The sequence below is a fragment of the Anaerocolumna sp. genome (assembly GCF_032079385.1).
Taxonomy (GTDB): Bacteria; Bacillota; Clostridia; order Lachnospirales; family Lachnospiraceae; genus Anaerocolumna.
The window spans coordinates 57,672-115,342 of record NZ_DAMAUC010000007.1 but is presented as its reverse complement, the minus strand read 5'-3'; the positions used below and the strand labels follow the sequence as shown (position 1 = coordinate 115,342).

Annotated in this window: 48 protein-coding genes and 1 pseudogene (2 of these 49 cut by a window edge); 4 read left to right on the top strand and 45 right to left on the bottom strand. The window is 34.2% G+C overall.

Features of this window, described 5'->3' with window-relative positions; all coding sequences use genetic code 11:
- From RT261_RS07825 to ftsH, 10 genes are all read right to left on the bottom strand, one after another.
- On the bottom strand, positions 1–2,597 hold the 5' portion of the coding sequence (locus RT261_RS07825) for a DNA polymerase III subunit alpha (protein WP_313131452.1). 892 nt of this gene lie to the left of the window's left edge; the window shows 2,597 of its 3,489 coding nt (coding positions 1–2,597); it begins with the start codon at positions 2,595–2,597; its stop codon lies beyond the left edge, outside the window.
- 90 nt (positions 2,598–2,687) lie between these two features.
- The gene (locus tag RT261_RS07820; protein WP_313131449.1) at positions 2,688–4,151 is read right to left on the bottom strand and encodes a polysaccharide deacetylase family protein; all 1,464 of its coding nucleotides are present in this window, start codon (positions 4,149–4,151) and stop codon (positions 2,688–2,690) included.
- Between the two features lie 385 nt (positions 4,152–4,536).
- Positions 4,537–4,791: an HPr family phosphocarrier protein gene (locus RT261_RS07815; protein ID WP_313131447.1), complete on the bottom strand. Its 255-nt coding sequence runs from the start codon at positions 4,789–4,791 to the stop codon at positions 4,537–4,539.
- Complete coding sequence (gene whiA, locus RT261_RS07810) at positions 4,766–5,752, bottom strand: DNA-binding protein WhiA (protein WP_313131444.1); 987 nt, start codon at positions 5,750–5,752, stop codon at positions 4,766–4,768. Before whiA ends, RT261_RS07815 begins: the two co-directional genes overlap by 26 nt.
- A 50-nt stretch (positions 5,753–5,802) precedes the next feature.
- Positions 5,803–6,672, bottom strand: a complete 870-nt coding sequence (gene rapZ / locus RT261_RS07805; RefSeq protein ID WP_313131441.1) for an RNase adapter RapZ — start codon at positions 6,670–6,672, stop codon at positions 5,803–5,805.
- A gap of 93 nt (positions 6,673–6,765) precedes the next feature.
- On the bottom strand, positions 6,766–7,692 hold the full coding sequence (gene murB / locus RT261_RS07800; RefSeq protein WP_313131439.1) for a UDP-N-acetylmuramate dehydrogenase: 927 nt from the start codon (positions 7,690–7,692) through the stop codon (positions 6,766–6,768).
- A 151-nt stretch (positions 7,693–7,843) separates the two neighbouring features.
- The gene (locus tag RT261_RS07795) at positions 7,844–8,785 is read right to left on the bottom strand and encodes an ROK family glucokinase (protein WP_313131436.1); all 942 of its coding nucleotides are present in this window, start codon (positions 8,783–8,785) and stop codon (positions 7,844–7,846) included.
- Positions 8,786–8,937: 152 nt separating this feature from the next.
- Positions 8,938–9,879 (bottom strand): HPr(Ser) kinase/phosphatase, encoded by a 942-nt coding sequence (gene hprK / locus RT261_RS07790; protein WP_313131434.1) that lies wholly within the window; start codon positions 9,877–9,879, stop codon positions 8,938–8,940.
- A gap of 113 nt (positions 9,880–9,992) precedes the next feature.
- Entirely contained in the window at positions 9,993–12,071 is a 2,079-nt protein-coding gene (uvrC, locus tag RT261_RS07785) for an excinuclease ABC subunit UvrC (RefSeq protein WP_313131432.1), read from the bottom strand.
- A 596-nt stretch (positions 12,072–12,667) separates the two neighbouring features.
- Complete coding sequence (gene ftsH / locus RT261_RS07780; protein ID WP_313131431.1) at positions 12,668–14,563, bottom strand: ATP-dependent zinc metalloprotease FtsH; 1,896 nt, start codon at positions 14,561–14,563, stop codon at positions 12,668–12,670.
- 678 nt (positions 14,564–15,241) lie between these two features.
- Here ftsH and RT261_RS07775 point away from each other — a divergent pair.
- Positions 15,242–16,852 (top strand): CTP synthase, encoded by a 1,611-nt coding sequence (locus RT261_RS07775; protein ID WP_313131430.1) that lies wholly within the window; start codon positions 15,242–15,244, stop codon positions 16,850–16,852.
- A 127-nt stretch (positions 16,853–16,979) separates the two neighbouring features.
- Here RT261_RS07775 and lspA read toward each other — a convergent pair whose 3' ends face one another.
- The 3 genes from lspA to RT261_RS07760 form a co-directional block, all read right to left on the bottom strand.
- Entirely contained in the window at positions 16,980–17,426 is a 447-nt protein-coding gene (gene lspA / locus RT261_RS07770; protein ID WP_313131427.1) for a signal peptidase II, read from the bottom strand.
- A 389-nt stretch (positions 17,427–17,815) separates the two neighbouring features.
- On the bottom strand, positions 17,816–18,466 hold the full coding sequence (locus tag RT261_RS07765) for a flavin reductase family protein (protein ID WP_313131425.1): 651 nt from the start codon (positions 18,464–18,466) through the stop codon (positions 17,816–17,818).
- A 75-nt stretch (positions 18,467–18,541) separates the two neighbouring features.
- Complete coding sequence (locus tag RT261_RS07760) at positions 18,542–19,567, bottom strand: glycosyltransferase family 2 protein (RefSeq protein ID WP_313131423.1); 1,026 nt, start codon at positions 19,565–19,567, stop codon at positions 18,542–18,544.
- 540 nt (positions 19,568–20,107) lie between these two features.
- Here RT261_RS07760 and RT261_RS07755 point away from each other — a divergent pair.
- Positions 20,108–20,443 (top strand): annotated as a pseudogene (locus RT261_RS07755) (transposase); the annotation flags it as partial.
- Between the two features lie 231 nt (positions 20,444–20,674).
- On the opposite strand, the gene RT261_RS07750 reads toward RT261_RS07755, so the two are convergent.
- From RT261_RS07750 to RT261_RS07615, 28 genes are all read right to left on the bottom strand, one after another.
- On the bottom strand, positions 20,675–21,751 hold the full coding sequence (locus RT261_RS07750; RefSeq protein WP_313131418.1) for a DUF2920 family protein: 1,077 nt from the start codon (positions 21,749–21,751) through the stop codon (positions 20,675–20,677).
- A 35-nt stretch (positions 21,752–21,786) separates the two neighbouring features.
- Positions 21,787–23,469, bottom strand: coding sequence for a motility associated factor glycosyltransferase family protein (locus RT261_RS07745; RefSeq protein WP_313131415.1), 1,683 nt, complete (start codon positions 23,467–23,469; stop codon positions 21,787–21,789).
- Between the two features lie 25 nt (positions 23,470–23,494).
- Positions 23,495–24,493: a UDP-N-acetylglucosamine 4,6-dehydratase (inverting) gene (gene pseB / locus RT261_RS07740; protein WP_313131412.1), complete on the bottom strand. Its 999-nt coding sequence runs from the start codon at positions 24,491–24,493 to the stop codon at positions 23,495–23,497.
- 75 nt (positions 24,494–24,568) lie between these two features.
- Positions 24,569–25,597: a UDP-2,4-diacetamido-2,4,6-trideoxy-beta-L-altropyranose hydrolase gene (gene pseG, locus RT261_RS07735; RefSeq protein ID WP_313131410.1), complete on the bottom strand. Its 1,029-nt coding sequence runs from the start codon at positions 25,595–25,597 to the stop codon at positions 24,569–24,571.
- Between the two features lie 79 nt (positions 25,598–25,676).
- On the bottom strand, positions 25,677–26,801 hold the full coding sequence (gene pseC, locus RT261_RS07730; RefSeq protein WP_313131407.1) for a UDP-4-amino-4,6-dideoxy-N-acetyl-beta-L-altrosamine transaminase: 1,125 nt from the start codon (positions 26,799–26,801) through the stop codon (positions 25,677–25,679).
- A 46-nt stretch (positions 26,802–26,847) separates the two neighbouring features.
- Complete coding sequence (locus tag RT261_RS07725) at positions 26,848–27,273, bottom strand: TylF/MycF/NovP-related O-methyltransferase (RefSeq protein ID WP_313131548.1); 426 nt, start codon at positions 27,271–27,273, stop codon at positions 26,848–26,850.
- 4 nt (positions 27,274–27,277) lie between these two features.
- Positions 27,278–27,682 carry a nucleoside-diphosphate sugar epimerase/dehydratase gene (locus RT261_RS07720; protein ID WP_313131405.1) on the bottom strand — a complete coding sequence of 135 codons (405 nt, stop codon included), beginning with the start codon at positions 27,680–27,682 and terminating at the stop codon, positions 27,278–27,280.
- Between the two features lie 28 nt (positions 27,683–27,710).
- Entirely contained in the window at positions 27,711–28,766 is a 1,056-nt protein-coding gene (pseI, locus tag RT261_RS07715; RefSeq protein WP_313131402.1) for a pseudaminic acid synthase, read from the bottom strand.
- Between the two features lie 15 nt (positions 28,767–28,781).
- Positions 28,782–29,516, bottom strand: a complete 735-nt coding sequence (locus tag RT261_RS07710) for a glycosyltransferase family protein (protein WP_313131401.1) — start codon at positions 29,514–29,516, stop codon at positions 28,782–28,784.
- A 105-nt stretch (positions 29,517–29,621) separates the two neighbouring features.
- Positions 29,622–30,032, bottom strand: coding sequence for a VOC family protein (locus RT261_RS07705; RefSeq protein ID WP_313131399.1), 411 nt, complete (start codon positions 30,030–30,032; stop codon positions 29,622–29,624).
- A gap of 1 nt (position 30,033) precedes the next feature.
- Positions 30,034–30,588, bottom strand: coding sequence for a UDP-4-amino-4,6-dideoxy-N-acetyl-beta-L-altrosamine N-acetyltransferase (gene pseH, locus RT261_RS07700; RefSeq protein ID WP_313131396.1), 555 nt, complete (start codon positions 30,586–30,588; stop codon positions 30,034–30,036).
- Positions 30,589–30,597: 9 nt separating this feature from the next.
- The gene (locus RT261_RS07695) at positions 30,598–30,816 is read right to left on the bottom strand and encodes an acyl carrier protein (protein WP_313131395.1); all 219 of its coding nucleotides are present in this window, start codon (positions 30,814–30,816) and stop codon (positions 30,598–30,600) included.
- 2 nt (positions 30,817–30,818) lie between these two features.
- Positions 30,819–32,453 carry an HAD-IIIC family phosphatase gene (locus tag RT261_RS07690; RefSeq protein ID WP_313131393.1) on the bottom strand — a complete coding sequence of 545 codons (1,635 nt, stop codon included), beginning with the start codon at positions 32,451–32,453 and terminating at the stop codon, positions 30,819–30,821.
- A gap of 169 nt (positions 32,454–32,622) precedes the next feature.
- On the bottom strand, positions 32,623–34,452 hold the full coding sequence (locus RT261_RS07685; RefSeq protein WP_313131390.1) for a motility associated factor glycosyltransferase family protein: 1,830 nt from the start codon (positions 34,450–34,452) through the stop codon (positions 32,623–32,625).
- Between the two features lie 33 nt (positions 34,453–34,485).
- Positions 34,486–34,797: a hypothetical protein gene (locus RT261_RS07680; RefSeq protein ID WP_313131388.1), complete on the bottom strand. Its 312-nt coding sequence runs from the start codon at positions 34,795–34,797 to the stop codon at positions 34,486–34,488.
- An 84-nt stretch (positions 34,798–34,881) separates the two neighbouring features.
- Complete coding sequence (locus tag RT261_RS07675; protein ID WP_313131386.1) at positions 34,882–35,700, bottom strand: flagellin N-terminal helical domain-containing protein; 819 nt, start codon at positions 35,698–35,700, stop codon at positions 34,882–34,884.
- A 185-nt stretch (positions 35,701–35,885) separates the two neighbouring features.
- Entirely contained in the window at positions 35,886–36,365 is a 480-nt protein-coding gene (gene flgN / locus RT261_RS07670; protein WP_313131385.1) for a flagellar export chaperone FlgN, read from the bottom strand.
- A gap of 62 nt (positions 36,366–36,427) precedes the next feature.
- Positions 36,428–36,802 (bottom strand): flagellar export chaperone FliS, encoded by a 375-nt coding sequence (fliS, locus tag RT261_RS07665; RefSeq protein ID WP_313131383.1) that lies wholly within the window; start codon positions 36,800–36,802, stop codon positions 36,428–36,430.
- 75 nt (positions 36,803–36,877) lie between these two features.
- A complete protein-coding gene (gene fliD, locus RT261_RS07660; protein ID WP_313131380.1) occupies positions 36,878–39,202 on the bottom strand; it encodes a flagellar filament capping protein FliD in 2,325 nt (774 codons plus the stop codon).
- Between the two features lie 14 nt (positions 39,203–39,216).
- Positions 39,217–39,600, bottom strand: coding sequence for a flagellar protein FlaG (locus RT261_RS07655; protein ID WP_313131378.1), 384 nt, complete (start codon positions 39,598–39,600; stop codon positions 39,217–39,219).
- Positions 39,601–39,800: 200 nt separating this feature from the next.
- The gene (gene csrA, locus RT261_RS07650) at positions 39,801–40,022 is read right to left on the bottom strand and encodes a carbon storage regulator CsrA (RefSeq protein ID WP_313131375.1); all 222 of its coding nucleotides are present in this window, start codon (positions 40,020–40,022) and stop codon (positions 39,801–39,803) included.
- A 1-nt stretch (position 40,023) separates the two neighbouring features.
- A complete protein-coding gene (fliW, locus tag RT261_RS07645) occupies positions 40,024–40,491 on the bottom strand; it encodes a flagellar assembly protein FliW (protein WP_313131373.1) in 468 nt (155 codons plus the stop codon).
- A 69-nt stretch (positions 40,492–40,560) separates the two neighbouring features.
- The gene (gene flgL, locus RT261_RS07640) at positions 40,561–42,069 is read right to left on the bottom strand and encodes a flagellar hook-associated protein FlgL (RefSeq protein ID WP_313131370.1); all 1,509 of its coding nucleotides are present in this window, start codon (positions 42,067–42,069) and stop codon (positions 40,561–40,563) included.
- Between the two features lie 54 nt (positions 42,070–42,123).
- A complete protein-coding gene (flgK, locus tag RT261_RS07635) occupies positions 42,124–43,899 on the bottom strand; it encodes a flagellar hook-associated protein FlgK (RefSeq protein ID WP_313131367.1) in 1,776 nt (591 codons plus the stop codon).
- 82 nt (positions 43,900–43,981) lie between these two features.
- Positions 43,982–45,760 (bottom strand): flagellar hook-associated protein FlgK, encoded by a 1,779-nt coding sequence (gene flgK / locus RT261_RS07630; protein ID WP_313131365.1) that lies wholly within the window; start codon positions 45,758–45,760, stop codon positions 43,982–43,984.
- Positions 45,761–45,884: 124 nt separating this feature from the next.
- Positions 45,885–46,400: a flagellar protein FlgN gene (locus tag RT261_RS07625; RefSeq protein ID WP_313131364.1), complete on the bottom strand. Its 516-nt coding sequence runs from the start codon at positions 46,398–46,400 to the stop codon at positions 45,885–45,887.
- A gap of 114 nt (positions 46,401–46,514) precedes the next feature.
- Complete coding sequence (gene flgM, locus RT261_RS07620; RefSeq protein ID WP_313131361.1) at positions 46,515–46,793, bottom strand: flagellar biosynthesis anti-sigma factor FlgM; 279 nt, start codon at positions 46,791–46,793, stop codon at positions 46,515–46,517.
- 265 nt (positions 46,794–47,058) lie between these two features.
- Positions 47,059–48,324: a diaminopimelate decarboxylase gene (locus RT261_RS07615; RefSeq protein WP_313131356.1), complete on the bottom strand. Its 1,266-nt coding sequence runs from the start codon at positions 48,322–48,324 to the stop codon at positions 47,059–47,061.
- Between the two features lie 505 nt (positions 48,325–48,829).
- Here RT261_RS07615 and RT261_RS07610 point away from each other — a divergent pair.
- Positions 48,830–50,761, top strand: a complete 1,932-nt coding sequence (locus RT261_RS07610; RefSeq protein WP_313131354.1) for a DNA gyrase/topoisomerase IV subunit B — start codon at positions 48,830–48,832, stop codon at positions 50,759–50,761.
- A 66-nt stretch (positions 50,762–50,827) separates the two neighbouring features.
- Positions 50,828–53,074, top strand: coding sequence for a DNA gyrase/topoisomerase IV subunit A (locus RT261_RS07605; RefSeq protein WP_313131351.1), 2,247 nt, complete (start codon positions 50,828–50,830; stop codon positions 53,072–53,074).
- Between the two features lie 471 nt (positions 53,075–53,545).
- On the opposite strand, the gene RT261_RS07600 is transcribed toward RT261_RS07605, so the two are convergent.
- From RT261_RS07600 to RT261_RS07585, 4 genes are all read right to left on the bottom strand, one after another.
- Positions 53,546–54,874 (bottom strand): pyrimidine-nucleoside phosphorylase, encoded by a 1,329-nt coding sequence (locus tag RT261_RS07600; RefSeq protein WP_313131349.1) that lies wholly within the window; start codon positions 54,872–54,874, stop codon positions 53,546–53,548.
- Between the two features lie 305 nt (positions 54,875–55,179).
- Positions 55,180–56,133: an ABC transporter permease gene (locus tag RT261_RS07595; protein WP_313131346.1), complete on the bottom strand. Its 954-nt coding sequence runs from the start codon at positions 56,131–56,133 to the stop codon at positions 55,180–55,182.
- Positions 56,133–57,233, bottom strand: a complete 1,101-nt coding sequence (locus tag RT261_RS07590) for an ABC transporter permease (protein ID WP_313131344.1) — start codon at positions 57,231–57,233, stop codon at positions 56,133–56,135. The genes RT261_RS07595 and RT261_RS07590 overlap by 1 nt, the downstream gene beginning before the upstream one ends.
- Positions 57,217–57,671, bottom strand: the 3' portion of a protein-coding gene (locus RT261_RS07585) for an ABC transporter ATP-binding protein (RefSeq protein ID WP_313131342.1). 1,084 nt of this gene lie beyond the right edge of the window; only the last 455 of its 1,539 coding nucleotides appear in the window; its start codon lies off the right edge, out of view; the stop codon is at positions 57,217–57,219. The genes RT261_RS07590 and RT261_RS07585 overlap by 17 nt, the downstream gene beginning before the upstream one ends.

The window sequence follows — 57,671 nt, the reverse complement described above, 5'->3', positions numbered from 1 at the left end:
TCTTTACCGGACAATCTGACGGCAAAGTCTTTCAGGCTGGTAAATTTGCCGTTGGATCCACGTTCTTCTACAATTGCTTCAATCACCGGTTTCCCCAAACCTTTAATGGCAGAAAGTCCGTAGCGTATGGCTCCCTTTGATACAGAGAAGGTACTATATCCCTCATTAATATCCGGAGGCAAAATTTCAATTCCCATCTGCCTGCAGGCATAAATATATTCTGCAACCTTTCCCGGGTTATCAATCACCGAAGTCATTAGTGCCGCCATAAATTCCACAGGATAGTAATACTTTAAAAACGCTGTTTGGTAGGAAATTACCGCATAAGCCGCAGCATGGGACTTGTTAAACGCATACTTTGCAAAGTCCGTCATTTCATCAAAAATATGATCGGCTACTTCAGCAGATATACCATTATTAACACATCCCGGTATATTCTCCTCCTCATTGCCATAAACAAAGTTCTTACGTTCCTGTTCCATAACAGAAGCTTTCTTCTTAGACATGGCACGACGTACCAAATCACTTCGTCCGTAGCTGTAACCTGCAAGATCACGAACGATCTGCATAACCTGCTCCTGATATACAATACACCCATAAGTAGGCGATAAAATAGGCTCTAACTGTGGGCATTCATATATAATGGACTTTGCTTCATTCTTACCCTTAATATATTTGGGTATAAAGTCCATTGGTCCCGGACGGTATAAAGAGATACCTGCAATAATATCCTCTAAACTTTTGGGTTTCAGCTCTTTCATAAAGTTTTTCATTCCGGCACTTTCCAATTGGAAGATACCATCTGTTTTACCAGAAGAAATCAAGTTAAAAATATTTTTATCATCATAATCTATCCGATCCATATGTATTTTATTCGTGCTGTCCAGTTTTTCATTTACTAATCTAACTGCGTTCTGAATAACGGTTAAAGTTCGAAGACCTAAAAAATCCATTTTTAATAAGCCTAATTCCTCTAAAGTTGTCATAGTAAACTGTGTTGTTATAGACTCATCGGAAGCACGGGACAAAGGAACATATTCTACTACCGGAGCTTTACTAATAACTACACCAGCTGCGTGCATAGATGTATGTCTTGGCAATCCCTCTAAGCGTAAGGACATATCAATTAAATATTTAATTTCTTCGTCGCTGTTGTATAGATTTTTTAATTCTGAATTGGAATTCAGAGCTTTTTCAATATTAATTCCTATTTCTGTGGGTATCATTTTAGCAACCGTATCTACCTGGGCATATGGAAGGTCCAAAGCTCTGCCCACATCCCTTATAACAGCTCTGGCCGCCATGGTTCCAAAAGTAACAATTTGAACCACCCGGTCTTTTCCGTATTTTTGTACAACATAGTCAATAACTTCTTGTCTTCTTTCAAAGCAGAAGTCAATATCAATATCCGGCATGGTTAATCGTTCCGGATTCAGGAACCGCTCAAACAACAGGTTATACTTTATTGGATCAATATCGGTAATCTCTAAACAATAGGATACAATACTTCCCGCTGCACTACCCCGTCCGGGTCCTACCATAATTTGATTATCTTTTGCATATTTGATAAAATCCCATACAATTAAGAAGTAATCTACAAATCCCATACCCCTTATGGTTTCAATTTCATATTCTAATCTTTCTTTTAATTCTACAGGAGGATTCCCATATCTCTTAATTAATCCTTCTTCACAGAGTTTTTTCAGATACTCTAAGGCTGTAAAGCCAGCAGGAACATCATACTTAGGGAGTTTGTATTCACCAAATTCAATTTCTACATGACAACGTTCTGCAATCATCTGCGTATTTTCCAGTGCCTCTTTGGCATAAGGAAATATGGCTTCCATTTCTTCCGGTGATTTCAGGAAATATTGGCCGCCTTCATAACGCATTCTATTTTCATCGGAAACTTTTTTCTGAGTCTGAATACATAGTAAGATATCATGTGCCTGAGCATCACTTTCCAAGGTGTAATGAACATCATTAGTAGCCACTAACGGAATACCCGTTTCACTATGCATTCGCAGCAAAGCCTGGTTTACTTGCTTTTGTTCCGGCAATCCGTGATCTTGCAGTTCTAAGAAGAAATTATTTTCACCAAATATATCTCTTAGGCGCAGTGCCGCTTTTTTACCTTCTTCGTAGAAACCTCTGCGCAAATTACTTGCGACTTCTCCACCTAAGCAGGCACTTAAAGCTATGATACCTTCCCTGTACCTTGACAATATTTCGTAATCCACTCTGGGTTTATAGTAGAAACCTTCTATGAAACCAGTGGAAACTATTTTCATTAAATTGGAATAACCGGTATTATTCTCTGCTAATAACACCAGATGATTATACCGGTCTTCCGAAGAGGAACCTTCTCTATCATATCTTGAATTGGGTGCTACATAAACTTCACACCCAATAATGGGTCTTATTCCTTCTGAAAGGCAGGCGCGATAAAAATCAATGACGCCATACATTACACCATGATCAGTAATGGCAATACTGTCCATGCCTAATTCTTTTGCTCTGGCTACCATTTCTTTAATTTTACCTGATCCATCCAGAAGACTATATTCTGTATGCAGATGTAAGTGTGCAAATTTCATTTTTACCTCCATATCATATAGGTTGAAAGTTTCCTTTCAGCCTAATTCCTATACCTTTCTATTTGTAACATAAACGAGGTCAGAAGACCCCTATTTTAGTGCCGGCCGATCCGGATCAATGACTTTGCTTAAATCAAACAAGTCTGCTAATCTTTCCGGAAACTGTAGCATTGCCTGGCCGTCCAAAGGTCTTCTGGTCATTCTAACATATTCATCCTTTACCTGAATCCAAGGAGATTTAAAAACACCGCAATAATAGTTAAATCCTAAACTCTTTAGATATTGGTATTTATCACTGGTATAAGCACCAATATTCTCTTCTATATCTATACCGTAAGGGAAGACATAAACATCTGTAGGACCAATTAAAGAGCCAACTTCCTCCATCCATCTGTCACTATCTTGTATCGTAAAGTTATAACTTACTTTTCCCATATTTCTATGTCCATAACTATGAGAACCAAATTCCCATCCCCACTCTTTCATAACCTTTATAACTTCCTTAACGGCTTCTTTGTCTTGTTCATAGGTAGGAGAAGATTTATCGTTAGTACGATAACCCAAGGTACCTTCATAACCGGTAAGTGCTAATAATCCTCTGGCTCCTTTGTAAGAGAAATCCGGATGTTCCGCAATAAATGTTTCCAAAATCGGAACCATATCATAATCTCCAACGGAAACCGTTCCGTCATCCATAATCATAGCAGTGGATGGTCTTCCATTTTCGTCAATAACAGCTTTGGAAGCAAAGCCGTCTCCAGTCATATATTCATAATAATTAACATCGTCCTGTGACATTACAAATGGCTTTTTATCAGGTGGAAGCATAATATCTCCCGGAACAAATTTTGTTGTACCGTCCTCTGCTGTCACCTGGTGCGCTACATCATGGATACTTACCAAAACATATCCATCTTCATACATCTGCTTCATCATTTCCTTGAATTCAGAAATGGTGGTCATATAATAATTATAGCCATTGGATGCGTAATCTCCATCAAAGGCCTTGGAATTATCCGCCACCAGGGAATGGAAAAATATATGGCTTATTTCGTTAACTGATTCATAGGCACCCAAAGGAACCAATTTTGCTTTGTCCGCTTCATATTTTGCTATGGCATCCGTGAGTACTGTATGGTTTACATAGCCTTGTCCATATGACTTAATGGTTTCAATAGCTTTATCATAATCATAGCCCATTGCCAATAGATCTGCTTCTTCTACTAATTTTGAGATCTTTTCTTGTTGTTCTTTTTCCTCTTCCTCTAAGCGTTTTTTCTCTTCTTCTTCCGGAGTTAACTCATTATCTTTACCTCCTGGAACATTGTTACCGCCGCCTTGAGTCTGATTGTTATTGCCAGCATTATTATTATTCTTTTTGAAATAGCCGCCTTTTAAAACAGCAAAGGTTATAATGCCGACTATCGCTAATAAAAGCAATAGCAATTCGGCAATAAGTATTGTTTTATACTTTCCTTTTTTTCTACCATTACCTTCTGATCTATAATCATAGGAATTTGCTTTATTCATATTTCCTTTTGTTTTGTTATCCACTTAACTACCTCCTTCATTCACAAATTCCCAAAAGACAAATGAAACCAGTTCCAAAATACATTATGGCACTGGTTTTAAGGTTCTTTCAGGCTAATTAATGTAATTTATCTTTTCGTTTAATGTTGTCTGTTATAATCTATTATTCACGATTCTTACTTAACATATGTATACAACATAACGTCTATCTTTTGTATTATATACCTTTATTAAAGGATATACTTAATTTCTGTGTACACTTCCTTCATTATAGCACGAACCTTTTAATATTTCTTTACAAAATTATTAATTTTAAAAAAAGAGGTTATGCAAAACTTTCCTTTTTGCACCAACCTCTTTACATAGGGTATTATTCTTATTATGTCCTAATTTAAACTTTATATGGAATCTATTTTGAACTTAAATATTTCTCAATATTATCAATAGCCGTCTGTTCATCAGTACCCTCAGCAGAAACAGTAACCTCTTCACCTGCAGCTAAACCTAAGCTCATCATTCCCATGATACTCTTTGCATTGACTTTCTTATCATCACATTCTACATAGATAGCACTTTCATATTGGCTTGCAACCTGAACCAATAGAGCAACTGGTCTTGCCTCTAATCCCGTGGGAATTTTAATTGTTATTTTTTTCGATACCATAGTTTACTTCCTCCTTCTGTTTCCTAACGTTATCTGCTAAAATGCTTAATTTCCGTAATCGGTGGTTAACACCGGATTTGCCAATAGGCGGATTAAGCAGAGCCCCCAATTCTTTCAGTGATGCTTCTGGATATTCTATGCGTAAAGACGCAACTTCCTCCAACCCCTCTGATAATTCACTGAAGCCAATCTGTTCCTTAATATATATTATATCATCAATCTGCTTGGTTGCTGCCTGCACGGTTTTATTAATATTTGCAGCCTCGCAGTTCACTTGCCTATTAATGGAGTTTCTCATCTCTTTTAATATTCGGACATTTTCCAAATTCATAAGAGAAACATGAGCTTCCATAACATTCAATAGGTCGACTATTTGTGAACCCTCTTTTACATAGACAACAAAATGATTCTTACGTATTACAATCTTTGCATCTATATTAAAGGTATTGATAATTTCTTGAATTTGCCTTGCTTTTGGCTCATTTGGTGCAACTATCTCAAAATGATAGGTCTTCTTTGGTTCACTCATGGAACCGGAAGCTAAAAATGCACCTCTGATAAATGCCCTTTTACAGCAAGAATTTTGTATGACCAGATTATCTACTACAGATAAGTTTTCCATGATTTCTTTATTTTCATCCATCAGCTTGGTGGCTTGTAGAATTTTTATAACTATGTCATGATCTACAATAACCATAGTATAGGTTTTATTCTTTTTCAAATAATTATTTTGTTTTACTGAGATTTCTGTATTTATTTTAAAGGTTTTTTTAATTAATGTAAAGTATTTTCTGGCTACCAGTAGATTTTCCGTATGGAGCTTCAGAACATATCTATCATATTCCGATATAATAATGTCTCCACATAAACTGATAATTGCCGCCAGTTCTGCTATCTGACAGTGCCTTGCAGGACTAATCTGTTTTGATAATTCATCCTTTACCTCTCTGGAAAATGACATTTTTATATCTTGCTCCTTTCAGAATCTAGAGATTTTGTACGTACACTTCGCTAACTACGCAATGTGTCCTTCATAATATCTCTATGCTCCACCTTTAATCCATATTCAAGATGTTGCAGTCTTAAAGCCAGCTCATTAGCCAAGGTAACAGAACGATGTTTGCCGCCAGTACAGCCAATACTAATAACTAACTGATTTTTTCCTTCTTCGATATAGTTTGGAATTAAGAATGCAATCATATCCTCCAGCTTCTTTAAAAATTCAGGAGCCATCTCAGATTTCATTACATAATCTTTTACATCCTTATCATTTCCTGTCTTCGGTCTTAATTTTGGAATATAGTAGGGATTAGGCAAAAACCTTACATCAAATACCAAATCGGAATCCATTGGAATTCCATACTTAAATCCAAAAGATAATATAGTTATAAAAAAATTATTGTATTTTTCATTCTTCAAATATATTTTATCAATTTGATTTTTTAATTCCCGAATTAACAATTGGCTTGTATCAATTATGACATTAGCCTTTTTCTTAAGAAATTCCAACTTGTTTCTTTCAGTATCAATTCCCTGCTCTACTCGTCCTGCTCCGGATAAAGGATGGGTTCTTCTTGTTTCTTTATAACGTTTTACCAACACTTCCGTACTGGCATCTAAAAATAGTATCTCATAGGGATATCCATCCATACCCATTCGCTCTAACACTTCATCCAGTTCTTCTAAAGCTTGTCCGCTGCGAATATCGACACCTAATGCTACTTTATCGATATTCTGGGTTCCATTGAAGGTTAACTGGACTAATTTATAGATGAGTTGTATAGGAAGATTATCGACGCAAAAATACCCTGCATCCTCCAGCATTTTCAGCACTGAACTTTTACCTGCTCCTGACATTCCCGTAACTATTACCAGTCTCATAAAAATTCTCTCCTTATGCCACGTTTCCGTGAATTTGTGCCATAGCATAAATATGCACAATAAATTGTTTCACAAATTCGCTACTCCGTTTTTCTAAAACTCACCCAAAAGCCTTACTTCCGGTTCCAGCATAACTCCATATTTATCAAAAACAATCTGCCTTACCTCTGTAATCAATGTTATAATATCAGTGGCAGTTGCTCCTCCTTTATTAATAACAAAGCCGCAATGCTTTTCCGATATTTGTGCATTGCCCACCTGATATCCTCTAAGACCTGCATCCATAATTAATTTACCTGCAAAGTATCCTTCCGGTCTTTTAAAAGTACTGCCGGCACTTGGATATTCCAAAGGCTGTTTGTCACGTCTTCTTTCATTAAGATCATTCATTTTATTTCTGATATCTTCCTTATTTCCTAATTCAAATAAAAAGGAGGCATCCAATACAATATAATTCTTCTCCTGAATGATACTTTTTCGGTATCCTAATTGTAAATCTTCTTTATTTAAATGCATTATATTGCCCGACTGATCAACTACCGTAGTACCGATAATAGAGTCTTTCATCTCTCCGCCATAAGCACCTGCATTCATAGTTACCGCCCCGCCTAAAGAACCCGGAATTCCGGAAGCAAATTCAAAGCCTGTTAATTCATGGTCAGCTATTTTATTGGCTAATTTAGAAAGCAATACGCCTGCTCCAGCTTTAACAAGCCAGTGTGACCCATCATATTTCTCAATCTGGATGTCACTCATACATTGTCCGATTTTAATGATGGTTCCTTTATATCCTTTATCACTAACCAGTAAGTTACTTCCGTTTCCAATTACATAAAAAGGCATATTTTTCTCACACAACATTTTAACCAGTTCAGCTGCCTGATGGCTGTTTTCAGGTAGAAGAAGAAATTCTGCCGGGCCGCCTATTTGAAAAGTGGTGTGCTTTGCAAGAGGTTCTTCTATCAATATTTGCTCATCTTTTAATATATCCTTTAGTGTCTGATAAAAATCCTCATTCAAATTTATTTCCTCTTTCTTTATAAACTACTATCAGCCTGTTAACGCTAATATTTATATATTCTCCATATTATATGCCAAAACTTACTGGCAGTATACCATCCAAAACTACACATATCATACAATATTTAATAGAATTTGGCAACTCTAAAAGTTAATGGCCCAGTATAAGTCTGGCGCAGCCATATATGCCTGCATCATTGCCAAGTTCTGCAAGACGAAATTCTTTATTTTTTAATGCCAGCATGACATATTGATTATAATATTTTTTCACTGCATCGGTTAATATACTACCCGCTTTCGAAACTCCTCCGCCGATAACAAAGGCTTGTGGATCTACGACTGCTGCCACATGTGATAATGCAATACCAAGGTATCTTCCTAATTGTTCTACTAATTCCAATGCCAGTTTATCATTTTCTTTTGCACAGTCAAATATGGTTTTTGCAGACAGATGGTCGAATTCACGAAGCTTAGAGGGTTCTGTGGATTTACTTAGTAATCTCTTGGCTTCCTTCACGATGCCTGTTGCAGATGCGAATTGCTCTAAACAGCCAGTCTTTCCACAGCCGCATTTTTCTTTTTCTTCATAATTTACTAAAATATGGCCCAGTTCACCTGCAGCTCCATTACTTCCAGTAATAATCTCATTATCTATAATTACGCCGCCGCCTACTCCGGTGCCTAACGTTACCATAACAATACTATTATAACCTTTACCGCCGCCTCGCCACATTTCACCCAAAGCAGCTACATTGGCATCATTGCCCACTTTTGCTTCAAAACCAGTAAGTCCTTTTAGTTCATTGGCAACATTTATTATGCTCCAGCCTAGATTTACACATTCAATAACGGTTCCATCTGCGGTAACCGGTCCTGGTACACCTACACCAATACCAACAATTTGATTTTTATCCAGGTTTTTTTCTGAAATTTTATTCTCCAGAGTTTTGGCTACATCACCTAATATGTAACTTCCTGAGTTCTCTTTTCTGGTTGGTATCTCCCATTTGTCTACCAAATCACCTTTATCTGTAAACAACCCTAACTTTACTGTTGTTCCACCAATATCAATTCCAAAACATAGCTTTTCCATATTGCTGCTTACGTAAATTTTATATTATAACTTACGTATCTCCTTTCTGACATTGCTTTTATTATGATGTATAGGCAGAAATTACTTTATTGGTATATATCTGCCGGTTAAAAATTAGTTTCCGGTTTTACTTTAGTTTTAATATGATATTATTATTCTTCATTTGCTTTATTTTTTTTCATTAAATTATTGGTTACTCGATTATATAGTTCCTGTGCAGCATTGTATCCCATCTTCTTTTGCCTGTAGTTAACAGCAGCAGATTCTACAATAATCGCAAGATTACGTCCCGGACGGATTGGTATGGAATGACAGACTACTTTATTTCCAAGGTATTCTGTGTATTGCTCTTCAAGGCCTAATCTATCATATTCCTTCTCTTTATTCCATTCCTCTAATTTAATAACCAAATCAATGGATTGGGTATTCTTAACACTTTCAACGCCAAAAAGAGTCTTAACATCAATAATTCCGATGCCTCTTAGTTCAATAAAATGTCTTGTAATATCCGGTGCCATACCTATCAGCGTTTCATCACTTACTTTTTTTATTTCAACAACATCATCGGTTACAAGACGATGTCCTCTCTTAATCAGTTCCAAAGCAGCTTCACTTTTGCCAATACCGCTTTCTCCCGTAATTAGAATACCCTCGCCATATACGTCTACTAAAACTCCGTGTATGGATATTCTGGGAGCTAACTCAACATTTAACCAACGAATCACTTCTGCCATAAAAGAAGATGTGGTTTTGTTTGTTTTCAAAATAGGTACACCTTTTTGCGTTGCTAATTGAATCAGTTCCGGTTCAACATCAATGCCTCGGCAGAATACAATACATGGTACTTTATAGTCCATTAATCTTGTTAATATACCTATGCCGTGATCCTTTTCCATTTTTCTCATATAGGCTTCTTCTACCCGCCCGATAACCTGAACACGATCAGAATCAAAATGATCAAAAAATCCGGCCAATTGAAGGGCAGGACGATTCACATCCGGCTGGCAGATTTTTATATGTTCATAGTCGATATCCGGTGTTAGAACTTCAAGATTCATCTTTCCAATTAGCTTGGCCAATTCTACAGTATACATATTTATACTTCCTTTCTTACTTTTGAAGACAATAGATTTATTATTCTGCACTGATTTTACTATTTTATCACATACCTTCTGTTAATGTAAATAATATTGGAAAAATTACGATATTATGAATGAAAGAATTCATATACCTTTTCTGCTGCCGGTTTATTCATAGAGGCCACTGCTGCCAGTTCTTCCACACTAGCTTCTTTTATGGCTTCAATGGATTGAAAATGTTTCATCAAAGCTTTTCTTCTTGCGGCACCCACACCTTTAATATCGTCCAATACAGAATGTATCTGAGCTTTTCCCCGAAGCAGTTTATGATATTCTATGGCAAACCGGTGGGTTTCATCTTGAATTCTTGTAATTAATCTAAATGCTTCACTGTGTGTATCGATTGGTATCTCGGTATTATTATAGTAGAGACCTCTTGTTCTATGGTTATCATCTTTTACCATACCGCATACGGGAATTGCCATATTTAAGTCATTCAACACTTTTTTCGCAATATTAACCTGACCTTTACCACCATCCATCATGATTAAGTCCGGTAATTTATTAAAGCTGTCGTATTCCCGGTTTAGATTCTTTTCCCTAAATTCCTGGCCTTCGGGAAGTTTTTGTTCTCCTACAAGTCCTTGTTCTTCATCAAGTTCTTGATCTTCTCCAAGTTCTTGTTTTCCTCCGAGTCTTTGTTCTCCATCAAATTCTTGCTCTTCATCAAGTTCTCGACCTTTACCAGCCGCATATTCTTCATGGGATCCGCTTTCTCCGCTCAGTCCGATATTTTCATATGAGCCATGCCCTTGAAGAAGTGCATTCTGCTCACGAGCAGCGTGGGTAAGCCTTCTGGTAAGTACCTCTTCCATGGAGGCGTAATCATCCGGTCCTTTAACAGATCTTATTTTAAATTTACGGTAGTCATTTCTCTTTGGTTTACCATTTTCATAAACTACCATAGAGCCAACGGATTCAAAGCCACTGGTATTGGATATATCAAAGGACTCAATACGCCTGATTCCAGGTATATTCAATAGTTCTCCTATCTGTTTTATGGCACCCACCGTTCTGGCTTCTTCCCGTTTGATCTTTTCTGCATCCTGCTGTAATACCAAAGATGCATTCTTTCTTGCAAGCTCAACCAACCGTTCTTTTTCACCTTTAATGGGAACTTTAATGTATACCTTTTGTCCCCGCTTGGAAGCAAGCCATTCTTCTATGATTTCCTGTTCTTCAATGGGCTCTCCCAATATTAATTCTCTTGGTATCAATGGTGTACCGGCATAAAATTGCTTTACAAAACTTGTTAGAATAGAACTTTTGGTTTCATGTTCCACACCGGTCAGATAAAAATGATCCCTGCCAATTAATTTGCCGCTTCGTATAAAGAAGACCTGCACAACTGCTTCATTTCCTGCTGTTGCTAATGCGACTATATCACGGTCCTCCAATTCGCTGCTGGTAATCTTTTGTTTTTGAGCTATTTGCATGACGCTGTTCAGCAAATCTCTATATTCTGCAGCATTTTCAAATTCCAAGTTTGCTGCTGCCTGTTTCATTTTCCCTTCCAGCTCTTTTGTAACCAGAGAATAGTTTCCATTTAGAAATTCCAGCACCTTTTGGATGGATTCCTTGTATTCTTCTTCTGATACATAGCCTTGGCAGGGCGCTTTACACTGTTTAATATGATAATAAAGACAGGGTCTGTCCTTCCCCACATCCTTTGGAAGGTTCCGGTTACAAGTCCTTATAAAATATATCTTTCGCAGTAATTCCAGTGTGTCCTTTATTGACTTAGAACTGGTGTAAGGTCCGAAATACTTTGCTTTATCCTTACCTCTCTGTCTTGCAAACAGCACTCTGGGATATGCTTCATTTACCGTTACTTTAATATAAGGATAACTTTTATCATCCTTTAACATGGTATTGTACTTTGGTCTGTGCTCTTTAATCAGATTACATTCCAAAACCAACGCCTCTAGTTCTGAGTCTGTGATAATATATTCAAAATAGTTAATATGACTAACCATCTGCTGAATCTTTGGAGTAAGATTTCTGCTGCTTTGAAAATACTGCCGCACTCTGTTTTTTAGACTGATGGCTTTTCCTACATATATTATGGTGTCGTTACTATCATGCATAATATATACACCGGGTTTGGCGGGAAGCTTCTTTAATTCTTCTTCAATATCAAAAAACATATATACTCCTTCCTAATGCCCTGTACGTCCTAACTTTATAGCTTGATTATTCATATGACTTAGAGTACTGTATTTATACTATAAGAAACTTATTGTTCAGGTCTAATATATCAAATTCAGCTAACTAAGTCTATCTTATTCCTTTATCTGAACGTAAAACAGTTGTATTACCTTTATACTTAAATCGGTATTTTTATCTTTTATGTAACATACAAAACCTTCATTCCGTTTGTATTATATCATGAACGAAAGGCGTGTTCATGATCTTGGCACTCCACTCAGCAAATGCAAGCACGCTTGTATTTACTTCATTCCGTTTGTATTATATCATGAACGAAAGACGTGTTCATGATCTTGGCACTCCACTCAGCAAATGCAAGCACGCTTGCATTTACTTCACTCCGTTTGTATTATATCATAAATGTAATCATTATAATTGTTTCTGTCAATTGGAGATGTAAAAATTAATACAATAATACAGATTTTCTTACATTTTTCTTCTGAGTAAATAAAAAGAACTATAAACGAAAGGCTTTACCTTTTATTTCATAGTCCTTTTTATGATATCCGCTATTATATTTTATATAAATTTCTTTTTATTCTGCTATTTCTTCTTTTGATTCTTCTTTCACTTCTTCTTCCGGTAAGCCTTTTACTTCGCGGAAGATCTTCATGAATTCTTTACCAGTAATAGTTTCTTTCTCTACCAGGTATTCTGCAATCTTATCCAATACATCACGGTTTCCGGATAAAAGTGTCTCTGCTTTATCATAACATTCTTTTAAAATGACCATTACTTCTTTATCAATTTCTGCCGCAGTAGCATCTCCGCAATTTAATACTGGTCTTCCGTCCAGATAACGGTTCTCAACAGACTCAAGTCCCATTAAGCCAAACGTATCTGACATACCATATTGGGTAACCATAGCCCTTGCTAATTGAGTGGCTTTTTCAATATCATTGGAAGCGCCTGTGGTAATAGAATTAAATATAAGCTTTTCTGCCGCACGGCCACCGTAAAGAGTAACGATTCTAGCTATTAATTCATCTTTACTCATTAAATACTTCTCTTCCTCTGGAACCTGCATAACATATCCTAAAGAACCCATGGTTCTTGGCACAATGGTAATCTTTTGTACCGGTTCAGAATTCTTTTCTAACGCAGTAACCAAGGCGTGGCCAACTTCATGATAAGCAACTATCTTCTTCTCTTCTTTACCAAGAATACGGTCTTTCTTCTCTTTACCTGCAATAACTACTTCTACAGATTCAAATAAATCTTCCTGTGTGACTACAGTCCTTCCCTGCTTAACTGCAAGAATGGCTGCTTCATTAATCATATTCGCCAAATCAGATCCTACTGCTCCTGAAGTTGCTAATGCAATTGCCTCTAAATCAACGGAATCGTGCATTAATACATCTTTGGAATGGACTTTTAAGATATCAACTCTTCCCTTTAAGTCCGGTTTATCTACAATAATTCTACGGTCAAAGCGTCCCGGACGAAGCAGCGCTTTATCCAAAACTTCCGGACGGTTAGTTGCAGCTAAAATTACAAGACCTTTGGAAGAATCAAAACCATCCATTTCAGATAATAGCTGGTTTAAAGTTTGCTCTCTTTCATCATTTCCACCGCCGTAATGGGTATCTCTGCTCTTACCGATGGCATCCACTTCATCGATAAAAATAATACATGGTGCCATTTGCTGTGCTTGTTTAAATAAATCTCTAACTCTGGAAGCACCAACACCTACAAACATTTCCACAAAATCAGAACCGGATAAAGAGAAGAAAGGCACTTTCGCTTCACCAGCTACTGCTTTTGCAAGAAGTGTCTTACCAGTACCCGGAGGTCCTACTAATAAAGCACCTTTGGGAAGTTTTGCACCAATGCGGGTATATTTGCCGGGGTTATGAAGGAAATCCACGATTTCGGTCAGTGATTCTTTTGCTTCTTCCTGACCTGCTACATCTTTAAACGTAACTCCCGTTTCTTTCTCCACATAAACTTTGGCATTACTTTTTCCGACGCCGCCCATCATACCGCCGCCGCTCTTAGAAATCATTTTAAAGAAGAACCAGAGTACTACATATATAAGTACAAATGGCAATACATAGACCATGATAATATCTACTATAGTTGTACGAGTATCTACTACATCCCCACTGAACTTTACATCCGCTTTAAGCAAACGATCCGATAAGGTATCATCTTTTACATACCCGGTATAATACTTAATTTCATACATAGGATTTTCTTGCTTTTTGGGATCAATTACTATTTTATCGGTTTTAAATAAAACCTCTTTTACTTCACCCTTATCAACCATTTTTATAAATTGGTCATAGGTGATTTCTTTATTACTGCCCTCTTTGATTCGATTTGTCATGTAAGAAAACAGTGCCAAAAAAAGAATAGCAGCCACTAATGTATAGAAAAATGGCTTCTTATTATTCACGTTTGGCCCTCGTTTTTTGTCGTTATTATCCATCCTAACCTCCTGTGCTAAGTCAAAGCTTGTTTTGCTTTGCTTCTTACTTATTCCCCAATGCTTCAGCATTTGCTTCTTTTAGTATATACTGCAAATTGCAATATTTTATAAGCGCTCTTTTTATGAACTTATTTTAAAGCAGCTCTTTTTATGTGAAATAAGTCATGTATTTTGTAAATACTATATTTTTATCAAAATAATCCAATATCTGATAGTTACACTTCATTATAATGTTACTAAACATATAAATCAATACGTTTGAAGTGAAATTTTTGTGACCAAGAAATAAAACTTTCTTAAATATTATTAAGTCTTACATCATTTATTAGGAAAACAATTCCTTATTCCTTGAAATACATATAGATTACGCTGCTGGTAATCTTTTTTATTAGTTTTTCTGTAAGCCAATTACATATATAATTAAAAATACTTTTTTTGAAAATAAAATTTATAGTAGATTTATTAGCCTGTTCGTAGTATAATGTTTCAGTAATTATTTTAACACAAACTTACAAGGGTGTAGGTAATAAAGGTTTGCATTGGATGTACAAACTTATGACTCACCACCCTTATCCGATACACCTTGAGCTAATAACAATGAAAATATTAGTTTCAAGGCTTTTTTCGTTGTAAGAAATAAAATAGCAGCTGTAAACACATTATAAAGGAGGAAACGAAATGGGAGTTAAGTACGTATTTGTAACTGGCGGCGTTGTATCAGGCTTAGGAAAAGGTATCACTGCTGCCTCTCTTGGAAGGCTTTTAAAGGAGCGTGGTTACCATGTAACCATGCAAAAATTCGATCCCTATATTAACATCGATCCCGGAACTATGAATCCGATCCAACACGGGGAAGTATTCGTTACGGACGACGGTGCGGAAACGGATCTTGACCTTGGTCATTATGAAAGATTTATCGATGAGAGCCTCACAAAACAATCCAATGTAACCACCGGTAAAATATATTGGTCCGTACTCTCCAAAGAAAGACGGGGCGATTTCGGCGGTGGAACAGTACAAGTTATTCCTCACATCACCAATGAAATTAAAAGTCGTTTTTACCGTAATGATGGCTGTGACGATACGCAGATTGCAATTATTGAAGTTGGGGGCACCGTAGGTGATATAGAAAGCCAGCCATTTTTGGAAGCCATACGTCAATTTCAACATGATGTAGGTCCCCAAAATGCCATACTGATTCATGTAACTCTAATCCCCTATCTAAAGGCCTCCGGTGAAATGAAAACAAAACCTACACAAGCCAGTGTTAAGGAGCTGCAAGGAATGGGAATACGGCCGGATATTATTGTATGCAGAACCGAACTCCCCCTAGAGCAGGGAATCAAAGATAAAATTGCTCTTTTTTGTAATGTACCAAAACATCATGTCATACAGAACCTTGACGTAGAAACTCTCTACGAAGCTCCTCTTGCCATGGAAAAAGAGCATCTTGCAGATATTGCATGTGAATGTCTGGCATTGGATTGTCCTACTCCAAATTTGTCTGCATGGGAAGAAATGGTGGCGGCGCTAAAACATCCTACCAAAGAAGTAACTGTAGCATTAGTAGGAAAATACACCCAACTTCATGATGCTTACATCAGTGTGGTAGAATCCTTAAAACATGGAGCTGTTGCACACAATGCTTCCGTAAATATAAAATGGATACCTTCCGAAGAGTTGGAGAACTGCAATGCAGCCGAGCTCCTATCCGGTGTGAGTGGAATTTTAGTACCGGGAGGTTTTGGTGACAGAGGTGTGGAAGGAAAAATATCTGCCATAAAATATGCCCGTGAAAATAACATCCCTTTCTTAGGCCTTTGCCTTGGCATGCAATTAGCAATTGTAGAAATCTCCCGTCATGTAATCGGTTTTGCTGATGCCCACAGTGCTGAATTGAATCCGGGCACCACTCATCCGGTAATTCATTTAATGCCGGAGCAAGATGGAATTGAAGACATTGGCGGAACTTTAAGATTGGGATCTTATCCATGTGTGCTGGAGGAAACAAGCAAAGCTTATGAATTATACGGGGAGAAAAACATTCACGAGAGACATAGACACCGCTACGAAGTAAATAATTATTATAGAGAAGATTTTATAAAAAGCGGACTCAAACTATCCGGATTATCTCCTGACGGACGTATCGTTGAAATGATTGAACTTACAGACCACCCCTGGTTCGTAGCCACCCAGGCTCACCCAGAGTTCAAATCAAGACCAAATAGACCTCATCCTTTGTTTAAAGGATTTGTAGGAGCGGCTCTGGAGTATCAGGAAAAACAGTAGTGTAACATTCTGGATAAAATGAAGAATCTCTAAAATAACACATAGAGATTCTTCAACTGTTCCACTTTATTATTTATATTCAGAATAGCATTCGTTTTTTATAATTCCTTATTCGCTTATACTATTATCACTCATTTTTGAAAAATGATAATAAGACAATAATAAAAGAACCAATAAAAATACATATATCCGAAATATTAAAAACGACCTTTTTCAAAAATTTAAAACTAAAGTAATCTACTACATAACCTTTTTTTACACGGTCATAGATATTGCTTAATGCACCACCAAGTATAAGAGATAGGGCCAATTTTAGAATACGGTTATCTTTTTTTGGCAAAAGGAATGCAAAAAACAAAAGGAGGATTCCAAATAAAGAAAGGGAAATAATTTTTACAAGCTGAACATTGTGTTCCAAAAAATTAAGCATTGCACCTTTATTATGGTATCTTTCCAAAATAATCTTACCATTTAAAATTTCCTCGCTTTTATGCATTTCTTTGTTTTCTTCAATGTACTCTTTCACTTTAAGGTCTAGAAAAAATATTATCAAAATTAGTGCTATATAAAACATAATACAATCCCTCCTTTAGAATAGACATCCTTGCCTAATATGAATACTATTAATTATTTGACAGAAATATTACTATTTAAAACTCTAAATTTTTAATTCCATACTTTTATGTTTTAAGCTTTCATGTTTCATGCTTATTTTTCATACTTATATTTTCATACTTTTTATTTCTATACTTTTTTATTTCTATACTTTTACATTTCCATGCTCTTATATTTCCATGCACTTATATTTTCATAATTTTATTTTTCCATAATTTTTTATTTCTATACTTTTACATTTCCATACTCTTATATTTCCATACTCTTATATTTTCATACTCTATATTTTCATACTCTATATTTTCACAATTTTATTTTTCCATAATTTTATTTTCATACTCTTATTCTTCAATATTCGCCCATATCTTTAAGCTTTTCCAATGTTGCTATCCAATCCTGTGATTTACCCGTAAAGTTTTCAGGATTTATAGGATAATGTATATTATAAAGATATCCTTTTTCGCCATATCTTCCTTGTATAATTTCATCTAAATGTATTTCATCTGCACAAACATTAACTACTTCTAAGCACATTAAAACATGGGGATCTCCATCTTTTATCTCACGTTCCCACAGATAACGACATTCCAGATTTAGAAAACATTCTTTGATACGTGGTGCATTTATAATCGTTGCTTGCTCTGCTGTAAGTCCCGACAAAGCTATTTCGTCATTGTCGAATCCATTGTTAGCGATTGTTGCAATGCATTTATCATAAATATCAGCAGAGGGAAAATTCATCACCGCTACCCCTTTTTCCTTTATACTTTGATACATATGTCCAGACTTATTTACACTTGAGAGAATTGCATAAAAGCCACCCGGATTACCAGTAAAGCATGCCCACGATTGTAAACAAGCATTGGGCTTGCCATTGGATTTATAGGAAGTTACAACAAATAGTGGTGATGGTATTGCAGTTACAAAATCCATCCATGAAAAACCGTAAGTCTCCATGTTCCCCATTGACTCCGGAATAGCTGAATATTCTTTTTTCATTAGGTTTCACCTTCCTGTTATTATGAGTATATTTCTATAAATACTACCGTAACCTACTTGAATTTTACTTATCTACTACTCCGCTTTCCACTGTTTTGCAAGCTCATTGTAAGCATCCGCTTGTTCTATATCCCCAAGACTCTCATAACATACAGAAAGTTTTTTCAGAGGATAATCTCCTCCGTAATGGATATTCAGCTCACATTCTGTTTCATAAACTGCATTATAAAACCAAATAATTGCTTCTTTATAATCAGATAAACCAAAGAAATATTCACCTAATTCGTAGCATATTTCAGAACTTGGTTTATCTCCCGCTACATTATTCAAAGAATACTTTAATAGCTTTGCTAAATCATTTTTAAGGTTGCTGCACCTTACCAGGACGCATTGAATAACCTTCCTCTCTTCATATGTGAAGGAATAGGAATCCTCTTCTATAAGTATTTCAAAAAAACTCTCGGCCTTAAGAAAGTCTTCTTTTGTACCGGCAATGAACAATTCTCTTGCATACATATTAATAAGCTTCTTGGATAATTTCTCGCCACGGCCAATTATTTTCTGAAATATTTCAAAATCACGAGGTGCGTGATTACTCATAGGCAAATGTAAAATCTCAATATTACTGTCAAAGATAACTGGTTCTAAATCAATTGATTCATGGATGGGATCAATCCAGCAGAAGCTGCGTACCCGCTTATAGAGTTTCGGACGGTATTCAACGTCAAAATTATATGTTGTATTAAACTGTAGTTGATTAGCATACTTCATTTGAACAATTTCTATCTCTGGAAGCATTGCCTCCTTTAGTTGAAGAAACTTGATCCGGTTCTCCTCATCAATAACCTCATCTGCATCTACTACATATATGTAATCCTTGGAAGCCTTAGAAAAAGAAAAGTTTCTGGCAGCAGCAAAATCATCAATCCATTGAAAGTCATAGATTTTATCGGTATAATTTCTGGCGATATCTTTCGTTTTATCAGTGGAACCAGTATCAACAATAACGATTTCATCTACTATGTCTTTTATACTATCTAAACACCTTGCAAGAATTTTTTCTTCGTTCTTTACTATTAAACATGCACTGATTGTATTCATGTATATCTCTCCTCATATCCTTTGTAAATATGCCTTTAGTATAGCATAGAAAATCACTTTCATCAATTGATACAAATGTAATATATAGCCTTAATTTATGTAGCAAAATCAAGGGATTTAAACACGCGAATTATGAAATAATATGTAAGATATTGCATGCAAATTGCACATAGAATAAAAGAAAAAATTGTCGTTTTACCAATATTGTACAATTTTAAAAGATATGCTATATTTAACTTATGAAATTTCTTTCGATTCTATGGTTAAATTCTGAATATAGGGGATTTAATGTCTGGTATTTCTATCTATTCTATTAGGGGCTGTTGCAAAAATAGATGAATAATCTATTGGAGCATTAGCTCCCTTTTCATGGTATAATTAATTATTCGATTAACCAAATATACTACTAAAGATTATTCCGAACTTGGGCAAACTTATCAACTGTTTTTTCAATTAAGGGTGGAAGGTTTAATTCCTGAAGACTATTCTGTCCATCTGCTGAGCCATGAATTGAAGTATTTAGATTACACATTGCTGTATCAGGCTTATGGGAAATGGAAAAAGCTCCGCTTTAAGGACGACATCAGCAAGAGGGAAAACATGGAGTATGACAAAGAAACAGATAGTTATACCTGCCATAGGATGAAGAAACTGTATCCAATATATATATATAAGCAGAAAAGTGAGAGTGGTTATGAATCCGAGATTAGCATGTATGAATCATTCCATACAAGTGGAGGGAGCATTCGGGGTACTGAAAAATGAACATGACTATGAGTTCCAAAAATTTTTACTCCAAGTGAAATCCAAGGTGAAGCTAGAGATACTTTTACTATGATGGGGTACAACATAAATAAACTCCACACAAAGATATAGAATGAACGGACAGAAAGTTATCTGTTTCCGTTGAAAACATCATAGTAAACAGGGTAAAATCAAAAGGCTTTAAAGTACATTTAAAAAAGGAAAAAACTCATACAACAGGATGTTTCCTGTTTTTTTACATAGAATAAGGGTATCGCTCCATCACTCCATTTTAGTGATTTTGCGACACTCCCTTTTTTACATGCAATTGCATTACCAATTAAAATTATATTATTTAGCCAATTAATATTTTAACTTTTTTACAATAGGAAATCCAGCATCATAGCTAATTAATAATTCCATCTTGTCTTTTAAGACAACCCTTATCGAATTAGCTAATAACAAATCCACATCTTGATCAATTTTATTCTCAAATGCTTTATATGTAATATCAAACATCTTAATAAAATCCGCATCTAAGCCGTGACTACATGATTTTATCACTTCCCCATCAATATCTGATTCCGTGATTCCTATAAAAACCATCTTATTAATGTCACGTACAAACTCACTCTTATTAGCAAAACTGGTCATATCATCCAACTCACCATGATAACTAACAATATAGCACATATTATTAAAATTTCTATACAAGTATTCAAGAGAATATATCTCTTTACTTATGGATTCTTCAATATTGCTTATCAGATATTGAAAATCAAAACTAAATATATTAGAATTATATTCAAAAAAAAGTTTACGCGTATTATTTAAATACGCAGGATAAATATATGCCGAGTTTTCAATAATTAGTTGAAATAACTGAGGACAGAAACGATTACACATATAAGACAAATAAGCCCCATGGGAATGTCCATAGATTATAATTTTCTTCATATTAATTGACATACTCTTACTTTTAATCATATTAATAATAGCTAATACTGCTGTAATATTATCTATCGCTTGCATAATACCCATATCATTAAAATTTTTTATATTTTCACAAGTATTTACATTAAAATTGAGATAGCATTCATTAGCTGAACTTTTCATGTCTTTGTTATTATCAATTTCTGTTATTACTCTTTCAATTTCACTATCTTGAGGTCCTTGCATAAATTCACTTCCAAAATAATTACATTGTAGAACAATTAGATTATATAAGTCACTAAAATTTTTTCGCATTTTTATATAAACATTCGAATCAATACTAGCTCCATATCCCGCAATCAGTAATAAAACTCCAGTATTTTCATTTATCTGTTCAGGCTCCGAATAATCTACTCTAATCTTTCTGTCTTTGTAATTATTATCAGAGTAATTATTTGTATATATACTGCTATGCGCAGGTATTTCAACAGAATATGCTTTTGACATACATTAACCTCCCGTTACTAAATGGAAGCTGTAATTCATAAAACTACATCTCTTAATTTAGCAAGCTTCATTCCTGCAATTTTGGCACCGCCTTCTGTTGCATCTATGATTTCAATATTATTAACATCTTTAATGCGATTTTCTATCCACCTTCTATAAATATTCATGTTCTTACTTGTCAAAACCTTACTTCCATTAATGTCTTCAACTTCTCTTAAATCATTATCTGTAATTTTGTTTACATATGTAGTTTCACAAGCATGATCTAAGGAATTTGTATAAGCAAGATCCAGACCCACAAAAATAATTTTTTTGCATTCAAAACTAATCCCAATATCTAATGCCGTCGTTACAACTGAACCTCCAGTATAAAAAAGTGAATATCCTTTTTCTTTCGCATACTTTTCCGACTTTGTATACCCTTCTTGACATATGAAATATCTTTTACCTTTATAAGATTGAGGAATTTTATAATAAACTGTTGATAAGTATAATAAAGGTGTATCTATATTTTCGATACCATCTATTTGATTATATACGCTGTTATTACCATCTATAATTATTGCAAAATCAGGAGTAATCCCTGCATTAAGTAATTTTTTTAATACAGTTCCTGTCGATAAAATTATTGAATTACTTCCAATTTTTTTAAGTTCTAAATAATTTTTATCAAGAGAAGGTCCCGCTGCAATTATATATAAATTTCTACCTTTAAATTTTTCTTTAATATTATCAACCGGCTCATCCCTTAATAAAATATTGTGTTTAAAATTATTATTTAACTTATGTAATTGGTTCTTAATAGAACTATAAGATACAAAGTAACCTTCCAAAAGTTCTTTCACTTTATTATTTTCTATATTTCTTATAGAAGGATAATAGATGTAAAAACTTGAATCGGGTTTCAAATTTTTAATATGTAAATTTAGCTTGTCAAAACTTGGATCATATACAATTTCAACTCTATCGCTATATAATATTTTATCTATATCAGAGAAAGCAGTAGCGGCTTTAATTATATTAATATCACTTTCAAACACTTTAATTTTGATAGTTTCATCCAGTTCCATAAGTTCATAAACATGATACCCAAGTCCTAATCCATAAATGATATATTCTGTTTTATCATCATCAAACCAGTCTCTTGCAATTAACCCTGCTTCATGAATAACGTTTCCATTGCTATGAATGTAATATTTCTTACCATTATCATATAAAGCTAATGTCATTAATCCACAAGATGTATATTCTACTGAATAGCCTTTTTCCATAAGCTCTATGGGGGTATATGTATGTTTTAACAGATTAGTTAAATCAGGGTCTTTAGCATTTAATGCTTCTATATTCCTAGTATATCGTCTTTGATCAAATGAATAATCTTCTTTATCAATAATGATTTGCTGCATACTTATTAAAAAAGGGAAGAGTAGCGTTTCATACAAATCAGCCAATAATATATAATCATCGTTTTCTTGAGCTCCTAGCAGATTCTGAAACATATAATTTATTTGATTTATATCTACTAATGAAGAATATTCATTAAAATATGATTCATTTGTTATTATATCCGGTATATTTTTACTAAGAACTTCTATAGTCCATGTTGAATATAGTAATGCCTTATTATAATTTTGTAATCTGATATAAGTTACAGTTTTATCCGAATAATTAAGGGCTTCTATATTACTTCTAAAAATATTTCCAATTTCATTTGTCACTTAAATCACTCGTTCCTATAATTTTTTATATGTTTAACTTATCTATTTCCTTCTTTAATTCGTCGATGCTAAGCCACTCATCATTTTTTCCTGAATTATATTCAAAACTCTCTTCAACTAATTTACCACCTAATAGTAAATTTTCCCCTAAATCCATCCACTCAAAATGGGGGTAAACAATATAATGTTTTTCATATTCATATGTCATTCTGGAATCATCTTTAGTTACCATAACTTCATCTAATTTTTCACCTTCACGAATTCCAATTTCTTTAAGTTCTGCATCCGGTAACATAGCCTTTGCCAAATCCGTTATTTTAAAAGAAGGAATTTTAGATATGTAAGTCTCTCCACCCTTAGATTCCTCTAATGCTTTAAAAACTAATTCAACACCCTGTTCTAAAGTAATCCAAAACCTGGTCATTCTAGAATCTGTAATAGGCAGAGTTTTTTCACCTCTGTCTATAATATTTCTAAATATCGGTATTATAGACCCACGACTCCCCGCTACATTACCATATCTTACAATTGAAAATCTTGTATCTTTCTTACCTGAATATGCGTTAGCAGCAATAAATAATTTATCCGATACTAGCTTTGTTCCGCCATATAAATTTATTGGATTTACAGCTTTATCCGTTGACAATGCAACTACCTTTTTAACACCTTTGTCCAGTGCAGCATCAATAACATTCTGCGCTCCATGAATATTCGTTTTTATGGCTTCAAAAGGATTATATTCACACGTTGGCACCTGTTTCATGGCAGCAGCATGTATAACATAATCAACACCTTCAAAAGCTCTGTATAAACGTTCTTTATCTCTAACATCGCCAATAAAGAATCTTACTTTTGACATATCCACTTTATCAGCATATTCCACTTTCATAACGCTTTGTTTAAATTCATCCCTTGAATAAATGATAACTTTATTCGGATTATATTTTGCAAATATCATTTCTAAAAATTTCTTACCAAAGGAGCCTGTTCCCCCTGTAATTAATATAGTTTTTCCATTTAACATTGTTTTCCTCCATGACTTTATCTGTTATTTAATCTAATTACTTTATTTCTTTCATATTAATTTATTACAATATATCTATAATGCCAACACTTCCTGTGCGATTCGACAGGCTCCACCTCCATCTACTAGATTTGTCATCTTTTTAGAATAGGTTTCTCGCTGCTGGGCATTCTCACAAAGTAGTTCTATACCATTTATCATGTTTTGTATAACATTATTGTCATTTTGTCTTGCGTCACCTGCATAATTCATAATCTTCTTGTCTCTAAAGTCCTCAACACCACTAATTTGGTTATCTGCAAATGCAAAGCATATAGTTGGAAGTCCACAGGCACACAACTCATAAAGAGTAGTTCCCCCAGCGGATACTGCTATATCACATTTCATCATTAGATCTGACATTCTTTTAATATTTTGATATAAAAAAATATTTTTATTGTTCTCTTCTAGTGTTTTCAACTTTAATAAATTTTGATTGAATATTCCAGAAACAACATGAAAGTTAATATCTTTGTATCTTTTTTCCATACTAATTTCATCCAATAATCTGCCTGCTATATTATAAGTATCTGAGCCACCGGTTGTTATTAATATGTTCCTTACTTCATTATTGATTTGATTTCTTTTTATTTGAAAAAACTCTTTACGTAAAGGAACATAATTACATCCTAATAGCAGCTTTATACTCTTTAGATTATATAAAGATTCATAATTAAACTTTGAATAATAACTAGTATAATTGATTAACAAATCCACAGGATAAGAAAATAAGCTTAAGTCATCAATATAAACACTTCGAATATGTTTACTGATTTCTTTTAAATATCTTTCAGTTACAAAATAAGAATCTATAATCATTTTATTGATTTCTTTTTCTCTAATCAACTCTGTTAACTTAGTAATCTCTAATTCAAGATCATTCCATTTGCTACAGAGGTTTATTGTCCCAAATCCTTTAGATTGAATTAATGCTTTGGGATAATCATCTGAAATTATAAAAGTACAATTCTCACCTTTTTCAGCTATTGCTTGTGCTATTGATAAACATCGCATTATATGTCCCGTTGCAATTTGTTCATTACCATCAACTCTAAAATATATCATTTTAGCTCCCTTAAATAAGATATTGAACACGGCCTTATTTAGCATAGATTGCTATATAATAACACCTATATCAAATTATCTACAGACATAATTCTTTTACTTTCTTTATTACATAATTTTGTTCTTCATCTGATAGACCTGAATAGATCGGCAAACTAATAAAATTAAAATACACTTCCTCAGCATAAGGACATACAACATCTTTATAACCATTGTTTTGATAATATGGTTGTTTATATACTGGAATATAATGCACATTAACTCCTATGTTTTGTTCTATAAGAGATTCGACTGCTTTTCTCCTGTTCGTGTTTTTTATCTGAATCACATATAAATGCCAACTACTATTACAATTATCTAATTGTTTTGGTACTATTATATTTTTAATATTAGCAAACTCTTCGTTATATCGCTTAACTATTTCTCTTCTTCTTGCTACGAACTTTCCTATCTTCTTCATTTGACTAATGCCTAATGCGCATTGAATATCCGTAATACGATAATTGAATCCCAGCACTAACTGTTGATAATACCAGGGTCCATCATAGGACGACATCAGAGATTGATCTCTTGTAATTCCATGGCTTCTATATAAAATAAGGCGGTCATATAGTGATTTATCATTTGTTGTAATCATACCACCTTCTCCAGTTGTTATATGTTTTACCGGATGAAAACTAAAGGTCGTCAAATCCGAAATATTACCAATCATTTTTCCTTTGTAATCAGCTCCCAAGGCATGTGCAGCATCTTCTATAACCAGCAAGTTATACTCTTGGGCAATTTGGTGGATTTCATCTAACTCACATGGCTGTCCTGCAAAATGAACTGCAATTATAGCTTTGGTTTTACTTGTAATCTTTCTTCTTACATCTTTAGGATCTATATTATATGTATCTGGATTAACATCTGCAAATACCGGCTTTGCTCCGCAATATAAAACACAGTTAGCCGAAGCAACAAAAGTGATAGGTGTTGTAATAACTTCATCACCTTCTCCTATTCCTGCCGCAAGACAAGCCACATGCAATGCTGCAGTACCATTTGAAACAGCAACTGCATATTTTGCTCCAACATATTCTTTCACTACGTTTTCAAATTCAGTAACTTTAGGCCCTGTCGTTAAATAGTCAGATTTTAATACCTCAACTACAGCATTAATATCATCATCATCAATATATTGTCTGCCATATGGAATATACATAATTTCCTCCTTGTATTCACTTTAGAATTTTTCACTAAATCATTTTTCATTTGCAGATAATTACACTTCCTCCCATATCCATAACAGGATAATAATTGATATCCTTTTCTTGGGCAAATTGACGAACTGCCTTTTTTACTCCATCAAATCTAGTACTGTTATAATCATGAACCATTATATATCCACCTTTTACTAAACGATCATAAAAATATATAAGACCTTCATATATGGGGTTGTATAAATCTACATCAAGACTTACAAAGCAAAAAACATCCTCAACACCAACAGTACTCTCAGGAAAATAACCCTGTTTTACAATGCAATTTTGCTTATGTGCCATTTTGTCAAGAACTAATTGTATACTTTCATTAGAATATTCACCTTCTGTTGAATTAGAACATTGCAATTTTTCTTCTACGATGATATCTCTTTTATCAAAACCAGAAAAAGTATCAAATAAATATAATTTTATATCATCAAAAAAGCAATTTTATATATTTGGAGAATTCACCTCTGTACACACCTAATTCAGTAACTGAGCCTGCTATATTTTTTTCTTTTATTTCTTGAGATAGTGCTTTAAGTGTTCCTAATCGCACATCAATTATTCCCTCTTGATAAGCATCTAGAATTTTTTGAGACGGAACAGAATATTTATTCATTAAAGTTTCCGTGATTTCAGATTTATACAAATTTGCTATAATTATATAGTCAAAACTGTAATTAACAATCTCATTTTCAGAAATAATTGGAATATCATTAAGTTTTTTCCCTATTTTATTCTTATCAATGTCTATAAAAGCACTTATCTTTATATGTGTTTGCAGCATTGTCTGAGCACGTAATACACCGTCTCCTGCACCCCAAATTAGTACATTCATAAAAGTTCTCCTTTGCACTAAATTCTCACTACCTTTCTACTAACTCCCAGTTTAAAGGTGTACCCTTTTCAATATCTGTCGCTGCAGTCTTGCCTAATATCTCTTCATAAAACATAGTATGTAAACCAAATGCCGGGCGTATAGATTTTACATTATCCGCAGTAAAAACCTCACCTTTTTTAATGTTTTTCACAACAAATAAAGATCTTGAATGTTCACGACTCTTTATTTGCTTGTCTGTCAATTCATAAGTAACAGTGCCTATTGCTTTTTCTACAATTCGAATATCTTCTACCATTTTTTTAAATTCATGTGGTTCCATAGAAAACGCGGCATCTGCTCCCCCATCTGATCGACTCAATGTTAAATGCTTTTCAATAACTTTTGCGCCTAAGGAAACTGCCGCAACTGAAACTGCAGAGCCCATAGTGTGGTCAGATAAACCTGTAATGCAATTAAACTTATCCTTCATATCAACCATAGTCTTTAAATTGATACTGTCGTAGGGTGCTGGGTACGCCGAAGAACATTTCAATAAGATAACATTTTCATTGCCTTCTTCTTTACATACCTTCAGCGCTCTTTCTATATCTTCGAAATATGCTATACCAGTTGACATAATTATTGGTTTGCCTGTTCCTGCCACCTTGCGTATTAGAGGAATATCAGTTATTTCAAATGATGCTATCTTATATAAATCCATATCCATTTCTTCCATAAAATCAACCGCAGTAAAATCAAACGGAGATGAAAAACATATTAGTCCAAGATCCTCTGCAACTTTTTTCAACTTTGGTTGCCATTCCCATGGTGTATAAGCAGTTTGATATAATTTATGCAAAGTTGTACCATCCCATATTGTCCCTTGGGTAATTTGAAAATATTCTTTGTTGCTGTTAAGAGTTATTGTATCAGGAGTATATGTCTGCAGTTTTATGGCATCTGCACCTGCCTCTTTTGATGCCTTAACAATTTCAACCGCTCTATCATAATTCATTAAATGATTTGCTGACATTTCTGCTATTATAAATGTTTGAGATTTACTATTAATACTTCTTCCTTTTAATACAATGTTATTGTTCATAGTATCCCCCAATGACTAAACGGTCTTTTGCTTAATATCTTGGTTAATTTGGGAAATTTCTTTGTGTTCATCCAAAAATTGAATAATTTCTTTACCAGCAACATATTTATTTTTAAAATGTTCATAAACCAAGTTTACTAATTCAAAGTCTTCTTCTGTATCAACGCATAAGCGATAATCCTTTTGATAAAGTTTTGATCCTTCGAATTTACCAACCAGAAATTCATCAGGATGCTTATACATATATAAAGTAACATGTTCCTTATATGGAGAATCACCTTCTATATTCTTAGTGATATTATAAACTTTCTCCAATGCTTGTCTAGTAAATACTTCAACATCAAAACCGCGAATAAAATTCTCAGGTACATCAGCTCTGACATATTCAAAATTATTAGCTATAAAATAAGTAATAACTTGGTCAATAATAATAGGATCAATAAATGGACAATCTCCTGTAATACGAATAATTATATCTCCATTATATGTATTAACTGTATCTACATAACGTTTTAACACATTACTTTCATCACCACGAAAAACTTTATAATGTTTTGATTCCAGATACTCTACCATTGGTTCTTCGCAAACATTTTCTGTGGTGGCTAATACTACTTCATCAATATATTTACTAGTCATTGCACGATCTAAAGTGTATGCAACCATAGGTTTACCCAAGACCGACTTCATGACTTTTCCTGGTAAGCGTTCTGAGCCCATTCTTGCTTGTATTATACATATAATTTTCATATTAACCTCGATTCCGGCGCTTTAGCACCATTTAATAACAAAGTAATTTTTGTGCCGTACAAATTGCTGGTTGAAAAATTTATTTTTCAACCTATTATCTCCCGTTCACTTATTTTCAACAAATTCAACAATTCCCACACCTTTATGAAACATAAAAGCTACCTTTCTATTATCAATGGCAATTGCTGGTGCTGCATTTTGAGTTAGTATAAATCCTAACTTTTTATATTCTTCTACTACATCTTCTATATCATCAACTTCATAACAGATATGATAAGGGGTGGCTACTCCACTCATCTTTTTTACTAAATTACTAATAGGGCTTGTCTCATCAATAGATTCTATTAATTCAATTACTGTATTATTACCACCTTCTCTATTTTCTAAAAAGCATATTTTTATTTTTCTATTTATATCTTCAATTGTTTTCTTTATTTCCGAAAACCCAAGTAATTCAAAATGGGCTTTTGAATTTTCAATTGAACTAACCGCATAGGCAATATGATGAATCTTCATACTATCTCTCCATTTCGAATCTTATAAAATCATAATTTTTACTTGAACGCAACTTTCTCCAATTAGTATCAATAATACTCATCAAGGTCACATCATAATCTATATTATTTTTAGTGACATGATTTTTAATTACTTTTTCTATGTTACTACCACACAACTGATGTAATTTAATAACACCTTCATTTAAGCTAAAAACTTCATTATATAACCTTTTTAGCTTCAGAATCTCAAAAACATAGTCATACAAGTTCCATTCTAAGTACATGGCCAATTTTAAAGATCGGAGGGATTTTTCTCCTATATAATATCCCCAAGAACTTTCTTTTCTTTTGCTATCCATAGCCGTTAAATTAATAATACCTGCTGGTTGGTCATTGACTACAATCATCCAATATTCAACAGTAGTATCATTATTAATATTCTTAAGCCACTCTCTTTGTATATCAATTGTTAATGTCGGATCTGTATTCATCCATTTAGTAATATCAGGATCCATTCTCCATTTTATAATTCGTTCTAAATCATCTTCATTAATCCTACGCAAATATACATTCATAAGATACTCCTATTTTTGTATTACATCTAACAAATCTTGTACAGTACTTAACTCAACCACTTTCTCTAATGGTACATTTATCTTTAACTTTTCTTCAATTTCACCTATAATCATTAAATGCGCTAACGAATCCCACTTTTCTGTATTTTCAATTGATAATTCTTCATTCACGGCTTTTACATCTATCTCTAATATCCTTGCAATAATTTCAAATATTTGTTCTTTCATTATTAAATCAACTCCTTTTCAACATAATATTCTCGATTTATCCTTGTCTCTAAATTAATGCAATATAGTTTATATTCTTCTGTTTCTTCAATAATTTCATATCCTAATCTATCATAAAAATCTTCAACAGGCTTATTTTTAGATGTCCTAATGTATTTGCTGAATAAAATTTTATAACCCGCCTTTAATAAATCATTTTCTACAAAATCAATTATATAGTTTTCTATAAACTTCCCCATAACTCTACAACTTAATATAAAAGTATCTATATACACCTCATTTAACAGATTGACAAATACTACTGCAGTGATTCCGTTATTTCCAAATCTATCACTTATTTCAAACATATATACTCTTTTATCAGAATCTTGTATTATTTCTTCTACTTCTATCATTGTATAACGTTGAGTAGTTAAATTAAATTGATTTGTTTTATTAATTAATTGAAACAACCTTTGTTTATTCAAAGATGGATCAACAGGGTTCACAGCAATATGCAGACCTTTTAAGTATGAAGCAAAATCTACTGCTTCTTTTTGCAATTCTAGACGTTTTGAGTTGGCTAAATATTGCAAGGATCTTTCTTTATCTTCATTTGTAAATACCAACTTTTTAAAGTATTTATTATAAATTTCTTCCATAGCTTTAGGAAGTAGCTCTATTTTATTTGGGAATTCAGGAACTGTTACATCTGGTAAAGATATCCTCACTAATTCTTGTTCCGCTGGATTATCGTCAAAGAATACAAAAGAATCTAATCCGAGATTAATTTCTTTTGATATTTCCAAAATATTAATATCCTTTTGGACCCAATTAATTTTCTTTACTATAAAATCATCTTCTCTTAAAATCATATGTTGATTTGTCCTCATAACCGAAATAGCATCCTCATAATTATTTTTAGAAACGATAGCCAACAATACTCCCGTATCCTTTATCTTTTTAATTATTCTTTGCAAATCTTTATAAATCAAACCAATCTTTTCATCTGAAAGTTCTATATCATTATAATCACCTTCACCGATAACGCCTCCCCAAATGGTGTTATCCAAGTCAAGGATTAAAACCTTTTTAGGAGTTCCTTTTAATGTTTGTAGAGAATCTTCAATTCCTTTAATTAAAGCATATTTAGCAATACTTGTATGTATAATCCTACCAAGATACCAAAGCTTATCCGTATAAAAATTATCTTTACCAACTTTCTCAATTTGCTTTTTATAAGCAAACAGATATACATTAGTAAAGTCTCTGATTATATCTTTTAACTCTTTCTTCCATATATGTTCAATATCTAATGTATCTAAGCCATTATGTCCAATTTCTATATCATAAGAGCGAAAATCAACATCAGAAATAAAATATACTATATGAGTTTTTATGCATTTTCTAAGTAAAGAGAACCAATTTGAAATTTCTGAATGAATCTGTTCTACACTTTCACAATAAATACATAACTCTTTTATATCAATTATAATATATATAACTTCAGGTTTGAATTCATATAAATTAGAACTTATATTCATCATTTCTTCAAATACATTACCATATCCAACTGATTTAAAAACAACATACTTTTTATTAATATCCTGAATTATTGGTTCTATGTTTACATTGGATAACAAAGCAATTTTTTCCATATTGTCCTCCTAACCGTCCAATTTTCAATCTTCTTTTGTATCAAAAGCTTACCATATTTGATTAATTAATTTTGACAATAAATAATACAGTTCTTTTCTGTAACCTTTCTTTCATCAATATAAAAATTATATCCTTTATAAACAATTCAACTTTTTATCACGAATCTAGTTATATAACTTCATCTATGGCCTTTTCTAAAATAGGTCTAATGTAATCAACACTTTCAATTATTGCTTTAAATACATTTTTTGATTTTTCATATGTCTTAATATTATTTTCTCGGATATCATCAGAAAATTGATATATCCCTACAAGCTGTTGCGCTGCTACTGCTGTAACATACTGATCTATCAACGAATTAATCGGTTGTTCGAGAATGTAATTATTGATTTTAGACAATTTTTTGAAAGAATCTTTTGCAGTATAGGTTTCAGTTTTGGATTTTTTTGTTTCTTTAATTAAGATATTACAAGCCTCAATAGCATCTTGGGCCTTTTCTTCCATTTCATTTAATACATTAAGATTATCTTTTAAATACTTCTTTATAAATACCATTTCTTTCTCACTAAACGTTGTTGCTTTTTCATCTATATTTAAACTAAAATTAGAATTTTCATCACAATATGTATCTATCGCTTCTTTTAAAGTCATTATAATTGTTCCTTTAATTTTAGCTCCTTCTTCTTTTGCATCAATTACTTTTAAGTTTGGGCATACTGTCAGCATATCTTGATACCATATTACGAACTCTTTCCAATCGTATCTCGATTTAACTTGATTGCCATGAATATCTTCAATCATTACTTCTCTTTCGGAATTGTATTCTTCTTTTACCCCACCAGCATGGCTATTTCCTCCGTTATATGCCAGATCTTGGCCAACTAAAATAATTCTTTCAAATCCTAACGCAATGCATGCCGTAAAAGCCACTGTTGCAACAGAGGCACTTGACCTTGTTCTTGGAGGCGTTTTTTTAGTATCAAGATATATTTTATCTAAAAATCTGTTACAATTACATATTATTTTTTTCCCTACATGACGATCTAATATCTCGTAATTTGACTCCATAAAGCACATCAAAGGAATCTTTACATCTGTTCTACTAGAAAAATACTTAACCGGTTTCATTGGATCTACTGTAACAACAAAATCAGGCTCCACACCTGAATCCAGTAAATATTCAAGAATTCTATCTACTGCGAAAATAACCGTTTTACCCTTTGCTCTTTTTATTTCATCAATTTGTTTTTCAACTGAAGGCCCTGCTGCCACTACAATCGCAGGCATGTCTGCTGGCATATCCTCTTTAAGTTCAAGTATTGTATTACTCTTGCCTATATATTTTATATTATTTAATGTGTTTTCTATAAATCTCTTTCCAAAAACTATTTCAGTATTAACATTCGTTTTTGTATGAATGTATGCATCTTTTATTTCTTTCCAAAATTCAATACAGATTTCAGAAAAAATCTTATCATATTGAGGGTATATACACATGATTTGCTCACTCATGTTGGTAATATCCATTGTACCTCTTAAGACATTATGAAATTCAAATTCATTTATTTTATCAATAGCAATCGATATTTGGGTATTAGATAAGATATCTGTTATATCATAATTATTTAAAACATGAAAAAATACATCCGGGCATGGCTCATAAATTAAGAATGTATCTTTTTCTCCCATTTTTTTAATAATTGCTCTCGCAAATATACCATTTCCGAATCCAAACATAGATATTATATTATTATAATTATTAAACGAAAACTGTTCTGCCCATCTATTAGCTTCTTCTATAGGTCTATATAAACTATTTAAACGATATTCTGTACCTTTATACTTAACAATAACTGCCTGCTCTCCATCTCTTGTAATTACAGAATTGACATCTTCTGCCTGTTCAAAAGTTGTTGCGGTATCCATATCTTTAAGACAGCTATACATATATCTCCTATTCTTTTTTATACATTCTATATTTTTTTCATAATATGTCATAATAGGTACCCCTGCTTTTATAATTTATTAAATTTAAATAACTTCCAAAATATTCTCTAATAATTCTTTTAATTCATATTGTAGAATATCAGAAAGTAAAATTGTATCTTTCTTCTCCATGGCATTCATTGAATCTGTCAATAACTGCACTAATTTATTCTCATCTGCACCTATATTCTTCCCGGCTTTTATATATGTAAAAATACCATCCATTGTATTAGCTAAAAAGTTTAATGTGCTTTCTAACTCTTCATAACCTTCTTTTGTTTTTTGTTGATAAAATAATTTAGTTGTTTGGTCTATTGACTGTATTGAATCTTTAATTACATCTTGTAATTCTCTCATCTTTTACCGCTCCACCCTGTTTTATAATATTTAAAAAAGTAGGACTGACTTGAGTCAGTCCTACTAATTAATACCTGCCAATGATTATTGTAATAATGATAACACACCTTGAGATGATTGATTAGCTTGTGCAAGCATTGACTGAGCTGCTTGTTGAAGAATGTTATCTTTAGAGTACTTAACCATTTCTTTAGCCATATCAACGTCACGGATACGAGATTCAGCTGCCTGTAAATTTTCAGAAGTATTATCAGCGTTAGCAATTGTATGTTCTAATCTGTTTTGTAAAGCACCAAGTGCTGATCTTTGAGTAGATACTTGGTTAAGAGCTGATTGAATGATTGTAATTGCCTTAGTTGCAGAAGCATGACTACCAATTTTAGTTGAAACACTATTTACTCCTAAAGCAGTAGCTGTCATTGTAAGAACTGAGAACTCAATGTTTTGTCCTGAATTTGCTCCAACTTGAAGATTCTTACCAGTAAATGAACCATCTAATAACTTCATAGTATTGAATTCAGTTTGAGTTGCAATACGAGTTACTTCTTTTTCTAATGCATCTAATTCTTTTTCAATTGCTCCGCGGTCAGCTGTTACGTTAGTATCATTAGCTGCTTGAACTGTTAATTCTCTCATTCTTTGAAGAATTGAGTGTGTTTCATTAAGAGCACCTTCAGCTGTCTGAATTAAAGAGATACCGTCCTGAGCATTAACAGATGCTTGATCAAGACCTCTGATTTGTCCACGCATTTTTTCGGAAATTGTTAATCCAGCTGCATTATCACCTGCACGATTAATTTTGTAACCAGATGATAATTTTTCAGTAGATTTTCCAAGGTTTCCAGTTGTGATACCTAATTGTCTGTTTGTGTTGGCAGCAGCCATATTATGTTGAATTACCATATGTATATTCCTCCTTGAATAAATAGTAGCATCCATGCTACATTAGTATTGTATTGAGTAACCAATATCAATCTGTTATTTCTCAGGCCGTACGCTCCATCAAAATAAAATAGATTCATATTTGTCTTACTTGTCATATATATCGGTATATTAATTTAATACTTTATAGGTTTTTTTAAGTTTTTTTATTTTTTTTTGTCAAGAAAATAAGATTCATCCAATTGCTGGTTCATCATATTTTTATAATAACTAGTTGCGGTTTCACTGCTTCTTTTAAAATCCTTTATTTCCTTCTTTTTATTTGCAAAAAATATTTCAAGGCTTTTTTTGTTTCTTATCTCTAAGGTTTGTAATTTAGTGCTTTTCTCCGTTACTTGTTTTATAAGATTTTGTAATTCTATTATAGCCTCTTTATGATTTACTCTATTAGATATTATTTCATTTTTAACATGTTCATATATTTTTTCAAAACCATCATCCAATTCATTAATTTTATTAATTAATATTTCTTTGTCTTCTAATGAGGTTTCAAAATTATCCATGTCAGGAGGTGTCAATGTGATATATCTTTCTTGCATTTCTGTAATCTGTATTAGCTCATCAAGTAAGAAACTTTTTTTTGATAGTGTATCTGTTAAAATATGTACATATGTATTATTGTCCACATCATAACCTCCCTTTTCATTTTCTAATCTATTGATTTAATGTATTTTTAGTGTTATATTATTTATCTAATATTTCCGGTCTTCATAACTTCTTTCCAAGTATCTCTCAATTCTCTTATATGCTCCAATACTTCTTCGATGATATCTTTATCTTTCCGTATATTAGCTTGTACTAATCTATCGAAGACATAATCATAAACATTATCAAAATCCTTCGCTACAGGATATTTATAATCCAAGGTTGAACGAAGGTGGGTAATTATCTTTTCAGCCTTTTGTATATTTAAATTCGCCTTTTTAATATCATTTTCTTCAATTCCAATTATGGCTATATTACAAAACTTTATTATTCCTTCATATAACATTAAAGTTAATTCTGCAGGTGTTGCTGTATTAATCTTATTGTTTTGATAAGCTGCTGCTGCATTAACCGGCATTTTCATTCCTCCCACTATCTACAGTACAAATAGGATACCATAACATTGTAACCGTTAATGGTACCCTAATACTTATTATTGTTTTATGCCTAACATTCCTGTCAGTGCACTGGTTTGCTGTTGTAATTTCGCTAATGTTGTTTCCATTGCTGCAAATTGTTTATAATATTTATTCTCCATGGCAATTACTTTTTTTTCCAATAATGCTATCTGCTTCTTATATTCAGTCTGTTGCTTTGCCATTGTTTTATCATTATAAAATGTATATGTACTTCTTACATTTGGTATTGAAGACATTTTTTCACCCATGGATTCATAAAGTGCCATGGACACCTGTGATAAAACTTTTACCACTGTATCAGGATCTTCTTCTAAAGCTTTCATTAACTTATCATCCAAAGTAGAGAATAATCCATCTTCTTTATCTCCATTTATATGTAACAAACCTTTTTCTGTGTAATCTGATGATGTTTGAATACCAAAACTTGATAGAGAATAATACTTTCCATCTACTTCTACTCTAGTCAGCATAGCATTTTTCATTGTACCTAATACGGAGCTTAACGTATTATCTCTTCTTAAGATAGAATCCTGTATTTTCTTCTCCCATTTTTCAATTTGGCTATCTGTCATAGCCTCTTTTTCATCATCACTTAGCGGATCATAGCCTCTGGATGATGGCGCATAATATAACTCATTCATTTCTTTAAGAATCGCATTATATGATTTAATGAAATTTTTAACCATATCATAAGTTTCTTGTGTATTATTTGCCACATTGAAGCTGATTGTTTCACCAGGTGCTGTAGTTCCAGTAGCTGTTATAGTTAATCCATTAGCAGTAATTGTATTTGTTTTGCCGATTAACTGGGCTCCATCTACAGTAACAATGGAATCTTGTGCAGCAACTACACTATAACCACTTGCTGTTGCCGCTTCATGAGCTGCACCTGTAATTTCATCTAGGCCAATATTCTTAAGTATACTATCACCCGGTATATCTGTTATGGCGGAATTATCAAAATAATTTTTAATGTTTGCCACTAATCCGTTATTAGTATCAGTAAGGGCTGCCGCTATATTAGAATTAATTGCACTATCATATATTTTATTTATTTTATTCTGATAATCTGCGGCCTTTGTAATAGTTTCGCCGTCTACCTCTATGGTTTCTGTAGATTTATATTCCTTTTCCACCAAAGAATTAAATAAGTTGGCTTTATCCTGAGGAATTAGAGTATCATAAGCGATTTGAGCCTGTTCGTCAATGAATTCCTCTTTTGTTTTATCATCAGGTACTTTTAGTTTGCCGGAATCTATTCTGGAAGCAACTTGTGCTTTAAGATTATCCAACACGGCATAACGTTCTTTTGCTATCTGTTCTACTTGTTCCGGAGTGGTATCAGAAGGTAAAATACCGTTATCAACATCGCTTTGTACCTCGTCCTTTAATTTAAGAAATGTTGCATCATTTGGATCCGTATATTTACTGATTAATGATGCTTTAATTCCATCTTTAATTTGTTTTATCGCATCTGTCTTTGTGTCGTTTTCTACTTTTTTAATTGCATAATCCCTTAATACAACTAAAGCATCAATGATTTTCTGCTCCTCTGCATCTGCTCCTTTAATCTTTTCTCCCGGAGCTTTACTCATAACATCATTATACAAAGTGTCAGATATAGTTTTACCTTCCAAAACATTGATTGCATTTAGAACTTTAGTCTGTCCTGCCGAACCGATTCCGGCAAAATTCACCAATGACCTAATATTATTTAATGCTCCCACACCATCTGCAGACATTTCTCCTGTTGTAATGGAGAACTTACTATCCTCTCCGCTATTCTTAGAGCTGATAAATAGTCTTTTTTGGGTTGTATCGAAGTTTGCAGTCAAGCCAGCTTCTTTTAATGCTTCAATAAAATTACCAAGTGTTGTTTTATCATCTACTACAAAATCTCTTTTTGTATCACCGTTTTGAATTTTGATGATTAGACTACCGGACGCACCACTTACCATACCTAAATCTTTAAGTGTAGTTTTTTCTGTAATATTATCTGCTAACTTACCGCTAGTTACATATTGAGAACTTGCTAATTGTTCAACCGATATCAAATGTGAGCCATTTGGTGCTGTTGTACCTGCAGTAACAGATATTCTAGTATCGGAAGAAGTTGCTTTCTTTGTTTGATAGTTGCCTTGCAATCTCATTTTTGAAAGATCTTCAGTATACAACTTATATAATTTTTGATTTAACTCTTTCCACTTGTCCTGTTTCCAGCCTAATAAAGTAGATTTATCTTCTACTCTTTTGTTTTTTAACCTCTGTGCATCTACCATCCCTTTTATTAAGGACTCCGTATCCATTTGAGAAATCAAACCCGTCATTCTTACCGGCATGCTGATCCCCTCCTTTATCTTTTCTCATCTACAAGTAATCCTGCAAGCTCCCATATCTTAGCTAATACATCCAGACTCTCTTCTGGTGGAATCTCTCTGATAACCTCGTCTGTTACTCTGTCAATTACTTTTATTGAGACTCTGTGAGTAGGTTCGTCAATTGAGAATTCACATCTTGTTCTGGTAGCTTTAATGTTTGCTTCTGATAGGGTTGCTTTGACTTTGCTGGCAATAGCTTGTTCCTTCATTAAAATTTTCTCATTAAAAAAATTCTCTTTATTTCTGGCAGCATTATCAAATGAAGTATTCATCCCATTACCAATAGTTGTTTTGGAAGTTTGTACATTCTTTGACGCCTCACTATAAGCACCCATACCATTTATTGTTCTTATTGCCATTTCTCCACCTCCATGTGGCTTCATTTTTACGGCTCCATGCCTTATGATTCTTTTATCGACATAATTGAAAAATAATTTATAGAAGATATTTTTTCTTTGCCATTTGTTACATGGCTGCCCGGGCAGCCGCAAATTGGACATGAAAATACGGCTTAATTACATATCACTATAGAAGCAGAAAAGTGTTTCACTTTTTGCTCTTATTTAAATATATTTTTCAAAGCATCCAAAGAAACTTCACTGTTAGCAGCCTCTTTGTTTACGTCCTGAATCTGAACATAGATTTCTTTTCTGTAGACCGGTACTGTTTTAGGAGCACTAATTCCTATCTTAACCTGATCTCCTTTTACGTCCAGAATTGTAATTTCTATGTCATTTCCAATCATAATAGATTCATTGATTTTTCTGGAAAGGGTTAGCATATTAACTTTCTCCCTTCTTTCCTTTTGATTTCTGAATTATGTCATATACTTTATACTTAATTTCATAATCCTGATTTTCTACAATAGCCTGGCAACCTTTTCTGGTATCTCCATTGATGATAAAAGGTGCCTTTAGATTGACAGACATATTTGTAACGTCTGCCGGCACGGTAACCGTTAGTAGCAGGACCAGGTTATCCTCATTGATTTCTCCAAGAGGTTTTAGTAATTCATCTTCTACTACAGGATTATAATCCGGTTTTATGATAAAAGGATTAATCACCGGTAAAGCAAGACCAGGTTCTTCAATACTTTGCAACCAGGAAATGGTCGGTTTTTCACTATCTTCAATGTCATACAATATTGTATATTGTTTACATTCCTCAAACCCCATAACTCCCTGATCAAATGTTATGATTTTACTCTCGTCTAAATCAATCTCCCCGAAATGTTTTGTTTGAATTAACATACTATCCCTTGTCCCTTCTAATAAGTTATATACTTATCCTTTGTTTCTTTTATTCTTATTATTATAACTTTATAAGAAATTTAATAATGAATTCTGCACGATTTTGGATGCGGCTGAAAGAGAAGCATTATAGATGTTATTTGCCACATTAAATTGAATAATAGTTTCAACCAAATCCACATCTTCATTGTTGGACATAAGATCTTTAAAATCAACCTGCTGTCCACCTAAACGATCTTCTGTCAACTGCAATCTAACGTATCTACTTCCTAGATCAGAAGTTGCAATATTCACTGTTTCTTCATATTCTTTGGACTCTTTCATTCCTTTATTAAATTTATCACGCATAACTTTTGTTTTTAATACCAGTTCGGTATTAAGCTTTTCCAGCATATCCTCTAGAGCAGCTTTTTGTTCATCACTAATTTCAGGATTTCCTAATAATTTTTCAACTTCTTTAATCTTGGTTTCTGTTGTAGTAACATCTTTGATTGCTGCCTGAATTTCATCAATTGTTCTGCCAATACTGTGTTTGATTGCATCTTTACCTTCCGTATTAATGGTTAACTTTTGGCTGAAATTCACTTCATACTGGATTTTTTGCCCTTCCGGGTTGATAGTATAGTTTACAACTTTATTAGGTGTTACATTAGAGTCCGTTTTTGTGCACTCAAAATAGTGTTCCGGTCTTAAATCACCTTTCTTAAATTCCGTTTTATCATACGTCACTTCTATTTTTTCTGATAGTCTGATAGCATTATAATCATCTTCATGAAGAATTAATTCACCTGTTTCCGGAATATAATTAACTGTTCCCTTAACCGGGGTATATGCATCCGGATCCGTAACCGATATTTCTGTTATAGGAATATTACTATATGGTAGTGAATCATCATCCACCATTTTATATGACAATTGACCTCCACCTGCTATTCCTGCCAAACTATCATAAGATAAACGGATTCTATGAACATTTTGCAAAGATGGTGTATTTAATGTAGTTGAAGTAGGATTGCCAGGGTCATATTGATTTAACTCATTATTTCCTATTACCTTTGATATAGTTTCCATATCACTTCCATCAAAAATCTCTTTAATGGTATATTTAATGTTATCAGAAGACTTTATTGCATCGTTAAAAATCAAACTGGTATCCGTCTTATACCCTGTAAATACATACCTGCCAGCATAATTTGTATTGCCCTCCTGATAAATCTGCTTTTTCATCTCATCTAAAACCTGAGATATACTATTACGATCTTCTGCTGTTAATGTATCGCTGGCACCATCTACGCAACTGCTGTTTATCTTTGTTATTATCTCTTTAATGTTCTTAAGAGCACTTTCTGTTATATCCATCCAGGACATGGCATCTGGAATATTCTTTTCATAATATTGATTTAGTTCACTTAGGCTCGTTCTTAATTTTAAAGCTCTAACAGCAACAATAGGATCTTCTGAAGGACGTTGAATCTTTTTACCCGTAGAATATTGTTGATCTAAAATATTTAGCATATTTTTATTCTTGTTGATGTTATTCATCATATTGTTATTCATCATCTTATTGGTAATTCTCATGTTAACCTCAATTCTGCGCATTAACGCCTTTTAATAACTATAGATTTCAAAACTTTACACAGCCATTTCATTGATTAACTTATTGTAGATTTGATCCATAACAGATATGGCTTTTGCAGATAAGTTGTAAGCGTTCTGGAAACGTATCAGATTCATTCCTTCTTCATCCAAATCCACACAAGATACGGATAATCTTTGATTGGTAATCACGCTAAGAATATTCGTCTGGCTTGCAGCAAATGTTTTTGCCTTATCTGTATCAATACCAATTTCTGCTACTAACGTCTGCAGGAAAGCTGCCGGTGCACCTTGTTTAAATAAACCTTTATCTTCTTTTAAGGCAATTAATTTTTCCACGATATCATTTTCTTCCACACCATTTATAATATCCGTAGCGGTTACTACTTTAGTAGGATCTGTATATATGGCTTCTGTAACAGTGAAATTGCCTGCAGTAACTTTATAATATTCTTTAAATCCTATTGCCGGATCACTGAAATCAAAATTATCACCGCTTACTTTATCATAACCGTTAAAGAAGTCCATTCCCGGATCACCATTTGAATCATGACCGCTTCTATGAATATCATTAAAAGCTTTGGAATAGGTACGTACAAATTCATTCAATTGGGACATGTAGTAAGGGATTCCTTTATAATCAATACTTTCTCCAATATGAGCATTTTCATTATTCGCATTCGCTGCCAAAGGAGAATCAAGATTAAAGGTGTACACGTATTTACCATCTGCATCTACCGTAAAGTCAAAGCTGCTGTACTTATACTCATGATTCCCTATGGTAATTACTCCTTCTTCAGGAATGTTTAATTTCTCTACATAATTGATATTGGTACCGGACAAAGTTACAGTGGTACCACCCATGGTTCCATTTGCTTTTCCTTGCAGGTTCCCTTGATTATTTCCATCTCTTACTTCAAAAAGCGATTGCAAATAACCGCCTAAACTTGCACTTTTTGCATTAAATCTCTGGCCATCTTCCCATTCAATATCATAAAGACCCTCTATGTCATTTTGATTTGCTTTCTCATCGCTTTTTCTTGGCACTACTTTTAATGTTTTATAACCATCAGTATCTACCAAGGTTTGATGATCTATTTTAACTACATAGCTTGTAATACCAGTTCCATCTCCAACCACTTTCTCTGTAACAGATACATTGGCTATTTCTGATAACTCATCTATCAATAAATGTCTTTGGTCTCTTAAATCATTGGCTACTCCGCCATTTACTTCAAGGGTATTGATTTGTTTTGTTAATGTTGAAATTTGTTTTGCCAGTGAATTAATTCGATCTACTTGATTCTTTATCTCAAAGTTACAGTTTTCCTGTATTTGCTTCATACTTGTTGATAAGGAGTTAAAGTATTCTGTTAAGTTCTTTGCAAAATTTGTTACCTGTTTACGAACAGCTGGATTGTTAGGGTCTTTCGACAATTCCTGTAAATTATCATGAAAAGTATTAAATGAGGTGGTAAAACCCTTTAAAGACACTTCATTAAAATAGTTTTCTATCTCCGTCATATAGTGTTCTTTCGCTGCGTATTCACCATACATAGTGTTATTCTTCCAATATTTTAAATCATAATAAGCATTTCTTTCCTGTACTATGCCTATTACATCTACACCAGAGCCAACCATACCATAGGTATTGTTAACCCTTAAAGGCACTCCTGCTTGTTGGTTCATGATTTGCCTGGAATATCCTTTGGTTTCTATATTTGATATATTATGATAGGTTGTATTTAATGCAGCCTGGTATGTATATAATCCTGATTTTCCTATATTTAATCCAAAAAAAGTGGACGGCATATTCTTTCACCTCTGTCGCTTTCGTATTTTATATGTTGTTTATCCTTTAGATTCAGATTGATTCTTACATTATTAATAAATATTACAGTCTCGTAATAAGATGCTCTAACATACTATCAATTACTGTTATATATCTGGCTGAAGCATTATAGGCATGTTGGTATTTAATTAAATTAGTCAATTCTTCATCTGTAGAAACTCCAATGACCTGCTCTCTTTGGGATTCAATACTGGCAACCATGGATTTCTGATTTATAGTCATGGTGTAATACTGTTCTCCCCGAGTTGCTATATTGCCCATAAATGCCGTATAGTATCCGTTAAAATTATTCTTAGTTAATGTATTCGGAGATAAGGTAGCAAAAGGTTCCTGCCATGCCTCCACTAATTTTTCCGCAATCTTAATATCATATTCTTCGGTACCTCCTTTTACACTTAAAGGTATTAAAGAATAATTATTAAGTATATTAGGATTTACTTCAATCTCTCCTAAAGTAAATAGAGAGTAATTATCTGTTTCATCTTCTTCCATATAGATCTTAACTTTTCCAAGAACTCCATCTCCATCAAGATCTATACCATAATCATTTTCATCAATTTCCTTATAACGGTCCATTGATTTTCTATTAAACAGTGCCTCACCCATAGTTTCATCAGTATCCATTCCTACCGGTGCGTTGGCAGAATCTAATATTTTAATCTTACCCCCTGCCGGTACTGATAATGAAGTTCCGTCTGCAAATGTAAAGGTTGTAGCATTTGCTACCGTTACCTCTTTATTCGGGGAAAGTATATCATTCATAGTGGTTACTATTCCATGAATCAGCTGGTCAAACTGGGCCTGAACCGTCATAATAACATAGGGTTCCACCTGGTTATTATAATAATCCAGCCTTCCCGGATAATTATAAGCAGGATCGGTATTATTAGAATTGGGTATGTCGGTATATTTTGCAGCCTTGTCTCCTCTTGCTATTAAAAGTCCCTTCAAGGATCCAATATCTGTTTCTTTACCCCCTGAGGTTATTTTGCTTAAATCATATACATCATCTCCGGTGGATTCCCACACAGGTTTTAGCATATCAGAAGATGGGTTTATTTTTTCAAGACCCATTTTGTATGTGTTTTCCTCGGTAACTAATTGAACACCTTCCAGATTAACAGTAACTACACCATCCGCATTTTCTCTATATGTAATTCGTGCGATTTCTCCTAACTCGTCTAATAGCAAATTACGTCTGTCACGATAGTCATTGGCACGCTCCATACCATTGCTTTCATATTTGCGAATAGTTTTATTTAGATCACTGATTTCCGATGCTATTTTATTAATACGGTCGACTTTATTGATAATCTGTGTATTTAAATTAACTTGATAATCATTTAATTGTTTTGATATGTTTTCCGCATGTTCTATAAAACTTACAGCAGTCTGTATAATAGCGGTTCTTTTTACAATACTATCCGGTTCCTTGGAAAGTTCCTGAAGAGATCTCCAAAACTTTTCCAGAGTATCTTGAAATGCAACGCCTTCCATCTCTCCAAATAAACTTTCAACTTCCTGAACCGCCTCATATTGTACCTCATAATAGCCTTCACGGCCCGATTCTGTACGATATGCCCTATCAAGGAATATATCACGTACCTGTCTGACTGCCGCTATATTCGTACCAATTCCGGTTTGAAATGTAGAGATATGATTCATACCCCAATTTAAATAGACTCCATCTGCCTGTACTACCTGCTGCCTTACATATCCTTTCGTTTCTGCATTTGCTAAGTTATGCGCTGTTGCATTCAAAGAATTTTGGCTGGCATTCAGGCCAGATACACCAACATATAATCCACTCATTAAACTCATAATTATTTACTTGCTCCTTTCAGAGTCTGGAGATTTTGTATCTAGCGCGAACCTCCGGTTGAAAGAACTTTCTTCTTCCAACGTGTGAAGATACGTTCTCTTCACACTCCTCCCAATCTAAAATTTATTGTTTCGTATCAAATATTCCTGTTCCCATAACTGGTGTGTCAGATTGTGAAGCACCTTTGTTATAGCCATTATTCACATTAAACATTCGGGCGCTTTGTATGAAATTCATATTGAATTCTATCATTTCTAAAGACTGCTGTATTAAGGAATTGTTATGGTTATTAATTTCAGCCAGCCTTACGACAGTTTTCTTTAGTTTCTCATGCACCTTTGATAATTGTTGTTGTTCATTAGGCTGTTTGTCTAGTATTTCAATAATAGTTTGAACTCGGAGTATTTGGGGATCTTTACCGATTACGGTACCAATATTCTTAACCACTTCTGCCCTTTTACGTTCCAGTTGCTTAATCTTTTCCACTATAGTTTGTTCCTGCTCTGTTATTTGCTGTAAGGCTTCCAAATCACCTTTTACTATAATCTTGGTTTTCTTTTCTTCAATAGGAACAAGTTTTTCATATATTTCAGATTCCTGTTCTAAAGTTGTTATAAGTTCTTCTATTAAACTAGCCAATTTCCAACCTCTTTTCTCTCATTTTTCCAATACGATGCCGCTTTGTATCATCTCAAATAATAGGTGAAGAAGTTCTTTCCAATTAGGGAAATACTTTTCTTCACATTTTTACGGTTAAATGATTTGATTAAAATAGTTCTCTACTAATTTATTAGCAACTTCTTCGCCGGTCACATTATAAGTACCAGATTCCATACGTCTTTTTATATCGTTTACTTTATCCATACGAATATCTTCTGCGTGAGCAAGGGCTTGTTTTGCTACCTGATAATCTTGGCCCGTTCTTGAAATCTCTACATGATCTTTTGCAGAAACGCCCTTAGCTTTGGCTGTCTTCACTGTATTATTCGTCTGGAGCATTTGTGTGATTTTGTTATATGCATCTATACGCATTGTTCTTCACTCCTACTTGATTCTTTCTACTGTTATATTCAATACTAATCCCAACTTTAAAAGGTTTTCATAGGGTATTAGTACTATTTACATTATTTATCGGACATTTCAAACTTTTCATTATAGTTATTATTAATATTTTCGTTTTATTATGCAATAAAATAAGCAGACATACCTCTTAAAAGTAGTGTATGCCTGCTAATAGCAAGACTTCGTAAAGCCTGAAATTAGAGATTAGTGGGATGTTTTCAAAATTCAAAATGTCTTAATATTTCATATCCTTTAGGATATCACAAAAGTCAAAAGTTGCAAAATAGTCTTCGGGAGTCTCTGCCCGGCGGATTAGCTGCACCGTTCCATCTTCTTTTAACAGTAACTCAGAAGATCTTAATTTACCATTATAATTATAACCCATTGCAAATCCGTGAGCTCCCGTATCATGAATTACAAGAAGGTCACCCATATCAATCTTCGGAAGCATTCTGTCTACGGCAAACTTATCATTATTCTCACACAAAGAACCGGTTACATCATATTTGTAATCACAGGGTTTATCTTCTTTGCCCATAACCGTAATATGATGGTATGCGCCATACATGGCAGGTCTCATAAGATTTACTGCAGATGCATCCAATCCGATATATTCTTTATATATATGTTTCTCATGAACAGCCGTTGCAACCAAATGTCCATACGGTGCTAACATGTAGCGTCCTAATTCTGTAAAGATAGATACATCCCCCATACCGGCGGGTACCAACACTTCTTCAAAAGCGGCTCTTACCCCTTCCCCGATTACCATAATATCATTGGGTTCCTGATCCGGCTCATAGGGTATTCCAATGCCACCAGATAAGTTTATAAACTTAATATCTACACCTGTCTTTTCTTTTAATTCCACTGCCAGTTCAAATAATAATCTTGCAAGGGTTGGATAATATACATTGGATACGGTATTACTGGCTAAGAAGGAGTGAATTCCAAAGTATTTTACTCCCTTACTTTTTAATATTTTAAATCCTTCTATCATTTGATCTTTTGTAAATCCATACTTTGCTTCACCTGGATTATCCATAATATCCGTACTTATTTTAAATACTCCACCAGGATTGTATCTGCATGAAATGGTTTCCGGAATTCCAGCCACCTTCTCCAGAAAATCAATATGGGTAAAGTCGTCTAAATTGATAGTCCCATTCAATTCTCTCGCTTTTATGAATTCTTCCTCAGGAGTTGCATTGGAAGAGAACATAATGTCACTTCCACTAAATCCAAGGACTTCAGCAAGCATTAATTCTGTCAGGGAAGAGCAGTCTACTCCACATCCCTCCTCTTGGAGAACTTTTAAAATAAAAGGATTTGGGGTAGCTTTTACCGCAAAATATTCTTTAAACCCACTATTCCAGTCAAATGCCTCTTTTAATTTTCTTGCATTTTCACGTATTCCTTTTTCGTCATATATATGAAATGGTGTTGGATATTTCTTTGTGATTTCTTTCAGTTGTTCTAATGTTACAAATGGTTTTTTCATGCTAATCTCCTTCCTCCTTATCTTATGCTAATGAATTGCTAATGAATGCTTTACCGTTTCCTTCTAAACTCTTTATATTAAACTTTGAAAGTTTTGGTCTCTATAAATAAAAATAATGAAGGCTGTCTATCATTAACCTCCATTGGACTAGTATATTTATACATTTTTCATTATTTGTATAAATATATCTTATTATAAAAGGAATGTCAATGACTAAATTATTGGAATATAGCCCTTTGCAGTATATCTTTTTAGCAATATACTTAACCTTTCTCCCTTGTTTCTTACAAGAATTGAGTGTATCACATATGCGGTTTAATTACAACGTTTCTTTAACCGCCTTTATTCTTAAATTCCCTGTTTTCTATAAGATAGCCCTGCCCTTCACAACAAGGCTATTCTGCTTCATAAGTATAAAGCGAACATACGATTGCTAAAAAAGTGGATTTTTATTGGAAAATATGCTACAATATCACTTATGATTTATAAGGAAAGGAATCAGATAATGGAACAATATACAGGAAGTCAAATCGTAGTCTTAGAAGGACTGGAGGCAGTCAGAAAACGTCCCGGAATGTACATAGGAAGTACCGGGCCTCGGGGATTACACCATTTGATATGGGAGATTCTTGACAATGGAATCGATGAACATCTTGCAGGTTATTGTACAGAAATACATGTAATACTTCAGAAAGATGGCGGTATCACCATTGTAGATAATGGACGTGGTGTACCGGTAGATATACACCCGACAAAAAAAATTCCTACCGTCAGAGTCGTTTATACCATTCTTCATGCAGGCGGTAAGTTTGGTGGTTCTGTTTATAAGGTATCCGGCGGTCTTCATGGTGTGGGTGCATCTGTTGTTAATGCGTTATCCAGCCGTATGATTGTTGAAATTAGACGGGACGGAAAAATATATCGTGATGAATACCAAAAGGGCGGATATCCTGTTGTAGAACTGGAAGATGGTATGCTCCCTGCAATCGGAAAATGCAGCAAAAATGATACCGGAACAAAGATAACCTTCTACCCTGACAGTACCATATTTGAAACCGTTGAATTTAAAGGGGATACAATTAAGAAGAAATTAAAAGAAATTGCATATTTAAATAAAAACCTGATTCTTCATTATGAAGACCAATCAACAGGAGAAAAGTTAACCTATCAGGAAGAGTTTGGTATTAAAAGCTTTGTTTCCTATTTAAACCGGGAAGCCACTTGCATTCATGATGAACCTATTTATATAGAAGGGCAAAGCGGTGATATAGAAGTAGAAGTTGCCCTTCAGTATACCACTTCCTTCTCGGAGCAGATTAATGCATATTGTAACCGTATTAATGTGGTAGACGGCGGTACTTTAGTTACGGGTTTTAAAACTGCATTAACCAGAATTATGAATCAATACGCCCGTGAACTTGGAGTTTTGAAAGAAAAGGACGAAAACTTTGACGGAAAAGATATTCGTAACGGCCTGGTGGCTATAATCTCAATCAAGCATCCTGATCCTCAGTTTGAAGGGCAGACCAAGACCAAGCTTGGAAATACCGATGCAAAAAGCGCTGTAGATGAGGTATTTGCTGCCGAAGTACAAAGGCACTTTGATAAAAATGTTGAGATACTTAGAGTTATACTTGAGAACTCTCTAAAGTCTTATAATGCAAGAAAAGCAGGGGATAAAGCCCGCAGTGCTGTTTTAAAGCAGCTTAACGATGTGGATACCAGAAGTAAATTAGCTTCCTGCTCCTCTAAAAAGCCGGAGGAATGTGAAGTTTACATCGTGGAAGGTGATTCCGCCGGCGGTACGGTTAAGACTGCCCGTAATCGTAAAACCCAGGCTGTATTGCCTTTACGAGGTAAGATTCTTAATGTGGAAAAGGCTTCTTTAGAAAAAATACTTGTAAACAACGAAATTAAATCTATGATCGCCTCCTTCGGCTGTGGCATCGGAGATGATTTTGATATTACCAAACTTCGTTTTGACAAAATTATTATCCTAACCGATGCGGATGTAGACGGTGCCCACATCAGTACATTGTTACTGACTTTCTTTTATCGTTTTATGCCGGAGTTAATACTGGAAGGCAAGATATACCGCGGTCTTCCACCATTATATAAAGTAGATTATGAATATAGCAACAAGGGGAAGAAGAAACGGGAATCCAGGTATTTATTTGATGATTTTGAATTGGACAAGTTCCGCAAAAATCAGGACAATAAAATTATTGCTTTACAGCGTTATAAAGGCCTGGGCGAAATGGATGCCAATCAATTATGGGAAACCACTTTAAATCCTGAAACGCGCATTCTTGCACAGGTTACCATCAGTGATACTGTGGAAGCCGATGAAATTACTACCACATTAATGAGCAGCAGTGTTCCCCCAAGACGTGAATTTATAATGGAAGAAGCAAAGTATGCGAAATTAGACGTATAGAGAACCACATATACACATTTTATTAATATATTACAACACTAACAATATCATATTCAGGAGGACTCCATGAGTAAAAATACAGATACGATTGTTCAATTGGATTTTTCAGAAGAAATGAAAAATTCCTACCGAGATTACGCCATGAGCGTTATTATAGCCAGAGCACTGCCAGATGTGCGGGATGGTTTAAAGCCAGTTCAGAGAAGAATCTTATTTGCCATGAAAGAACTTGGCCTTGATCCTAAGAAACCACATAGAAAGAGTGCCCGTATTGTCGGTGATACAATGGGTAAATATCACCCTCATGGTGACAGTTCTATATATGATGCATTGGTGCATATGACGGAAGACTATTCTTTATCCATACCATTGGTGGACGGTCACGGTAACTTTGGTTCCATCGATGGGGATGGTGCTGCCGCCATGCGTTACACCGAAGCCAGATTATCAGAAGGTGCCATGACCATGTTAGAGAATCTGGAGAAAGGGTTAGTGGAATTCGTTCCTAACTTTGATGACAGCGAGAAAGAACCCACCGTTCTTCCTTCTATGATACCAAACTTGTTAATCAATGGTACGACGGGTATCGCTGTAGGAATGGCTACTAATATTCCTCCCCATAATCCCGGGGAAGTAATTGATGGTGCCATCGCTTATATGGATAACCCTGAAATAACCAACCAAAAATTAATGAAGTACATTCCAGGTCCGGACTTCCCAACCGGAGGTACCATTATCAATCAAAGCGATATAGAACAAATTTATGAAACCGGAGAAGGGAAACTGCGTGTTCGTGGAAAAGTAGAGATCGAAAACGGAGATTCTGGACGTAAAAACATTGTTATCACCGAAATACCTTACACTGTAGCCGGGAACAAAACCAAACTAGTGGAGAGCCTGGTTAATCTTATGAAAGAAAAAGTGTTTGATGAAATATACGATGTGAGGGACGAGTCTTCAAAAGAAGGAATCCGTATTGTTATAGAAGTCAAAAAAGACCGTGACGTGGATAACCTTCTAAATGGCCTATACAAGAAATCCCAGATGGAAGATACCTACGGCGTAAACCTCTTAGCAGTAAAAGATCAGCAGCCTATTGTATTTAACCTGAAGATGCTCTTAAAGGAATTCGTTGATTTTCAGGAAGAACTTTATACCAAAGAATATCAGCATTTGCTGGCAAAAGCCCAGGACCGTTCTGAAATTGTAAATGGTTTAATACGTGCTACGGATATTATTGATCTGATCATTGAAATTCTACGGGGAAGCAGTTCTATCAAACAGGCGAAAGCATGCTTAATAGATGGTACCACAACGGATATTAAATTTAAATCAAAAGCTTCAGAAAAACAGGCTTCCACTCTGGATTTTACCGAACGCCAGGCAGATGCTATTCTCTCTATGCAATTAAGCAAATTAATTGGTTTAGAAATTCTAAAATTGCATGAAGAAAATGATGCATTACTAAAAAGCATTGAAGAATATAAAACCATACTTGGTAATAAAAATGAATTATACAAGGTAATCAAAAGCCGTTTAAAGGAATATAAGAAGAAATTTACTCTGCCAAGAAGCACCTTACTTGCAAATGAAGATAATGCAGAATATATAATTGAAGAAAAAGTGGAAGATATCTATGTTTTAATTGATAAGTTTGGATATACCAAATCTCTGGATTTTGCAAGCTTTTCAAGAACTGCTGAAGAAACCTTAAAAGAATTCAGTCATATTATCTTGATGAAGAATACGGACAAGCTCTGTCTATTTACAGCAGAAGGTAATATGCATCAAGTGAAAGCCTCCGCAATTCCAAAATGCAAGGTGAAGGATAAGGGTCTCCTCATTCAAAATCTTTGCAAAGTGGATAAAGAAAATATTATCCTCTATACCTCATTTGAGGAATTATTTGAATCACAATTAGTATTCTCAACCAAAAACGGATACATTAAATTAGTCTCCGGAGTTGAATTTGAAACCAACCGTTCCATGGTTTCTGCAACTAAACTAGAAGACGGTGATGAAGTAGTGAGCATCATTATGTTGTCTGCCAGCGATGTATTAGCCGGCGACCGAAAAGTAATTATTTTAACAGAGAAAGGCCTTTCTTTAGGATTCTCCCTGGATGAGGTCAGCGAAATGAAAAAAACAGGGCGAGGAATAAAATCCATAACCTTAGAAAAGAAGGACGTCGTAGTATTTACAACTGTTTTAAAAACATCGGATGAAGTATTTATATTTGAAGGAAAAGAATTTAGTGCTAAGAAAGTTCGTAATCGAAAGAGAGCCCAGAAAGGTCAAAAGGCACAATTATAATATAAGTCGTAGTGTTGCATCTGTAAGTGGACGCGGCACGGAAGTCAGACTCCCCAATTCATTAAGATTTATGTGAGCTTGCGACAGAATGTTAGTAGCGCGAATTATTGAAATGCATAATTCATACCCTGATTTGTGGCAGTGCCCATCTGCAAGCAGATGCGGCATGCAAATGAGAGCTAGAATAAAATAAAGGTTCTATAATAAACCAAATGTTAGGGCATGTGAAAGCATGCTTCAACATTCTTAAGGACACAAGGACATAAATAGAAGGCTGTTGCAAAATGGAATGTTTATACCCGATATAGATTATAATATTAATCCAATCTATCTATATCAGGTATCTTTATTCCATTCTGCAACAGCCTCTTTTCGCGCGTAATTTGACTTAACAATTTAAACGCAAAATAATGATTTTACAGCTGTCTCTTCTAGATTTATATAATATAAGATTTATATAGTATAAAATCTCTATAAAACAAATTTTTCAACCTTATCTTTTTCAATTCTAGCAAAGATCAATGGTTCCAACTTAATTGGTTTTTCCTCCACCTTAATTGCATTTAATAAGATTTTTTCCGATTCTTTTAAACTTTCTTGTTTTGAGGTATAAAGAGTGGCTAATACTTCACCTTTCTTTACGTAGTCTCCCACTTTCTTATTCAGAATGATTCCTGCAGAATAATCAATAGAATCTTCCTTTTTCTCTCTGCCGGCACCAAGAACCAAAGAGGAGATTCCGCATTGTTCTGTATTCATATGGGTAATATACCCTTCCATACTTGCTATTACTTTTCTTTCATATGGTGCTTTCGTAAAATTATTGGTATCTTTAAGAACAGAACTGTCTCCACCTTGAGCTTCTACCATCTCAATTAATTTTTGGAAGGCAGCTCCACTTGTAATTGCTTCTTCAGACATCTTTCTGCATTCTTCCAGAGTTCCTTTACCGGATAAGAACAGCATATTAGAAGCAAGATGTAAGCAAACTTCCGTTAAATCCTTAGGTCCTTTATTGTGCAGTGTATCCACAACTTCTATAATCTCTAAAGAGTTACCAATGGCAAAACCAAGAGGTATATCCATATCCGTAATTAGTGCCACTGTTTTCTTGCCTGCATGTTCCCCGATTGCTACCATCTTCTTAGCCAATTCAATGGAACCGTCTAAAGTCTTCATAAAAGCACCGCTTCCGGTCTTGACATCTAGTAGTATACAGTCATTTCCGGCTGCCAGTTTCTTACTCATAATGGAGGCGGCAATTAAAGGAATGCTGTCAACAGTTGCGGTAACATCCCTTAATGCATATAATTTTTTATCTGCCGGTGCCAGATTACCGGATTGGCCAATTACGCACAGGCCGGTTTTATTTACAATATCAATAAACTGTTCCTGAGGAATGGAGGTTTGCATTCCAGGAATGGATTCCATCTTATCCACAGTACCGCCGGTATGTCCTAAACCCCTTCCTGACATTTTGGCAACCTTACCGCCGCAGGCAGCTACAATAGGTGCAATAATTAATGAAGTTTTATCACCTACGCCACCAGTGGAGTGTTTATCCACTTTAATTCCGTCAATTCCGGATAAATCCACCATATCACCGGAATGTGCCATTGCATCTGTTAATATTGTTGTTTCTATGTCCGTCATACCTTGAAAGTAAATTGCCATTAACATGGCAGACATCTGGTAATCTGGAATATTGCCCAATACATATTCATGTATCATAAAACGGATTTCTTCCTCTGCTAAAGTTCCTCCGTTTCTCTTTTTCATAATAATATCATACATTCTCATAAGACCACTCTCCTTCTAAAAACAAATTGAACAATCAAAGCGGATATTCCACCTGCCGATAGGCAAGTTTATCCGCTTACCTGATGAGGTTAAATTAAACTTGGCGAAGAATCTCCAACTTTCCATGTTCCGAGATTCTTCGCCAATTCAACTTCGTTGAATTACTGCTCCGAATGACATATCTTTTACAATTTATTGCTTTTTATAATATGCTATTATATTAATCTTTCTGCTTCCAATTCCTTCGAATTTGGGTACAGGCATAATATCTGCAAAGGGTATTGTTTTACAATATTTAATATATATTATCTGCTTCCCTTATCATATGGTATACCTTCTGCTCTTGGTGCCTGTGATGTTTTAGATGAGATAGTTAACACAACAAGTGTAGCAATATAAGGAATCATTTTATATACTTCATTGGATATTGGCAGTCCTTTTAAAAATGGAATTCCTGAATATGCAGATGCAAATGTTTTCATAATTCCAAAGAAAAATGCTGCAAATATAATCTTTTTCGTTCTCCACTGTCCGAAAATTAATACTGCTAATGCTAAGAAACCATATCCGGCAACTGTTGCATTAAAATTAGTGGATGTAGGTACTACAAATACCAGGCCACCAATTCCGGCTAATACACCAGAAATAACAACACCGGCATAACGGATCTTATATACATTAATACCTACGGAATCGGCTGCTTGTGGATGCTCACCACAGGAACGTAATCTTAAACCAAATCTGGTATGATTAATTACAATTCCCGCTGCAATGGCTATTCCAATACCGATATAGGTAGTAATATAACAGTTTCTGAAAAGCAAAGGTCCTATAACAGGAATACTGCCTAACACTGGTACTTTACTTATATAAAAAGTATCTGTAAATTGTACCTGCTGTACAGTCTGAATCATTCTTGCTGTAAAGATTGCAAATGCAGGAGCAAACATATTCAGGGCAGTACCGCTAATAGTCTGATCTGCTTTTAAGTTAATAGACGCAAAAGCATGTAAGAGTGAGAAAAGGCCGCCAGTTAAACCTGCTACCAAAACTGCTAAAATTAATAGTAATTGGCCGCTCATTTTATCCTGCATAACATGAATAAAAAAGATACTGGTAAAAGCACCCATAACCATAATACCTTCTAATGCAATATTAACTACACCGCTTCGTTCCGAGAACATTCCGCCTAGTGCTACAATTAGAAGAGGAATCGCAAAAAACATTGTTTGTTGTACTATAAAATAAAAGATATCCATTAGCGTCCTTCCTCCTTCTCCAATTTGTTTCTTCTGGTAAGTTTATGAATAAGGCCCTTAAACAATAACGAAAAAGCACCGCAGTAAATGATAACTGCAATAATAATGTCAATAATCTCAGCTGAATAATTATATAACTGAATGTTATTACCGCCTACTTTAATATGTGCAATGAATAAACCTGCAAATAATATACCGATTGGATTGGACATACCCAGCAATGCAACAGATATACCGTTAAATCCTTCCGGTGCCAGAATATCAATTACCTGCATGTACTTACCGGAACCGGATAAATATAAAAGCCCTCCCCCAAGTCCCGCTAAAGCTCCAGCGATAACCATAGATAATATAATATTTCTCTTATGGTTAATACCTGCATATTGGCTGGCATCCGGACTATGTCCGCAAGCTTTTAATTCATATCCAAAAGTTGTCTTGCTTAAGACAACGTAAATAAGGATAACTGCCAGTATAGCAATAAATATACCAATATTCATATTATTTACGCCAAATAATTTATCAAGTCCGCCTCTTGGAATAATGGCACTTTTAGCAACTGATTTCGTCTGATTTTTCAAAGGATCATAGACAGACTTAACAATTAGCATATTTACTAAATAAATGCCTATATAATTCATCATAATGGAAGTAATAACTTCATTTACATTGGCCAGTGCTTTTAATATACCCGGCACCATACCCCATAAGGCACCAGCAATAATAGCTCCAAGCAAGGCGACTATCCAATGAATGCCTGAAGGTAAGAACGTCCACTTAATACCTATATAAACCGCCACAAACGCACCTGTGGTAAACTGTCCGGAGGCACCAATATTGAATAGGCCGGTTTTAAAAGCAAAACCAACGGAAAGACCTGTCATGATAATGGGTATTGCCATATAAAGAACCTGGCCAAGTCCGGTGGTTCCATCTGTAAATCCACCTTTAATAATAGTAATCAATGCGGGAAAAGCATTTCTATAGTTACTAATTAGTAAAATGACAAGTCCAAAAAGAAGTCCTACTGCAATTGCCATAATAACTGAAAAGAAACTGCTGGTCCCTTTACTTTGTAATAAATTATGCTTCTTTTTCATTGTTCACACTCCTTTTTGATCCTGCCATGTAAAGTCCTAATTCCTGAACCGTAATATCCTTTGGATTCAAATCGGCGACGATTTCTCCTTCGTACATAACTACAATACGGTCGCTTACATCCATAACCTCATCTAATTCTAAGGAAATCAAAAGCACTGCTTTCCCTGCATCTCTTTGAGCAATCAATTGTTTATGGATATATTCGGTGGCACCTACATCAAGACCTCTGGTGGGCTGAACTGCTACAACAACTTCCGGATCACGATCTAATTCTCTGGCAACAATAACTTTCTGCTGATTACCACCAGACATATCGCGAACAATAGAATCTTCTCCTTGTCCACTTCGAATATCGTATTGCTTTATTAATTTCTGAGCATACTGACGAACCGCACCAAATTTAATGAATCCATGATTTTGGAATTTTGGTTCAAAGT

Excerpts from the sequence above, each read along its gene's own strand:
- RT261_RS07815 (WP_313131447.1), bottom strand. The coding sequence starts at position 4,791 with ATGGTATCGAAAAAAATAACAATTAAAATTCCCACGGGATTAGAGGCA.
- whiA (WP_313131444.1), bottom strand. The coding sequence starts at position 5,752 with ATGTCATTTTCCAGAGAGGTAAAGGATGAATTATCAAAACAGATTAGT.
- rapZ (WP_313131441.1), bottom strand. The coding sequence starts at position 6,672 with ATGAGACTGGTAATAGTTACGGGAATGTCAGGAGCAGGTAAAAGTTCA.
- RT261_RS07795 (WP_313131436.1), bottom strand. The coding sequence starts at position 8,785 with ATGGAAAAGCTATGTTTTGGAATTGATATTGGTGGAACAACAGTAAAG.
- hprK (WP_313131434.1), bottom strand. The coding sequence starts at position 9,879 with ATGTATACTGTAGAATTGGCCAAGCTAATTGGAAAGATGAATCTTGAA.
- uvrC (WP_313131432.1), bottom strand. The coding sequence starts at position 12,071 with ATGTTTTTTGATATTGAAGAAGAATTAAAGAAGCTTCCCGCCAAACCC.
- ftsH (WP_313131431.1), bottom strand. The coding sequence starts at position 14,563 with ATGGATAATAACGACAAAAAACGAGGGCCAAACGTGAATAATAAGAAG.
- RT261_RS07775 (WP_313131430.1), top strand. The coding sequence starts at position 15,242 with ATGGGAGTTAAGTACGTATTTGTAACTGGCGGCGTTGTATCAGGCTTA.
- lspA (WP_313131427.1), bottom strand. The coding sequence starts at position 17,426 with ATGTTTTATATAGCACTAATTTTGATAATATTTTTTCTAGACCTTAAA.
- RT261_RS07765 (WP_313131425.1), bottom strand. The coding sequence starts at position 18,466 with ATGAAAAAAGAATATTCAGCTATTCCGGAGTCAATGGGGAACATGGAG.
- RT261_RS07760 (WP_313131423.1), bottom strand. The coding sequence starts at position 19,567 with ATGAATACAATCAGTGCATGTTTAATAGTAAAGAACGAAGAAAAAATT.
- RT261_RS07750 (WP_313131418.1), bottom strand. The coding sequence starts at position 21,751 with ATGTCAAAAGCATATTCTGTTGAAATACCTGCGCATAGCAGTATATAT.
- pseB (WP_313131412.1), bottom strand. The coding sequence starts at position 24,493 with ATGTTAAATGGAAAAACTATATTAATTACAGGGGGAACAGGCTCCTTT.
- pseG (WP_313131410.1), bottom strand. The coding sequence starts at position 25,597 with ATGATATATTTTAGAGTTGATGGTAATGAACAAATTGCAACGGGACAT.
- pseC (WP_313131407.1), bottom strand. The coding sequence starts at position 26,801 with ATGTATATTCCATATGGCAGACAATATATTGATGATGATGATATTAAT.
- RT261_RS07720 (WP_313131405.1), bottom strand. The coding sequence starts at position 27,682 with ATGAATGTACTAATTTGGGGTGCAGGAGACGGTGTATTACGTGCTCAG.
- pseI (WP_313131402.1), bottom strand. The coding sequence starts at position 28,766 with ATGAACAATAACATTGTATTAAAAGGAAGAAGTATTAATAGTAAATCT.
- RT261_RS07710 (WP_313131401.1), bottom strand. The coding sequence starts at position 29,516 with ATGAAAATTATATGTATAATACAAGCAAGAATGGGCTCAGAACGCTTA.
- RT261_RS07705 (WP_313131399.1), bottom strand. The coding sequence starts at position 30,032 with ATGAAGATTCATCATATTGCCTATGCGGTTAGTTCAATTGAAAATTCA.
- pseH (WP_313131396.1), bottom strand. The coding sequence starts at position 30,588 with ATGAATGTATATTTGCGTAGGATTAATGAAGATGATTTAGAACGAATT.
- RT261_RS07695 (WP_313131395.1), bottom strand. The coding sequence starts at position 30,816 with ATGAAAGAACAAATATTTGAAATTATTGCAAGGATATTAGAGATAGAT.
- RT261_RS07690 (WP_313131393.1), bottom strand. The coding sequence starts at position 32,453 with ATGGAAAAAATTGCTTTGTTATCCAATGTAAACATAGAACCAATAATT.
- RT261_RS07685 (WP_313131390.1), bottom strand. The coding sequence starts at position 34,452 with ATGACATATTATGAAAAAAATATAGAATGTATAAAAAAGAATAGGAGA.
- RT261_RS07680 (WP_313131388.1), bottom strand. The coding sequence starts at position 34,797 with ATGAGAGAATTACAAGATGTAATTAAAGATTCAATACAGTCAATAGAC.
- RT261_RS07675 (WP_313131386.1), bottom strand. The coding sequence starts at position 35,700 with ATGGTAATTCAACATAATATGGCTGCTGCCAACACAAACAGACAATTA.
- fliS (WP_313131383.1), bottom strand. The coding sequence starts at position 36,802 with ATGCCGGTTAATGCAGCAGCAGCTTATCAAAACAATAAGATTAATACA.
- fliD (WP_313131380.1), bottom strand. The coding sequence starts at position 39,202 with ATGCCGGTAAGAATGACGGGTTTGATTTCTCAAATGGATACGGAGTCC.
- RT261_RS07655 (WP_313131378.1), bottom strand. The coding sequence starts at position 39,600 with ATGGCAATAAGAACAATAAATGGTATGGGTGCTTATAGTGAGGCGTCA.
- csrA (WP_313131375.1), bottom strand. The coding sequence starts at position 40,022 with ATGCTAACCCTTTCCAGAAAAATCAATGAATCTATTATGATTGGAAAT.
- fliW (WP_313131373.1), bottom strand. The coding sequence starts at position 40,491 with ATGTTAATTCAAACAAAACATTTCGGGGAGATTGATTTAGACGAGAGT.
- flgL (WP_313131370.1), bottom strand. The coding sequence starts at position 42,069 with ATGAGAATTACCAATAAGATGATGAATAACAATATGATGAATAACATC.
- flgK (WP_313131367.1), bottom strand. The coding sequence starts at position 43,899 with ATGCCGTCCACTTTTTTTGGATTAAATATAGGAAAATCAGGATTATAT.
- flgK (WP_313131365.1), bottom strand. The coding sequence starts at position 45,760 with ATGAGTTTAATGAGTGGATTATATGTTGGTGTATCTGGCCTGAATGCC.
- flgM (WP_313131361.1), bottom strand. The coding sequence starts at position 46,793 with ATGCGTATAGATGCATATAACAAAATCACACAAATGCTCCAGACGAAT.
- RT261_RS07615 (WP_313131356.1), bottom strand. The coding sequence starts at position 48,324 with ATGAAAAAACCATTTGTAACATTAGAACAACTGAAAGAAATCACAAAG.
- RT261_RS07610 (WP_313131354.1), top strand. The coding sequence starts at position 48,830 with ATGGAACAATATACAGGAAGTCAAATCGTAGTCTTAGAAGGACTGGAG.
- RT261_RS07605 (WP_313131351.1), top strand. The coding sequence starts at position 50,828 with ATGAGTAAAAATACAGATACGATTGTTCAATTGGATTTTTCAGAAGAA.
- RT261_RS07600 (WP_313131349.1), bottom strand. The coding sequence starts at position 54,874 with ATGAGAATGTATGATATTATTATGAAAAAGAGAAACGGAGGAACTTTA.
- RT261_RS07595 (WP_313131346.1), bottom strand. The coding sequence starts at position 56,133 with ATGGATATCTTTTATTTTATAGTACAACAAACAATGTTTTTTGCGATT.
- RT261_RS07590 (WP_313131344.1), bottom strand. The coding sequence starts at position 57,233 with ATGAAAAAGAAGCATAATTTATTACAAAGTAAAGGGACCAGCAGTTTC.